The sequence below is a fragment of the Enterococcus sp. DIV1059_2 genome, from assembly GCF_051713685.1.
Lineage (GTDB): Bacteria > Bacillota > Bacilli > Lactobacillales > Enterococcaceae > Enterococcus_D > Enterococcus_D casseliflavus.
Genome location: NZ_JBIOQK010000001.1, coordinates 2,496,200 through 2,553,870, shown reverse-complemented (window position 1 = coordinate 2,553,870; position 57,671 = coordinate 2,496,200). Strand labels below are relative to the sequence as shown.

At 41.3% G+C, this 57,671-nt stretch carries 53 protein-coding genes, 1 tRNA gene and 1 other annotated feature (2 of these 55 running past the window's edge); of the genes, 44 read left to right on the top strand and 10 right to left on the bottom strand.

Going from position 1 to position 57,671, the window contains the following annotated elements; all coding sequences use genetic code 11:
• The 6 genes from tsaB to argS all read left to right on the top strand — a co-directional run.
• Positions 1-290: the 3' end of a tRNA (adenosine(37)-N6)-threonylcarbamoyltransferase complex dimerization subunit type 1 TsaB gene (tsaB, locus tag IGI72_RS11780; protein ID WP_010749312.1), read on the top strand. 436 nt of this gene lie to the left of the window's left edge; 290 of the gene's 726 nt are visible here — the last part of the coding sequence; the start codon falls outside the window, past its left edge; it ends in the stop codon at positions 288-290.
• On the top strand, positions 274-816 hold the full coding sequence (gene rimI / locus IGI72_RS11775; protein WP_005237007.1) for a ribosomal protein S18-alanine N-acetyltransferase: 543 nt from the start codon (positions 274-276) through the stop codon (positions 814-816). The genes tsaB and rimI (IGI72_RS11775) overlap by 17 nt, the downstream gene beginning before the upstream one ends.
• Positions 809-1,282 carry a ribosomal protein S18-alanine N-acetyltransferase gene (gene rimI, locus IGI72_RS11770; protein ID WP_438754296.1) on the top strand — a complete coding sequence of 158 codons (474 nt, stop codon included), beginning with the start codon at positions 809-811 and terminating at the stop codon, positions 1,280-1,282. Before rimI (IGI72_RS11775) ends, rimI (IGI72_RS11770) begins: the two co-directional genes overlap by 8 nt.
• A complete protein-coding gene (gene tsaD / locus IGI72_RS11765) occupies positions 1,275-2,294 on the top strand; it encodes a tRNA (adenosine(37)-N6)-threonylcarbamoyltransferase complex transferase subunit TsaD (protein WP_015510054.1) in 1,020 nt (339 codons plus the stop codon). Before rimI (IGI72_RS11770) ends, tsaD begins: the two co-directional genes overlap by 8 nt.
• 135 nt (positions 2,295-2,429) lie before the next feature.
• On the top strand, positions 2,430-3,443 hold the full coding sequence (gene argF / locus IGI72_RS11760; protein ID WP_438754294.1) for an ornithine carbamoyltransferase: 1,014 nt from the start codon (positions 2,430-2,432) through the stop codon (positions 3,441-3,443).
• A gap of 79 nt (positions 3,444-3,522) precedes the next feature.
• Positions 3,523-3,716 (top strand) — a binding site (T-box leader).
• Between the two features lie 128 nt (positions 3,717-3,844).
• Positions 3,845-5,536, top strand: a complete 1,692-nt coding sequence (argS, locus tag IGI72_RS11755; protein WP_438754292.1) for an arginine--tRNA ligase — start codon at positions 3,845-3,847, stop codon at positions 5,534-5,536.
• A gap of 82 nt (positions 5,537-5,618) precedes the next feature.
• Here argS and IGI72_RS11750 read toward each other — a convergent pair whose 3' ends face one another.
• A complete protein-coding gene (locus IGI72_RS11750; RefSeq protein ID WP_005229424.1) occupies positions 5,619-6,089 on the bottom strand; it encodes an arginine repressor in 471 nt (156 codons plus the stop codon).
• Positions 6,090-6,391: 302 nt separating this feature from the next.
• On the opposite strand from IGI72_RS11750, the gene rpsB reads away from it, so the two are divergent.
• The 10 genes from rpsB (at position 6,392) to IGI72_RS11700 (ending at position 19,935) form a co-directional block, all read left to right on the top strand.
• A complete protein-coding gene (gene rpsB, locus IGI72_RS11745) occupies positions 6,392-7,180 on the top strand; it encodes a 30S ribosomal protein S2 (RefSeq protein WP_005229426.1) in 789 nt (262 codons plus the stop codon).
• A 110-nt stretch (positions 7,181-7,290) separates the two neighbouring features.
• Entirely contained in the window at positions 7,291-8,172 is an 882-nt protein-coding gene (gene tsf, locus IGI72_RS11740) for a translation elongation factor Ts (protein WP_438754290.1), read from the top strand.
• Between the two features lie 147 nt (positions 8,173-8,319).
• A complete protein-coding gene (gene pyrH, locus IGI72_RS11735; protein WP_005229433.1) occupies positions 8,320-9,042 on the top strand; it encodes a UMP kinase in 723 nt (240 codons plus the stop codon).
• 1 nt (position 9,043) lies between these two features.
• On the top strand, positions 9,044-9,601 hold the full coding sequence (frr, locus tag IGI72_RS11730) for a ribosome recycling factor (RefSeq protein WP_005229434.1): 558 nt from the start codon (positions 9,044-9,046) through the stop codon (positions 9,599-9,601).
• A 191-nt stretch (positions 9,602-9,792) separates the two neighbouring features.
• Positions 9,793-10,593, top strand: a complete 801-nt coding sequence (locus tag IGI72_RS11725) for an isoprenyl transferase (protein ID WP_438754288.1) — start codon at positions 9,793-9,795, stop codon at positions 10,591-10,593.
• Positions 10,590-11,396: a phosphatidate cytidylyltransferase gene (locus IGI72_RS11720; protein WP_010749318.1), complete on the top strand. Its 807-nt coding sequence runs from the start codon at positions 10,590-10,592 to the stop codon at positions 11,394-11,396. Before IGI72_RS11725 ends, IGI72_RS11720 begins: the two co-directional genes overlap by 4 nt.
• 149 nt (positions 11,397-11,545) lie before the next feature.
• Positions 11,546-12,814, top strand: a complete 1,269-nt coding sequence (gene rseP, locus IGI72_RS11715) for an RIP metalloprotease RseP (RefSeq protein WP_005229437.1) — start codon at positions 11,546-11,548, stop codon at positions 12,812-12,814.
• Positions 12,815-12,883: 69 nt separating this feature from the next.
• Positions 12,884-14,593 (top strand): proline--tRNA ligase, encoded by a 1,710-nt coding sequence (locus tag IGI72_RS11710; RefSeq protein ID WP_347483025.1) that lies wholly within the window; start codon positions 12,884-12,886, stop codon positions 14,591-14,593.
• A 118-nt stretch (positions 14,594-14,711) separates the two neighbouring features.
• Positions 14,712-19,061, top strand: coding sequence for a PolC-type DNA polymerase III (locus tag IGI72_RS11705; protein ID WP_015510050.1), 4,350 nt, complete (start codon positions 14,712-14,714; stop codon positions 19,059-19,061).
• A 250-nt stretch (positions 19,062-19,311) separates the two neighbouring features.
• Entirely contained in the window at positions 19,312-19,935 is a 624-nt protein-coding gene (locus IGI72_RS11700) for a helix-turn-helix domain-containing protein (protein ID WP_438754285.1), read from the top strand.
• 126 nt (positions 19,936-20,061) lie between these two features.
• Here the strand turns inward: IGI72_RS11700 and IGI72_RS11695 are convergent, their stop codons facing one another.
• The 3 genes from IGI72_RS11695 to IGI72_RS11685 form a co-directional block, all read right to left on the bottom strand.
• Complete coding sequence (locus IGI72_RS11695; protein WP_123834134.1) at positions 20,062-21,003, bottom strand: AEC family transporter; 942 nt, start codon at positions 21,001-21,003, stop codon at positions 20,062-20,064.
• Between the two features lie 106 nt (positions 21,004-21,109).
• The gene (yidC, locus tag IGI72_RS11690) at positions 21,110-22,039 is read right to left on the bottom strand and encodes a membrane protein insertase YidC (protein ID WP_010749323.1); all 930 of its coding nucleotides are present in this window, start codon (positions 22,037-22,039) and stop codon (positions 21,110-21,112) included.
• A 124-nt stretch (positions 22,040-22,163) separates the two neighbouring features.
• The gene (locus IGI72_RS11685) at positions 22,164-22,442 is read right to left on the bottom strand and encodes an acylphosphatase (RefSeq protein ID WP_142968304.1); all 279 of its coding nucleotides are present in this window, start codon (positions 22,440-22,442) and stop codon (positions 22,164-22,166) included.
• Positions 22,443-22,537: 95 nt separating this feature from the next.
• Here IGI72_RS11685 and IGI72_RS11680 point away from each other — a divergent pair, with 95 nt between their 5' ends.
• Positions 22,538-23,299 (top strand): TrmH family RNA methyltransferase, encoded by a 762-nt coding sequence (locus IGI72_RS11680; RefSeq protein ID WP_422703970.1) that lies wholly within the window; start codon positions 22,538-22,540, stop codon positions 23,297-23,299.
• A gap of 123 nt (positions 23,300-23,422) precedes the next feature.
• On the top strand, positions 23,423-23,932 hold the full coding sequence (locus IGI72_RS11675; protein WP_005229452.1) for an HD domain-containing protein: 510 nt from the start codon (positions 23,423-23,425) through the stop codon (positions 23,930-23,932).
• A 48-nt stretch (positions 23,933-23,980) separates the two neighbouring features.
• Here the strand turns inward: IGI72_RS11675 and IGI72_RS11670 are convergent, their stop codons facing one another.
• On the bottom strand, positions 23,981-25,180 hold the full coding sequence (locus IGI72_RS11670; RefSeq protein ID WP_438754282.1) for an ElyC/SanA/YdcF family protein: 1,200 nt from the start codon (positions 25,178-25,180) through the stop codon (positions 23,981-23,983).
• A 124-nt stretch (positions 25,181-25,304) separates the two neighbouring features.
• On the opposite strand from IGI72_RS11670, the gene IGI72_RS11665 reads away from it, so the two are divergent.
• Positions 25,305-25,817, top strand: coding sequence for a GyrI-like domain-containing protein (locus IGI72_RS11665; protein ID WP_010749327.1), 513 nt, complete (start codon positions 25,305-25,307; stop codon positions 25,815-25,817).
• Positions 25,818-25,870: 53 nt separating this feature from the next.
• On the opposite strand, the gene IGI72_RS11660 is transcribed toward IGI72_RS11665, so the two are convergent.
• The 3 genes from IGI72_RS11660 to IGI72_RS11650 all read right to left on the bottom strand — a co-directional run bounded on the left by IGI72_RS11660 (position 25,871) and on the right by IGI72_RS11650 (position 28,174).
• Complete coding sequence (locus IGI72_RS11660) at positions 25,871-27,205, bottom strand: serine hydrolase (protein WP_438754280.1); 1,335 nt, start codon at positions 27,203-27,205, stop codon at positions 25,871-25,873.
• 245 nt (positions 27,206-27,450) lie between these two features.
• Entirely contained in the window at positions 27,451-27,615 is a 165-nt protein-coding gene (locus IGI72_RS11655; RefSeq protein ID WP_005229460.1) for a hypothetical protein, read from the bottom strand.
• 214 nt (positions 27,616-27,829) lie between these two features.
• Entirely contained in the window at positions 27,830-28,174 is a 345-nt protein-coding gene (locus IGI72_RS11650; protein WP_016610747.1) for a DUF4828 domain-containing protein, read from the bottom strand.
• A 183-nt stretch (positions 28,175-28,357) separates the two neighbouring features.
• Between IGI72_RS11650 and sfsA the strand changes: the two genes are divergently transcribed.
• The 11 genes from sfsA to IGI72_RS11595 all read left to right on the top strand — a co-directional run bounded on the left by sfsA (position 28,358) and on the right by IGI72_RS11595 (position 38,690).
• Positions 28,358-29,083 carry a DNA/RNA nuclease SfsA gene (sfsA, locus tag IGI72_RS11645; protein ID WP_128432506.1) on the top strand — a complete coding sequence of 242 codons (726 nt, stop codon included), beginning with the start codon at positions 28,358-28,360 and terminating at the stop codon, positions 29,081-29,083.
• An 18-nt stretch (positions 29,084-29,101) separates the two neighbouring features.
• Entirely contained in the window at positions 29,102-30,103 is a 1,002-nt protein-coding gene (locus tag IGI72_RS11640; protein ID WP_081116266.1) for a Gfo/Idh/MocA family protein, read from the top strand.
• Between the two features lie 14 nt (positions 30,104-30,117).
• A complete protein-coding gene (locus tag IGI72_RS11635) occupies positions 30,118-31,392 on the top strand; it encodes a DEAD/DEAH box helicase (protein ID WP_438754277.1) in 1,275 nt (424 codons plus the stop codon).
• Between the two features lie 66 nt (positions 31,393-31,458).
• Positions 31,459-34,173 carry a sigma 54-interacting transcriptional regulator gene (locus IGI72_RS11630; RefSeq protein WP_270266960.1) on the top strand — a complete coding sequence of 905 codons (2,715 nt, stop codon included), beginning with the start codon at positions 31,459-31,461 and terminating at the stop codon, positions 34,171-34,173.
• Positions 34,174-34,307: 134 nt separating this feature from the next.
• Positions 34,308-34,625 carry a PTS sugar transporter subunit IIB gene (locus tag IGI72_RS11625; protein ID WP_005229471.1) on the top strand — a complete coding sequence of 106 codons (318 nt, stop codon included), beginning with the start codon at positions 34,308-34,310 and terminating at the stop codon, positions 34,623-34,625.
• A gap of 37 nt (positions 34,626-34,662) precedes the next feature.
• Positions 34,663-34,980 (top strand): PTS lactose/cellobiose transporter subunit IIA, encoded by a 318-nt coding sequence (locus IGI72_RS11620; RefSeq protein ID WP_005229473.1) that lies wholly within the window; start codon positions 34,663-34,665, stop codon positions 34,978-34,980.
• A gap of 81 nt (positions 34,981-35,061) precedes the next feature.
• Positions 35,062-36,498, top strand: a complete 1,437-nt coding sequence (locus tag IGI72_RS11615; protein ID WP_010749334.1) for a PTS sugar transporter subunit IIC — start codon at positions 35,062-35,064, stop codon at positions 36,496-36,498.
• Between the two features lie 87 nt (positions 36,499-36,585).
• Positions 36,586-36,807 carry a hypothetical protein gene (locus IGI72_RS11610; protein WP_010749335.1) on the top strand — a complete coding sequence of 74 codons (222 nt, stop codon included), beginning with the start codon at positions 36,586-36,588 and terminating at the stop codon, positions 36,805-36,807.
• 42 nt (positions 36,808-36,849) lie between these two features.
• Positions 36,850-37,035, top strand: coding sequence for a DUF3188 domain-containing protein (locus tag IGI72_RS11605; protein ID WP_428207095.1), 186 nt, complete (start codon positions 36,850-36,852; stop codon positions 37,033-37,035).
• Positions 37,035-37,448, top strand: a complete 414-nt coding sequence (locus IGI72_RS11600; RefSeq protein WP_015510041.1) for a DUF3284 domain-containing protein — start codon at positions 37,035-37,037, stop codon at positions 37,446-37,448. The genes IGI72_RS11605 and IGI72_RS11600 overlap by 1 nt, the downstream gene beginning before the upstream one ends.
• A gap of 60 nt (positions 37,449-37,508) precedes the next feature.
• Positions 37,509-38,690 (top strand): GNAT family N-acetyltransferase, encoded by a 1,182-nt coding sequence (locus tag IGI72_RS11595; protein ID WP_428207096.1) that lies wholly within the window; start codon positions 37,509-37,511, stop codon positions 38,688-38,690.
• Positions 38,691-38,766: 76 nt separating this feature from the next.
• Here IGI72_RS11595 and IGI72_RS11590 read toward each other — a convergent pair.
• Positions 38,767-38,838, bottom strand: a tRNA-Arg gene (locus IGI72_RS11590).
• A gap of 69 nt (positions 38,839-38,907) precedes the next feature.
• Between IGI72_RS11590 and IGI72_RS11585 the strand changes: the two genes are divergently transcribed.
• The 5 genes from IGI72_RS11585 (at position 38,908) to IGI72_RS11565 (ending at position 43,086) form a co-directional block, all read left to right on the top strand.
• Complete coding sequence (locus tag IGI72_RS11585; RefSeq protein WP_010749339.1) at positions 38,908-39,840, top strand: DUF7916 family protein; 933 nt, start codon at positions 38,908-38,910, stop codon at positions 39,838-39,840.
• A gap of 96 nt (positions 39,841-39,936) precedes the next feature.
• On the top strand, positions 39,937-40,632 hold the full coding sequence (locus IGI72_RS11580) for a ThuA domain-containing protein (RefSeq protein WP_074536760.1): 696 nt from the start codon (positions 39,937-39,939) through the stop codon (positions 40,630-40,632).
• A gap of 107 nt (positions 40,633-40,739) precedes the next feature.
• On the top strand, positions 40,740-41,864 hold the full coding sequence (locus tag IGI72_RS11575) for a baeRF6 domain-containing protein (protein WP_005229492.1): 1,125 nt from the start codon (positions 40,740-40,742) through the stop codon (positions 41,862-41,864).
• A 278-nt stretch (positions 41,865-42,142) separates the two neighbouring features.
• Positions 42,143-42,343 (top strand): cold-shock protein, encoded by a 201-nt coding sequence (locus IGI72_RS11570; RefSeq protein ID WP_003126918.1) that lies wholly within the window; start codon positions 42,143-42,145, stop codon positions 42,341-42,343.
• A gap of 110 nt (positions 42,344-42,453) precedes the next feature.
• A complete protein-coding gene (locus IGI72_RS11565; RefSeq protein WP_010749341.1) occupies positions 42,454-43,086 on the top strand; it encodes an HD domain-containing protein in 633 nt (210 codons plus the stop codon).
• 99 nt (positions 43,087-43,185) lie between these two features.
• Here the strand turns inward: IGI72_RS11565 and IGI72_RS11560 are convergent, their stop codons facing one another.
• Positions 43,186-43,956 (bottom strand): SDR family oxidoreductase, encoded by a 771-nt coding sequence (locus IGI72_RS11560; protein WP_015510036.1) that lies wholly within the window; start codon positions 43,954-43,956, stop codon positions 43,186-43,188.
• A 212-nt stretch (positions 43,957-44,168) separates the two neighbouring features.
• Here IGI72_RS11560 and IGI72_RS11555 point away from each other — a divergent pair, with 212 nt between their 5' ends.
• The 9 genes from IGI72_RS11555 to IGI72_RS11515 all read left to right on the top strand — a co-directional run.
• On the top strand, positions 44,169-46,925 hold the full coding sequence (locus tag IGI72_RS11555) for a helicase C-terminal domain-containing protein (protein WP_438754274.1): 2,757 nt from the start codon (positions 44,169-44,171) through the stop codon (positions 46,923-46,925).
• A 48-nt stretch (positions 46,926-46,973) separates the two neighbouring features.
• Positions 46,974-47,474, top strand: coding sequence for a cell wall elongation regulator TseB-like domain-containing protein (locus IGI72_RS11550; RefSeq protein ID WP_438754272.1), 501 nt, complete (start codon positions 46,974-46,976; stop codon positions 47,472-47,474).
• A 50-nt stretch (positions 47,475-47,524) separates the two neighbouring features.
• Complete coding sequence (locus IGI72_RS11545) at positions 47,525-48,718, top strand: pyridoxal phosphate-dependent aminotransferase (RefSeq protein WP_438754270.1); 1,194 nt, start codon at positions 47,525-47,527, stop codon at positions 48,716-48,718.
• Positions 48,719-48,761: 43 nt separating this feature from the next.
• Positions 48,762-50,060 (top strand): asparagine--tRNA ligase, encoded by a 1,299-nt coding sequence (gene asnS / locus IGI72_RS11540; RefSeq protein ID WP_438754268.1) that lies wholly within the window; start codon positions 48,762-48,764, stop codon positions 50,058-50,060.
• A 201-nt stretch (positions 50,061-50,261) separates the two neighbouring features.
• A complete protein-coding gene (locus IGI72_RS11535) occupies positions 50,262-51,425 on the top strand; it encodes a CDP-glycerol glycerophosphotransferase family protein (RefSeq protein WP_438754266.1) in 1,164 nt (387 codons plus the stop codon).
• On the top strand, positions 51,415-52,161 hold the full coding sequence (locus IGI72_RS11530) for a WecB/TagA/CpsF family glycosyltransferase (RefSeq protein ID WP_181409176.1): 747 nt from the start codon (positions 51,415-51,417) through the stop codon (positions 52,159-52,161). Before IGI72_RS11535 ends, IGI72_RS11530 begins: the two co-directional genes overlap by 11 nt.
• Positions 52,142-53,341, top strand: coding sequence for a CDP-glycerol glycerophosphotransferase family protein (locus IGI72_RS11525; protein ID WP_438754264.1), 1,200 nt, complete (start codon positions 52,142-52,144; stop codon positions 53,339-53,341). Before IGI72_RS11530 ends, IGI72_RS11525 begins: the two co-directional genes overlap by 20 nt.
• 3 nt (positions 53,342-53,344) lie before the next feature.
• On the top strand, positions 53,345-56,659 hold the full coding sequence (locus IGI72_RS11520; protein ID WP_438754262.1) for a CDP-glycerol glycerophosphotransferase family protein: 3,315 nt from the start codon (positions 53,345-53,347) through the stop codon (positions 56,657-56,659).
• Between the two features lie 79 nt (positions 56,660-56,738).
• A protein-coding gene (locus IGI72_RS11515; protein ID WP_438754260.1) for a CDP-glycerol glycerophosphotransferase family protein crosses the window boundary here: on the top strand, positions 56,739-57,671 show its 5' end (the start). The gene runs 2,526 nt beyond the window's last position; 933 of the gene's 3,459 nt are visible here — the first part of the coding sequence; it begins with the start codon at positions 56,739-56,741; its stop codon lies beyond the right edge, outside the window.

The following is a 57,671-nucleotide window of genomic DNA, read 5'->3' as shown; positions in this document are numbered from 1 at the left end:
AATTATTGACCCAGTTAAAAGCAGTCGATGGTCAAGAAGTGCTATTTGTCGGCGCCGATACCATCAAATTTAAAGACATGATCGAGGCGGAACTGCCGACAGCCCATATCAATCAAGTGTCGTTATGGAATTACCCGAATGGCGTTGTTTTAGCTGCTATTGCGAAAGAAGAAGCGCCGGTCGCTTCGATCCATGATTTTGTACCAGACTATTTAAAATTAGTTGAAGCCGAAGAAAAATGGTTAGCCTCGCATGAACCGGGAGTGGATGCCTATGTTGAAAAAATTTAAAACGATGACGGGAAAGCTGGCTCTTTTCCGTCAGATTCAATACCCAGAGCGTAAAAAAGAGATACGAGGGGAAACGTACGTTGTTCGTGAATTAGTCGGAGATGACATTAAAGAGCTGCTGCAGGTGGAGCGTCTCGTGTATGCTGGGGAACTGCCTTGGACCAAGAGCGCCTTTTTGTCAGAACTTTATTCACGGGTCAAACATCTTTATTTGGGCATCTTGCATAATGAGCGGATGATTGGGTTTATCGGGGTGCGGATTTTAGGCGCTGATGCCCATATCACCAATATCGCGATCATTCCTGATTATCAAGGAAAAGGGATCGGTTCTTTCTTGCTAGGAGAAATCGAACGTTATGCACGGAAAAACAAATGTGACCGTTTGACATTAGAAGTTCGCCTGGGCAATCGTGATGCGCAACGTTTGTATCGGACCCTCGGGTTTGTTTCACAGGCGATCAAAACGGCGTACTACACTGAAGGCAATGAAGACGCATTGGATATGGTGAAATTTTTAAATGACTAACGAACAAGCAGATCAAACGATCCCGACACCGCAAATGCTCTGGTCATTGGCAGATCAGAGCTATCCCTTTGGCTCGCCTTGGAATGTGCAGCAATTTCAACAAGATTTGCAAAACAGCAACAGTCGCTATTTGTTCCGTTATGGAAAAACCAATCAAGAGCTAATTGGGTTTCTCTGTTTTCAGCAAGTGCTGGATGAAGCAGAGTTGTTTAATATAGCGGTTTTACCAGCGTATCAAGGTCGTGGTTTGGCGAAAGAATTGTTGAAGCAAATGGAATCGCTCGTGGAACAAACCGATGGTCGGCGCATCTATCTTGAAGTGCGTGTGTCGAATTTGCAAGCACAAGCTCTTTATTTACGTATGGGCTATACAGTCATCGGTCGTAGAAAAAAATATTACAGTCATCCAGAAGAGGATGCGTTGATTATGGAAAAGAAAGTAGGCGGACAAAAATCAAATGAATGAATTGATTTTAGCCATTGAAAGCAGTTGTGATGAAACCAGTGTGGCAGTGATTAAAAACGGCGACACCATTTTAAGTAACATTGTTGCTTCGCAGATCAAGAGCCACCAGCGCTTCGGCGGTGTCGTACCAGAAGTCGCTAGTCGTCACCATGTCGAACAGATTACTTTATGTATCGAAGAAGCATTGACACAGGCCGACACCCAACCTGAAGAGTTGTCAGCTGTTGCTGTTACCTATGGTCCAGGGTTGGTTGGGGCACTGTTGATTGGGCTGTCTGCAGCAAAAGCCTTTGCCTGGGCCCACAGCTTACCGCTGATTCCGGTCAATCACATGGCAGGACATATTTATGCAGCTCGCCTAGTGAAGCCATTGGTTTTTCCTTTAATGGCATTATTGGTCAGCGGTGGCCACACCGAATTGGTGTATATGGCAGAAGATGGCTCTTTTGAGATCATCGGTGAAACGAGAGATGATGCCGCTGGTGAAGCCTATGACAAAGTCGGTCGTGTTCTGGGGTTGCCTTATCCTAGTGGGAAAGAAATTGATCGCCTTGCGCATCTAGGCAGTGATACGTATCACTTTCCTCGAGCAATGATACAAGAAGATAATTTTGATTTTAGTTTCAGCGGCTTAAAGAGTTCCTTTATCAATTTTGTGCATAATGCACAGCAAAGAGAGGAAGCTTTGTCAGTAGAAAATCTAGCAGCTAGTTTCCAAGCCAGCGTTGTCGAAGTATTGGTTCACAAAACGTTGCGGGCATGCCAAGCTTATCCTGTAAACCAGCTGATCGTTGCTGGAGGAGTCGCGGCGAATCAAGGCTTGCGTGACGCTTTACAAAAAGCGATGCAGGAATTGCCGGAAGTGGAATTGTTGATTCCACCGTTGCGTCTTTGCGGAGATAATGCGGCCATGATTGGAGCTTATGCCCATGTTGCGTTGAAAAAGCAGCGCTTAGCAGATCTTTCATTGAATGCTGATCCAAGTGTCAGCTTTGCCCATACGATTTCTTAAGATGATTGCACCTAAGATCCGTTCTTAGGTGTTTTTTTGGTTTCTTTATGAGCAAATAGAAGATTTTGTTGTATTTTATTTCATAATTTGATATTATCATGTATAATTATTAGTTAATTGAAGGGCGGGTATGCAATGACATCGGTTTTTAAAGGACGCAGTTTTTTAGCAGAAAAGGATTTTACAAAAGAAGAACTACAATATTTGATTGATTTTTCCCAGCACTTGAAAGGGATGAAGGCCAACAATCAACCACATCGCTACTTAGAAGGAAAAAATATTGCACTTTTATTTGAAAAGAATTCGACACGGACGCGAGCAGCCTTTACGGTTGCAGCGGTGGATCTGGGGGCACATCCGGAATTTTTAGGGGCCAATGATATTCAGTTGGGGTCTAAAGAATCTGTTGAAGATACCGCCAAAGTATTCGGCCGCATGTTCGACGGGATCGAGTTTCGCGGCTTTAGTCAACAGGTTGTCGAAGATCTGGCCAACTATTCAGGTGTACCTGTTTGGAATGGCTTAACGGATGAATGGCATCCAACGCAAATGATTGCTGACTTTTTAACCATTCAAGAAAACTTTGGTGAGCTGACTGGCTTGACCATCGCATTCTGTGGGGATGGGCGTAACAATGTCGCCAATTCTTTGTTAGTGACCAGTGCGATTTTAGGGGTCAATATTCATGTCGTCACTCCGAAAGTCTTGCAGCCAGAAGCAACCATCATCGCACAGGCACAAGCCTATGCCAAGCAATCGGGCGCAAAGATTTTGGTGACTGATGATGTGGATCAAGGTGTTCTAGGCGCTGATGTCGTGTATACCGATGTTTGGGTATCAATGGGTGAAGAAGAAAAATTCCAAGAGCGGATCGAACAGCTGCTGCCGTATCAAGTCAACCAATCGTTGATGAAAAAAACACAAAACGATCAAGTGATTTTTATGCATTGTTTGCCAGCATTTCATGATGATCAGACCACGTATGGCAAAAAAGCAGCGCAGGCGTATGGAATTTCTGAGATGGAAGTCACTGATGAGGTCTTTCGCAGTAAGTATGCCCGTCAATTTGATCAAGCCGAAAATCGTTTGCACTCAATCAAAGCGATCATGGCAGTGACTGCTGGAGATTTATTTATTCCTAAAGTATAAAATAATTTTTTTTGAAAATGCCAAAATCTCGCTAGCCAAACAAACATTTCTTTGCTATACTTTCTGGGAAGTAAATAGCCTTGATTTGATGAAACAAGAGAAGTAGCGATTCGAGTATCAGTTAGCGAGTTCGGGGTGGTGGAAGCCGAATTGATCAGATTGTGAAACGCACTTGTGAGAATTTGCCAAGCAAACGGAATTCTGCCGTTATCAGAAAAAAGTAGGTCCGAAAAGGACAATCAGAGTGGTACCGCGGGAAATCTCGTCTCTAGTGCATGTTATGCGCTAGAGGCTTTTTTTGTTTTTATCAATCATTTCTTGCATGAAAAACATACAGCTGTTTGCTTGCTTCAAACAACTTTTCATCAAAACATGGGCTCAGTCATTATAGGAGGGATACTATGAATAACAAAGAAATCGTCGCACAAGCCATCCATCAAGTAGTAAAAGAAGATCTATCGATCGAACAAGTTCAGCAATTACTGGAAAATCCAAAGTCAGCTGACCATGGGGATGTGGCATTCCCAGCCTTCTCGCTAGCAAAAGTCTATCGGAAAGCGCCGCAGCAAATTGCCGCAGACTTAGCAGAAAAAATCGATCAAGCGTCTTTTGAAAAAATTGAAGTGGTCGGTTCATATTTAAACTTCTTTATGGATAAAAAAGCAATCTCTGCCCACGTCTTAGAGATGGTTCTCAAAGAAAAAAATCATTTTGGCGATCAAACCATCGGCAATCAGCAAGCAGTACCCATCGATATGTCTTCACCAAATATTGCCAAACCCATCTCAATGGGGCATTTGCGTTCCACTGTGATCGGTAACTCAATCGGCTTTATTTTAGAAAAAATCGGTTACCAGCCAATTCGCATCAACCATTTAGGCGACTGGGGCACACAATTTGGGAAATTGATCGTGGCCTATAAAAAATGGGGGTCAGAAGAAGCGGTCAAAGCGGAACCAATCAACGAACTGTTGCGTTTGTATGTTGATTTTCACGAAGCTGCCGAGACAGATAAACAATTAGAAGATGATGCGAGAGCTTGGTTCAAGAAACTAGAAGATGGTGACCAAGAAGCAATGGATTTGTGGCAATGGTTCCGTGATGAATCATTAAAAGAATTCAATAAAATCTACGATATGTTGGAAGTTTCCTTTGATTCATTGAATGGCGAAGCTTTCTATAATGATAAAATGACAGAAGTCGTGGAATTATTAGAGGAAAAACACTTGTTGAAAGAAGACCAAGGGGCAGAGATCGTTGATTTGGCTGCGTATGACTTAAATCCAGCCTTGATCCGCAAATCCGATGGTGCGACTCTTTACATCACACGGGACATGGCCGCAGCGCTGTACCGCAAACGGACCTACAATTTTGCCAAATCATTGTACGTGGTAGGAAATGAGCAAAGTTATCACTTCAAGCAATTAAAAGCTGTTTTGAAGGAAATGGGCTTTGAGTGGGCAGATGATATGACCCACGTACCATTTGGATTGATCACCAAAGATGGGAAAAAATTATCTACGAGAAAAGGGAAGATCGTTCTTTTAGAAGAAGTATTGAATGAAGCGATCGATTCGGCGAAAGAACAAATCACTGAAAAGAACCCAACGCTTGAAAACAAAGAAGAAGTTGCAAAACAAGTCGGTGTCGGGGCAGTCGTTTTCCACGACTTGAAAAATGACCGTTTGAATAATTTCGACTTTACGCTAGAAGAAGTTGTCCGTTTTGAAGGAGAGACCGGACCCTATGTGCAATATTCTCATGCCCGTGCCATGAGCATTCTTGAAAAAGCCGACTTTGATCCTGCTGTTGTCAGCAGTTTGTCATTGGCAGATACTGAGAGCTGGGAAGTCATCAAATTGATTCAGCGCTACCCAGAAACCGTGCTGCAAGCAGCAGAAAAATATGAACCATCCGTCATTGCTAAACATGCCATCAAATTGGCACAGGCCTTTAATAAGTATTACGCCAATGTGAAAATCTTGGCTGAAGATGCGGAAAAAGACGCACGTCTGGCTCTAGTTTATGCAGTAACGACCTTATTAAAAGAAGATTTACGGTTGCTTGGTTTACATGCACCCGACAAAATGTAACAAAAAAAGCTGTGTCCTTGTTTCGACAAGGACACAGCTTTTTTGTAGTAAAAATACAGATAGGTCACATTTGTTCGGTGTCTTATAAGACCGCGTGGTTTCTGATAAATTGATAAAAAGTTTCGGCATCTTCGTCGCTGCGGGAAATCACCGCTACTGTATCAAAGCCCGCCAACGAGCAAACTTTTTCTGGCATAGTCACTTCATCGATCGCAGCCGAAAGCAAAGGCGCATTGTCCGCAACGGTATGGATCAACGTCATAAATTGCACACGATCTACTTTAGTGACAACGTCTTCGATCATCTGTATCAAACGCTGCTCTTCTTCTTTTTCATCTTCTGACGATTGCATTCCTTGAAAAATGACAAACTTCGTCTGACCTGTTTCATCGGGCACTTTCACGATTTTCAAATCACGAATATCGCGAGAGATGGTCGCTTGCGTGGCGGAGACGCCTTGGGCTTCCAATTGCTGCAATAATTCTTCTTGCGTGCGTACAGTATGTTCAGTAATGATTTGTCTAATAAGTAAATGGCGATCAGCTTTTCGCATAGGTAAACTCCTTTAAGCATGATTGATTAAGTCAGCCTTATCATAGCAGATAAAGCCGAAAAAACCTAGATATAATAAGAAAAGAATTAGAACGTTAAAAAAAAGCTGGACCACGAATCGTAGTTTTTCATTTGAATCAGTTGCATTTCTTTTTTAGCTACTGTATACTGTTTAAGGCGTGAGTTTTTCACGTCAATCCCACATCTTGTTCCATCTGCGAAGCGGTGCTGATCGATTCAGTTCTTCAAGGAGTAAAAGAGCAAGAGAGGAAAACAAAAAAACCAAATTGGAGGAAACACAACATGGCAGTAATCTCAATGAAACAATTACTAGAAGCCGGCGTACACTTTGGTCACCAAACTCGTCGCTGGAACCCAAAAATGAAGAAATATATCTTCACAGAAAGAAACGGCATCTACATCATTGATTTGCAAAAAACAGTGAAATTAGTAGACGCAGCTTACGACTATATGAAAAATGTTGCTGAAGAAGGCGGCGTTGCATTGTTCGTAGGTACTAAAAAACAAGCACAAGAAGCAATCAAAGAAGAAGCAATCCGTTCAGGTCAATACTATGTTAACCATCGTTGGTTAGGTGGAACTTTGACAAACTGGGAAACAATCCAAAAACGTGTTGCTCGTTTGAAACAAATCAACAAAATGGAAGAAGATGGCACATTTGCTGTTCTTCCTAAAAAAGAAGTCGTTGGCTTGAACAAAGAGCGCGAACGTCTTGAAAAATTCTTGGGCGGTATCGCTGATATGCCAAGAATTCCAGATGTAATGTACGTTGTTGACCCACGTAAAGAACGTATCGCGATCCAAGAAGCACGCAAATTAAATATCCCGATCGTAGCGATGGTCGATACAAACTGTGATCCAGACGAAATCGATGTTGTTATCCCATCAAATGATGACGCTATTCGTGCCGTTAAATTGATCACTGCGAAAATGGCAGATGCTTTCATCGAAGGTAACCAAGGCGAAGACCAAGTAGCAGAAGAAGATTTTGCTGCTGAATCAACAGAAAACGCAACTTCAATCGAAGAAATCGTTGATGTTGTCGAAGGCGACAACGCATCAGCTGAATAATAAATGATGGAGCTGTTTCAAAGGCTAGGCGCCAAGCCTCACTCTCCTTTGAAACAGCTTTTTTTAAAGACAAGCAATCTTGTTTAAAAACATTTAGGAGGAAACAAAAAATGGCAGAAGTAACAGCTAAATTAGTAAAAGAATTACGCGATATGACTGGTGTAGGAATGATGGACGCAAAACGTGCATTAGTTGAAGTAGAAGGCGACATCGAAAAAGCCGTAGACTTATTACGTGAAAAAGGTATGGCAAAAGCTGCGAAGAAAAACGACCGTATTGCTGCTGAAGGTTTAGCATCTGTAGCGATCAACGGCAACACAGCAGCAATCGTTGAAGTGAACTCAGAAACTGACTTCGTTTCTAAAAACGAAATGTTCCAAGACTTAGTAAAAGAAATCGCTGAAGTAATCGCAGCAAACAAACCAGCTGATATGGATACTGCTTTAAAATTAGAAACTTCTAAAGGCACAATGGATGCTGCGTTGATCGAAGCAACACAAGTAATCGGAGAAAAAATCAGCTTCCGTCGTTTTGAAGTTGTTGAAAAAGATGACAATGCTGCTTTCGGCGGTTACCTACACATGGGCGGACGTATTGCTGTATTGACTGTTCTTGAAGGAACAACTGACGAATCAGTTGCGAAAGATGTTGCAATGCACGTTGCAGCGATCAACCCTCGCTACGTGAACGAAGCACAAATCTCTCAAGAAGAATTGGATCATGAAAAACAAGTCTTGACAGAACAAGCATTGAACGAAGGCAAACCAGCGAACATCGTTGAAAAAATGGTTGAAGGACGCTTGAAGAAATTTAAAGCAGAAATCGCTTTGGTTGACCAACCATTCGTTAAAGACCCAGATATGACAGTTGAAAAATATGTTGCATCAAAAGGCGCAACTGTGAAATCTTTTGTCCGCTTTGAAGTCGGCGAAGGTATCGAGAAACGCGAAGACAACTTCGTTGAAGAAGTAATGAGCCAAGTGAAAAAATAATTCTGTTCCTCGAACAGATGGGAACGCATGGAAGTGCGCTCCCTTTTTTTAAGCAAAAACGGTTTTTGAAGAAATAGTGTAGATAATTTTCAACGAAAGAGCACCAATATGCTACAATAGTATTGGAGAATGTACGGAGGAATCATGATGGGCAAACCAAAATATCAACGTGTTGTATTAAAATTAAGTGGTGAAGCATTAGCGGGTGACGAAGGCTTTGGGATCAAACCACCGACGATCCAAGAGATCGTTAAAGAGATCAAGGAAGTCCACGAATTAGGCGTACAGATGGCGATCGTGGTCGGCGGCGGAAACATTTGGCGTGGACAAATCGGCGCGCAAATGGGGATGGAAAGAGCACAAGCTGATTACATGGGCATGTTAGCGACTGTGATGAATGCTTTAGCATTACAAGACACGCTAGAAAATGCTGGTGTACCAACGCGTGTCCAAACTTCGATCGAAATGCGTCAAATCGCAGAGCCTTATATTCGTCGCAGAGCAGAACGTCACTTAGAAAAAGGGCGGGTCGTCATTTTTGCAGGCGGAACCGGAAACCCTTATTTCTCAACTGATACGACCGCAGCCTTACGGGCAGCTGAAATCAACGCTGATGTCATTTTGATGGCGAAAAACAATGTTGATGGCGTCTACTCAGCAGATCCTAAAACGGACCAAAGTGCTGTGAAATTTGAAGAATTGACCCATTTAGAAGTCATTTCTAAAGGATTGCAAGTAATGGATTCAACCGCAAGTTCATTAAGTATGGACAACGATATTCCATTAGTCGTATTCAACTTGAATGAGCATGGAAACATTCGCCGCGCCATTTTAGGTGAACATATTGGAACGACAGTAAGGGGGAAATAACATGGCTGACAAAATTTTAACAGAAGCAAAAGACAAAATGAAAAAAGCAGCAGAAAACTTGCAGCGGGAATTAGGACAAATCCGTGCTGGCCGCGCGAATGCGAGCATCTTAGACCGCGTAATGGTTACTTACTATGGTGTACCAACACCCTTGAACCAAATGGCTTCAATTACGATTCCAGAAGCAAGAATTTTGATGATCACACCTTTTGACAAAACAATGATCCAAGAAGTAGAAAAAGCTATCATGCAAAGTGATATTGGTATCACGCCTGCCAATGACGGAACCGTCATTCGTTTGGTGATTCCTCAATTAACGGAAGAACGTCGTAAAGAATTAGCCAAAGACGTGAAAAAAGAAGCTGAAAATGCGAAAATCGCGGTCCGTAACATTCGCCGTGATGCGATGGAAGCTTACAAGAAACAAGAAAAAGCTGGCGATATTACAGAAGATGATTTGCGTGAATCTGAAAAAGAAGTGCAAACTGCTACAGATAACAGCATCAAAGAAATCGATGCGATCGCAGCTGAAAAAGAGCAAGAGCTACTTGAGGTTTAAAAGGAATGACGAAGAGTCGCTTCAGCGGCTCTTTTTTTATGGTCGAAAGTGGCGTATGTACTTGAATATCACGACTGTTTTTTTGTTTTTTCTTAATATGGAAATCTTTTCTTGGTTTTCATAGGCAAGAAATCTGATTATTGTTATAATGTAAAAGATGAATTTCAAGAATTGGAAGAGGAGCGAATACGATGCTGCGTTTTTTTCCACAAAAAGACAAATATATCAAAGAAGCGGCTGAACATGAATTTGATCCATCACTGCCGATTCCCCAACACATCGCGATCATTATGGATGGCAATGGCAGATGGGCGCAAAACCGGCGCTTGCCAAGAGTAGCTGGTCACAAAGAAGGCATGGAGACGGTAAAAAAGATCACGAAACATGCTTCATACCTTGGTGTGAAAGTATTGACTCTTTATGCGTTTTCAACAGAGAATTGGAAACGGCCAAATGAAGAAGTGGACTTTTTGATGCAACTGCCCGTCGACTTTTTCGACACGTTTGTTCCTGAGCTGATCAAAGAAAATATTCAAGTCAAAGTGATGGGGTTCACGGAATCTTTACCCGAACACACACAAGAAGCGGTCAAGCGAGCGATTGACCAAACCAAAGATAATACTGGCATGATCTTGAATTTTGCTTTAAATTACGGCAGCCGCGCAGAAATTTTGACTGCGGTCCAAGCCCTTTATGAAGAGCTTGCAGCTTCGGAGGAAGCCCTGCCCAAGCTCACGGAAGACATGCTGGCGACACATTTGATGACTGGTTTTTTGCCAAACGCGTTACGTGATCCTGAATTGGTGATTCGCACGAGTGGCGAAGAACGTATCAGCAACTTCTTGTTATGGCAGATTGCTTACAGCGAATTATTCTTTACGAAAGCGCTCTGGCCTGATTTCGATGCTGCTTTACTAGAAGATGCGATCGGGAGCTTTCAACAACGAAACCGGCGTTTTGGCGGTTTGAAAACGAAGGAGGAAGAAGAGTGAGACAACGTGTAATCACTGCGGTCGTCGCATTAGCCTTTTTCCTGCCAATTATTTACGTTGGCGGCATTGCCGTCGAATTGCTGGCAGCAGCGATGGCAGGGATTGGTGTTTATGAATTATTTCGGATGAAAGGACTAGCTGTTTTCAGTTTTGAAGGAATTCTTTCAATCATCGGTGCGGTGATTTTAGTTTTACCTCAAGAACGCTGGTTTTTCTTTTTGCCAGAGGGCACAGATAAAAGTGCCTTGTATTATGTAATCGTCCTTTTATTACTAGGGATCGCGGTTATATCTAAAAATACGTATACTATCGATGAAGCTGGTTTTCCAGTGATCGTCAGCTTATATACGGGTGTCGGTTTTGAACGTTTCTTGACGGCACGTTCAGCAACAGATGGCTTAGTCGTTTTAGTTTTCGGTCTGTTTATCGTGTGGGCAACAGATATTGGGGCTTACATGGTGGGACGGCGTTACGGTCAACGAAAATTATGGCCAGAGATTTCCCCTAATAAAACGATCGAAGGGGCCCTAGGCGGGATTGCTGCTGCGGTGGTCGTAGCCGGTTTGTATCTGCTAGCATTTCCAGGGAAAGATTATTTTGGACATGGTAGTGCCATCATGATCTTATTGACGGTCCTCTTTTCGATCGCTGGTCAATTCGGGGATTTAGTGGAATCGGCAATCAAACGTCATTATGGCGTGAAGGATTCAGGCAATCTTTTGCCAGGACATGGCGGGATCTTGGATCGCTTCGATAGCATGCTGTTTGTGTTTCCAATCATGTATTTATTCGGTGTTTTTTAGAAATTATTTAGAAGTGCAGGCTTGGCTTGCGCTTCTTTTTTTAAATTCTTGTTACAACGGGAATGTGAGTTCCTCAACGGGAATCGGTGTGATAAAATAAGGAAAGGCTGCCCTGAATGAGAGGGATGCTGTGAAAGAGAGGAACGAGCATGAAAACGATACTTGTATTTATCATTATCTTTTCCGTAGTGGTAGTGATTCACGAGTTTGGACACTACTTCTTTGCAAAACGGGCAGGTATTTTAGTAAGAGAGTTTGCCATCGGTATGGGGCCTAAATTGTTCGCGCATCAAGCGAAAGATGGGACGACCTACACGATTCGGATGCTGCCATTAGGCGGGTATGTCCAAATGGCGGGCTGGGGTGAAGATGAAACTGAATTAACACCAGGTATGCCAGTCTCCTTGGTTCAAGATGCAACTGGCAAAGTTATCAAAATCAATACGAGCAAAAAGATCCAATTGCCGCAAGCGATCCCTATGGAAGTGACCGACTTTGACTTGGAGGAGAAGTTGACGATCACAGGGTTCATCAATGGCAATGAACAAGAAGCGATTACGTACGCTGTGGATCATGATGCAACGATCATCCATGAAGATGGCGTTGAAGTTCGGATCGCACCTAAAGACGTTCAATTCCAGTCCGCAAAGCTTTGGCAGCGAATGCTGACGAATTTTGCTGGACCGATGAACAACTTTATTTTATCCTTGGTCTTATTCACTGGGTTGGTGTTTGCACAAGGTGGTGTTGCGAATCAAGATGCAACCATCGTGACAGGAATCGAAGCAGGAACACCGGCAGCTGAAGCAGGGCTGCAAAATGGCGATGAAATCTTAGCTGTCGAAGGTGTCGATGTTTCTAACTGGTCAGAATTAACGACTGAGATCCAAAAGTACCCAGATACTCAGATTGCTCTAGCAGTCAAACGAGGATCAGAAACACTTGATTTGACGGCAACTCCTGCGAGTCAAGAATCAGGGGAGACCACGATTGGTTTCTTAGGGATCACCGCTTCCTTAAAAACTGGGATCGGAGATATCTTACTGGGCGGCTTGCAAACGACCATTGACAATTCACTGGTGATTTTTAGAGCAGTCGGCAACTTGATTGCCCAACCAGATATCAATAAATTGGGTGGACCGGTAGCGATTTTCCAACTGTCTTCTCAAGCTGCATCGCAAGGGGTAACAACGGTGATCGCGATGATGGCGATGATTTCTATCAACTTGGGGATCTTTAATTTATTACCGATTCCTGGATTGGATGGCGGTAAGCTGGTTTTAAATATTTTAGAAGGTTTGCGAGGCAAGCCAATCAGCCAAGAAAAAGAAGGCATCATTACTCTGATTGGGTTTGGGTTTTTGATGCTGCTGATGGTTCTCGTTACCTGGAATGATATCCAACGTTTCTTCTTTTAAAAATAAGACGCACAAGCAAATCAATTGTTGATCGGGTGAACATGATTTTTTGTAGCAAAGGAGAAAAAAATGAAACAGTCAAAATGTTTGATTCCGACATTGCGGGAAACCCCCAGCGATGCGGAGACGTTAAGTCATCAACTGTTAGTTAGGGCAGGGTATATTCGACAAGTGGCGGCAGGCATTTATGTTTACTTGCCGCTAGCACAAAGGGTGTTAGAAAAGATCAAGCGGGTCATCCGTGAAGAATTGGCACAAATCGATGCCGTAGAGATGGCGATGCCTTCTTTGCTTCCGTATGAGCCATGGAAGGAGTCAGGACGTGCCTCATTGTATGGTGAATCCTTGTATCGATTAACAGATCGAAACGAACGAGAGATCGTTTTAGGACCTACTCATGAAGAGCCGTTTACGACATTGATCAAAAACGAGATCACGTCTTATAAACGGCTGCCATTGAGCTTGTATCAGATCCAAACGAAATATCGGGACGAACAGCGGCCGCGCTTTGGATTGATCCGCAGCCGCGAATTTATCATGCAAGATGGCTATTCCTTTCATGCCGATGAAGCCAGCTTAGATCAAACCTATAATCGTTACGAAATGGCTTATCATGCAATATTGAAACGCTGTGGGATCGAGTATCGGGCAGTGGTCGGGGACAATGGCTTGATGGGTGGCAGAGATTCGAAAGAATTTTTGGCATTGTCGGGGATCGGCGAAGAGCTGATCTGCTACTCGACCGAAAGCGATTATGTCGCCAATTGGAAATTAGCAACCAGTCAATACATCACCAAAAAATCTCACGAGACCTATTTAGAATTACAAAAAGTCGTTCAGGATGAGCCTTTAACGTTAGAGGAGCTGGCGCAGGCATACGAAACAGACTTGCAAAAAATCGTTCAAGTATCTTTATTACTCGTTGACGAGCAAGTCATTATGGTGTTATTACGAGGCGATCACAGCCTCAATGAAACAAAGGTCAAGCATTACTTAGCCGCTGATCAAGTGAAGGTGCTGACTGTTGAGGAAGCGGAGTCTTATCTGACGAGTGAGACGCAGCTGCGCAGTCCCATTGCGCTTGCTGATTCGATCCAGTTGTACGCCGATCAGCATGTCCAAGATATGGCGAATCTGATCGTTCCAGCGGCAGAAAAACAAAGCTATTATCTCAATGCGAATGTGGGGCGTGATTTTCAACCATTAGCCTTTGCCGATTTTCGCTTGGTTCAAGAAGGTGATCCTTCCCCAGATGGAAAAGGAACCTTAACCTTTACGCGAGGAATCGAAGTTGGGCATATCTTCAAGTTAGGAACCAAGTACAGTGAGGCGCAAGAAGCGACGGTTGTCGATGAAAACGGCGATGAGCAACCAATCATCATGGGCTGTTATGGGCTGGGGGTTTCTCGGCTGCTTTCAACGATCGTCGAACAATACGGCAATGAATTTGGGATCGATTGGCCCCAAGAAATTGCCCCATTTGATGTGCATATCATTCAAACGTCGATTGAAGATAGCTATCAAAATGCCTTAAGTGAAGAAGTAGAAGAAATGATGAACCAAGTCGGCTATCAAGTGCTGGTAGATGACCGCAATGAACGTGCAGGGGTCAAATTTGCAGATGCCGATTTGATTGGCTGTCCGATTCGCTTGACTATCGGTAAAAAAGCCGTAGAAGGCATCGTAGAGATCAAAATCAAGCATACTGGTGCGACCGTTGAAGTGAGAAAAGAAGAAGTCGCTTCGACCTTGACGATTTTGTTAGCCAATCAGGAATAAACAGGAACGAACAAGAATGAATAACAGATCGAGAGAGGAAATCCTTTCTCGATTTTTTAATGAAAATGAGGGCAAAAAGAGGTATACTAGTGAGTACTGAGAAAAGGAGGATCTTCAATTGTCAAAAGAAAGAGAGACCTTTGAGATATTATTAGACCAAATTGCAGCTGCCCCAAATCTTCGGCAGCATCCGTTGATGCAGACTGCCCAAATCAAACAAGTGACCGTGCATCGACAATCAAAAGCGTGGACGTTTTATTTCCAATTTGAACGTTTATTACCGGTGATGGTGTATCAGTCCTTTAAACAACATATTGAATTGGCGTTTAAAGAGATTGCGGAAGTTCGTATCATCATTGAAGCTCAAGATGGTTCCTTTGATGAGCAATTCATTCAAGAATATTGGCCATTAGCGTTAGCCAATCAAAATTGTGATCGACCATTGGTTCATCAAGTGATCAAAAACCAAATGCCTGTGCTGCAAGAGAACAAAGTGATTTTGCCAGTCAACAATGATGCGGTCATCACGATTTTGCAGCAGCAGTACTTGCCGATCATTGAGGAAAATTATAGTACCTTCGGCTTTCAAAAATTTCGGATCTTGCCGCAGCTAGACCAAGAGCAAGCGGAGGCGGCCTTAAAAGAACTTGAAGCACGCAAGGAAGAGCAAACAGCAGCGTTCCAACAACAAGCTGCTGAGAACTTAATGGCGCACGAGCAACGCAAAAAAGAAGTCAAAACAGTCGAATTTGACGGACCAATCGCCTTGGGACGTAATATTCCTGCCGATGAACCTGTGACACCGATGATCAATATCATCGAGGAAGAACGCCGAGTTACGATCCAAGGGTATGTCTTTGATAAAGAAGTCCGCGAATTGCGTTCAAAACGGAAGATTTTGATTTTGAAAATCACCGACTATACGTCATCGTTTAGTGTGAAAAAATTCTCCAACAATGAAAAAGATGAACAAATTTTTGATGCCATCGCCAAAGGTAGTTGGGTCAAAGTACGCGGTAGCGTCCAAGAAGATACCTTCATGCGAGATCTTGTTATGAATGCGCAAGATTTGCTGGAAGTTAAACACGAAGCCCGCAAAGACTATGCACCTGAAGGCGAAAAACGGGTCGAACTCCACCTGCATTCCAATATGAGTACGATGGATGCCACCAACAACGTGGCGGATTTTGTCGCTCAAGCAGGCAAATGGGGCCATAAGGCGATTGCGATCACCGATCATGGTGGAGCACAAGGGTTCCCTGATGCCCATCATGCAGGAGAAAAGGCTGGTGTTAAAATTCTTTACGGTGTGGAAGCCAATATCGTGGATGACGGCGTAGCGGTTGCCTACAATCCTCAGCCTGTTCCACTGACCGATGCTACTTATATCGTGTTTGACGTGGAGACCACTGGGTTGTCTGCAGTATACGACACCATCATTGAGTTGGCTGCTGTGCGGATGCATAAAGGCAACGTGGAGGCATCCTTTGATGAATTTATCGATCCAGGTCATCCCTTATCGCGAACGACCGTAGAACTGACGGGAATCACCGATGAAATGGTTCGCGGGTCAAAATCAGAAGAAGAAGTCTTACGTTTGTTCCGTGAGTTTTCTGAAGGAGCCATTTTAGTTGCCCACAATGCGTCATTTGATATGGGCTTCTTAAATACCAGTTATCGAAAATACGGTATTCCAGAAGCGGAAAATCCCGTCATTGATACATTGGAACTCGCTCGTTATTTGTATCCAGAGTTTAAGCGATTCGGTTTAGGTGTCCTTTCCAAAAAATTCGGTGTCAGCTTAGAACAACATCACCGAGCGATCTACGATGCGGAGGCAACCGGTCATTTAGCATGGATTTTTGTCAAAGAAGCAATGGAAAAACATGAGATGCTGCTGCACGAAGAGTTGAACCGACACGTGGGGGGCGAGAACTCCTACAAAGCAGCTCGACCTTTCCATGCCACGATCTTGGCTCGAACACAGGCAGGATTGAAGAATTTATTCAAGCTGATCTCGATGTCGAATGTGAAGTACTTCCATGATAAAGTCCCACGAATCCCACGTTCAGAATTGGTGAAATTGCGGGAAGGATTGTTAGTCGGAACCGCCTGTGATAAAGGAGAAGTCTTTGTCGCAATGATGCAAAAAGGGGTCGATGCAGCACGAGAACTTGCCAAGTTTTATGACTACATCGAAGTCATGCCCAAAGCAGTTTATGCCCATCTTCTGGAAACGGAACTCGTGAAAAGTGAAAAAGACCTAGAAGACATCATTCGGAATCTGGTAAAAATGGGGGAAGAGTTAGGGAAAATCGTTGTGGCTACTGGGAATGCCCATTACCTAAACGAAGAAGACGCCATTTATCGCAAGGTCTTGATCAATTCAATGGGAGGCGCCAATCCGTTGAATCGTCATAGCCTACCAGACGTGCACTTCCGTACTACGGATGAGATGCTGACCGCTTTTCAATTTTTAGGTCCAGAAGCGGCGAAAGAAATCGTGGTGACGAACCCGAATAAAATCGCCGATCTTTGTGAAAAAGTCATTCCGGTAAAAGATGATCTGTATACACCAAAGATTCCCGGATCAGAACAAGAGATCACCGACTTAAGTTACAACCGTGCCAAAGAGTTATACGGCGATCCATTACCAGAGATCGTGGAAAAACGTTTGAAAAAAGAGCTTGATTCGATCATTGGGAACGGCTTTTCCGTAATCTATTTGATCTCACAAAAACTCGTTCATAAAAGCAATGAAGACGGCTATCTAGTAGGGTCACGGGGATCAGTCGGTTCTAGTTTCGTGGCAACCATGACGGGGATCACTGAGGTCAATCCATTAGCTCCTCATTATTATTGTCCCGATTGCCAGTATTCGGAGTTTTACGAAGACGGTTCGTATGGTTCTGGTTATGATATGCCAGAGAAAAAATGTCCAAAATGCGGCACCCGTCTGAACAAAGATGGCCACGATATTCCCTTTGAAACGTTCCTTGGTTTCCACGGCGATAAAGTACCCGATATCGATTTGAACTTCTCAGGGGAATATCAGCCAGAAGCCCATAACTATACGAAAGTACTCTTCGGTGAAGAATACGTCTATCGTGCAGGAACGATCGGTACCGTAGCCGACAAAACAGCCTTTGGTTTCGTAAAAGGCTTTGAGCGCGATCATAATCTTCATTATCGAGCAGCCGAAGTCGATCGCCTGGCAAAAGGTGCCACAGGCGTCAAACGGACGACTGGTCAGCACCCGGGGGGGATCATCGTTATTCCCGACTATATGGATGTCTATGATTTCACCCCGATCCAATACCCAGCGGATGATCAAAATGCAGAGTGGAAAACGACCCACTTTGATTTCCATTCGATTCATGACAATATCTTGAAGCTGGATATCCTCGGACACGATGATCCGACAGTCATTCGGATGCTGCAGGATCTATCAGGCATCGATCCTAAAACGATCCCTACCGATGATCCAGAAGTGATGCGTATTTTTGGCGGCACGGATGTGTTAGGTGTGACCGAAGAGCAGATTTATTCGAAAACCGGCACATTAGGCATCCCAGAATTTGGTACCCGCTTTGTGCGAGGGATGCTGGATCAAACCCATCCATCGACCTTTGCTGAACTCCTGCAGATCTCTGGTCTTTCCCATGGTACCGATGTATGGTTAGGCAATGCGGAAGAATTGATCCGTCGCGGAGATGCCAGCCTAGCGGAAGTAATCGGCTGTCGGGATGATATCATGGTGTATTTGATCCACGCCGGTTTAGATGACGGGATGGCCTTTAAAATCATGGAAACGGTCCGTAAAGGACAATGGAACAAGATCCCTGACGACTTGCGGGACACTTACTTGCAAGCGATGCGGGAGAACAATGTCCCTGAATGGTATATCGATTCTTGTTCGAAGATCAAGTACATGTTCCCGAAAGCCCATGCCGCGGCGTATGTCTTGATGGCGTTGCGGGTGGCTTACTTTAAAGTGTACTTCCCAATTCTCTATTACTGTGCTTATTTCTCTGTCCGGGCGGATGATTTTGATTTGATTGCCATGTCAAAAGGAAAAGATGCCGTAAAAGAACGGATGCAAGAAATCACTGACAAAGGATTGGATGCGTCAACGAAAGAAAAAAATCTGTTGACGGTTCTGGAATTAGCCAATGAAATGCTGGAGCGCGGCTATGAATTCGGGATGATCGATCTGTATAAATCCGATGCAGAAAATTTCGTGATCGATGGGAAAAAATTGATCGCACCGTTCCGAGCAGTACCGAGTTTAGGGCTGAACGTAGCGAAACAAATCGTGGAAGCACGAAAAGATGGTCCCTTCTTATCGAAAGAAGACCTCGCCAATCGCGGGAAAGTTTCTAAGACATTGATTGAATACATGACGGATAACGGTGTTCTAAAAGATCTACCAGATGAAAATCAGTTGTCGTTGTTCGATATGTTGTAAGCCAACGGCTGTTCACTTAAAAAAATAAGCCCATCATCGCAGCATCTAGTATAGCTAGTTTCTGCATGATGGGCTTTTTTTGTCTTGTGTATGAAAGGGGTGAACAAAGAAGGTTACTATTTTTACAGGCTTTAGGCAGTTATCAAGGATGTCACGAAATGTGGCAATCGTCAATGCTTCATTTTCGCAACAAAAGAGAAGGGATTTTGTGTTTTAATATAAGAAAAGAAAAGATCAGAAGGAGGAAAAAATGGCATTCCATCAGATGATAAAAGAAAGAAGAAAACAATTAGGAATGACGCAAGAAGAGTTAGCGAAAGAATTGAATGTCAGTCGCTCAGCGATTTCAAACTGGGAGATTGGAAGAAATTACCCGGATATCACTACATTGATCGAGCTAGCTCAAATGTATCAAGTTTCTTTGGATGAATTGTTTTATGATGATATCGATCTAGTAAATAAATTCGCTGAAGACAACAAGAAGAAAGAGCAGCTAAAGAAAGTCAATAAGCTTTTGGTCTTCTTGTTACTTATCGGCGTCAGTTCGATCATCTATTTATTTTTGACGAGGAAACCTGAAATTGTTTTTGTCGACGAAAGAGTCGCTAATCATTTCCCGATGACAAATTTCAAAGAAGAGGAAATAAAGCGAGTAGAGGTGAAAAAGGACAAACTTTATCTCACAGTAGATCATCCACAAAACATCGCCTATTATATCGAATCCAATAAGGATGAATTGCAGGTTAATCTGTATCAAAGTAAGCAATCAAAAATCGACGAACGCATTTCCATTGAAGGACGGATTGAAATCGACCTAAGCAACCACAATCTGGCGAAAATCAGAAAAATCGTGATCTATAGTGAAAAATCATAAAGCGGTTTGCCGATTGGACAGCGAAGCAAAAGACCCATTACCGTACAAAGAGAAGAAAAATACTCGTTACCGAAAGAAGCGAATGCCTTTGGCAACGAGTATTTTTCGACAAAGTTCGTTAACTAGCTAAAAAAAGAAAAAAAGCAAAACAGGCAGATACACCATGTACAGTAAGACGGAATAGCCTAGACATGAAGTTGCAAATTCTTCATCCCCTTGATAGTTTCGCACAAGAATCGGGACAGAGTTTTGGACGGGCATGGAGGCTTGGATAATAAACACAGAAAGCATCAATTCAGGAACAGGGATGATTCTGCTTAATAGCCATACAACGAGGGGCGAAAGAATGAAGCGACCAAACAAGACACCAGCAATGTCTTTGGTCATTCGCAAGTTCTTGAGCCCGCCAAAGTACACGATGATCCCGATAATAAACATTGATAGAGGCGTCGTTAAATCTGCTAGGTAGCTTCCAAGCCCATCAACAAAGGAGGGTAGTGGGAATGTGAACAGCATCCAGATCAAGCCGATAATGAAACCAATCAAGGCTGGCGAAAAAATCTTTTTTAGCATGACCAATGGATGAAAGGAAATGCGGGCTTCGCCGAAATCGGGGTTATCTTTTGCTAACTCAAAAATACCGATGGTCCAAAATAATGTCGTATTTACGATGTAGTACAACAACACATAGGGAACGGCTTTTTCACCAAAAATGGCTAAATTGATCGGTAAGCCGATGAAGATCGTATTGGAAAAGGTAAACATGGCGGAAAATGCCCCTTGGTGTTTGGTTTCAACTTGCGCGAAACGGCGCCATAAATAACCAGCGAAGTAAGTGATCATCATGGAAAGCAAAGGGATGATCATCCCGGAAACTAATGAGAGAAACTCGTCTTTCGTAAAGTTTTTAATGATCGTCAAAAACATATTGGCGGGTAATGAGACATTTAACACCAGTTTTGAAAACGTGTCGGCGGTTCGATTAGAAAACCATTGTTTGTAAGACAACCAATAACCGATAAACATGAGACTGAAAATGACAAAAATATTGATATATGCTTGAAACATGCGCTCACCTCTCATTTACTATAGCGAAAGGCAATAGAAGAAGCAACTGATTCCCATTTGAAAACAACAAAAAACCAAACCGCCCAATGAGCGATTTGGTCAAGAATTACTTCCGTTGCTGCTTGCCAGCGTTACGACCTTTTCCGTTAGGCTTTGTCGTGTTCAACGCTTTTTTGACAGCTTCTGTTTTTTCAGGCGTTACGTCTTTACGAGGCGTAACTACCGTTTTAGGCGGATTTGCTTTCATTTCCGCTTCGACTTGGGCACGAATTTTTGGTTTCATGATGACATTCGTGATAAACGTTTGGATACAACTGAAGACCCCACCAACTACCCAGTAAAGTGTCACACCAGCTGGTGCACTCATGGACATGAAAACGATCATCAATGGAGAAACGATCAACATGGTTTTCATCGTTTTTTTCTGTTCTTCAGGAATCCCGATGGTTGAAATATACCCTTGTGCCAAGTAGGAAAGACCAGCAATCGCCACAAAGAGGATGCTTGGGTCGCCTAAAGATACGCCAAAGAATTCAGAGTTTTGGATTCCTTGTGTGTAACGAGCGGTGAAATAAAGAGCAGAGAAGATCGGCATCTGAATCAGCAAAGGGAGACATCCGATACCACCAAACATACTGACGTTGTTTTCAGAGTAAATTTTTTGCATCTCCGCTTGCGCTTGCATTTGTTCTTCCCGAGTGGTTGCTTTTTTCAAATTGGCTTGTGCAATATCCACTTGAGGTTTCAGAAACTGCATTTTTTCACTTTGAACCATCGTTTTTCGAGACTGATGGATCCCTAATGGTAAGATAATGACACGGACAACGATCGTTACGGCGATGATCGCCCAGCCGTAAGACCAGTTGAAGTTTTCTACGAGCATCGTGATCATATCCCCTAATGGTTTCACCAAAAAGCGATAAATCATTCCTGTTTCTTTCGGCGTACCATCAGCATTGGTACTGACACAGCCTGATAATGCTAATAACAGGCCAAATAATCCTGATGAAAGCAGCCATTTATTCATTTTAGACATTCTATTCTTCCTCTTCACAATAAATTTAGACAAAAATAACTATACTAAAAAAGATCGACTATTTCAATGTACAAAGAGAAATTCATTGAAAAATCAATCTTTCGACTTAGAAAATATTCAATTGTTAATAGTACACTACATCAAAACTCCGACGCTCTTTGATGGCATCGTCTGGTTGGACGTCGATCTGATTTACTTTCCCAGCGGGTGAAGGAGAATCCTTAACCCCAGCAACAAAGGCATCGATGGCTTTGTCATCGCCAATTGCTTCAATCGAAACAGAACCATCCGCTTCGTTTTTTACAGATCCAGTGACGCCCAACTGATCGGCAAGCATTTTTGTGGTATAACGAAAGCCGACGCCTTGGACACGTCCTTGCACATGGATTCGTAGTTTCTTCATGGACAATCCCTCCTCTGCTTTATATGATAGCGTTTTTTCAGTAAAAGAACAAGTTAGATCGATTGACTCATGCTATAATGAATCGAGGTGACAAGATGAAAGAAATTCAATCGAAAAAAAATACCTTTATCAAGGAAATCAAAAAACTAACACAAAAAAAACATCGGACACAAACCAATAGCTATTTGATCGATGGCTGGCATTTGGTGCAAGAAGCATTGCATGCAAAAGTACCCATCAAAGCATTGTTGGTGACCCCGCGAGGGTTAAGTGAAGCCAACGGGCAACTCGATGATTATCAGGAAGAAAGCTATTTGATCACAGAGGAGATCGCAGCGATGCTTTCTGATTTGCCAACACCACAAGGGATTTTTGCCGTGGTGGAAAAACAAGAACAAGACTTACAGACACTGACGGGCAATTGGCTGATTTTAGATAATGTGCAAGATCCTGGAAACGTTGGCACCATGATTCGAACAGCGGATGCCGCTGGATTCAGCGGGGTTTTTCTCGGCGAAGGAACAGCCGATCTCTACAGCACCAAAGTCTTGCGCAGCATGCAAGGGAGCAACTATCATCTGCCGATCGTAGAAGGAGCGATCCCGCCATTTTTAAAGCAGCTGCAGGCAGCTGGTGTGGCGATTTATGGTACCGAGTTAAACAAAGAAGCAGTCCCTTATACCGAGCTTCCTAAAGGACAAGCGGCTGCCTTCATTTTAGGCAACGAGGGGCAAGGGGTCAATCAGGAACTGTTGGCATTGACCGATAAAAATCTATATATTCCTATCTATGGTCAGGCGGAATCATTGAACGTCGCCATTGCGGCAGGTATTTTGATGTATTTTGCTGTCAGCTAGATTTTTAAGGAACTGTTAAACTATTTGAATCTATTGCACCTCACCTAGAAACTTGCAGGAATAGGTGCTATACTTTGTCTTGTAACAATCAAGCAGATCAAAAAAGGTGGCAGACAAAAATTTATGACAGAAAAATGGCAAGAAGATAGCGAATATATGTCTTACGTGGCTGACCTGTTAGAAACAGAAGCTGTAAAAAAATTAGCCAATTTTGTGCAGCATATGAACTCCACACGTTTGGAACATTCGATCAGCGTCTCTTATTATAGTTACAAATTGGCCAAGAAATGGGGCGGCGATGCTCGTGCAACAGCTCGTGCAGGACTCCTTCATGATTTATTTTATTACGATTGGCGTACTACAAAGTTTGACGAAGGTACCCATGCGTACATGCATCCACGAATCGCAGTAAAAAATGCCGAAAAAATCACTGAACTTAGTGATCTTGAAAAAGATATCATCTTGAAACATATGTGGGGAGCAACGATTGCACCGCCACGCTATAAAGAAAGCTATATCGTCACGATGGTGGACAAATATTGTGCGATCAAAGAAGCATCAGAACCCCTTACAGACAGCATGAAAGAAAAATGGCAACAACGCTTCTGGAAGAAACATCGCACGATTCAATAAGAAAAAAGTTCTTCGAACCAACTGGTTCAAAGAACTTTTTTTGTTTGTTTAGCCAAAAATAAGTTGGAGGATCGCTGCACCTGCATAGAGAATCAGTAAGGTGATCAATACCGTTAAATGTCGTCTTTTGTGCATAAAAAGGATTGCCACAAATTCTCTTAAAAAGGCATTCGGTAAATAGTAAAAGGCAGTAGGTGCTCCGATACCATCCGCTTTAAGTTGGGCTTGATCTGCATAGAGACCAGCACGAAAAATATGGTAATTGTTTGAGGCAAAGATTGCTTTGTAGCCGTTTGGCTTAAGCGAATCCATGATTTCTTTCGAAAATTTCATGTTTTCATAAGTAGTCGTGGAATTTGCTTCCACTAAAATCTCACCTTCTGGTACGCCTTGGGCAATCGCATAGTCTTTCATAGCAACAGCTTCCGGCAGCTGCTCATCGCTTCCTTGTCCGCCTGACATCAGTAATCGAGGCGCGGTTTTTTTCGCTTTAAATTGCGATTCGTAGAACGAGATCGCTGTATTGATGCGTTTTGCCAATAAAGGGGAGACCGTGGTGCCATTCAAAAGGCCTGCACCTAAGACGATGATAAAATCCTGATTATAGCGAGGATGGTTGAACTGATAAATGACTGAAATGGATAAAAAGTTCAAAAAGACTACAAACAGATACAAAAGACTTAGGGGTACAATGCCGAATAAGGTTCGGATCCAATCTGGGAAAAAGTGCAAAAGGGTATCTGAAAATAGTAAAACGGTCAAAACCACCGCTAAGATCAGGGTTAACAAATTGGCGATCGATCGCGATTCTCTTCGTAGTACGATAATGGAATTCCAGTAAAGAAAGACCACGAGTGTTGCCAAACCGAATAATAGTACAGCAACGAAGATTGCCAGTAATACAGCGAGTAAACCACCTACGAGTATGTCTTGGGTTCGGTATAAATTAATGACTAAGTAGCCGCCAAAAGCCAGCACGAACAAATTAAAAAGCAAGCCATTTACAAGTTGGTGCTTGTTGCGCCGATAAGAAAATAAAAAAAGGCCGGCGAAGGCGACGGGTATCAAAATAAAGAAACTACCTGTCCGTAATTCTGAGACAGCTAAATAAATTAGCAGGGCTAGAATCGTCCAACAACATTCAAAAAAGAAAATATCCGGATCATCTTTTTTCTTGCGCCATTTTTGAACGACGATCACGCCCGACACATAGCTGATGGCAAAAATCAGCAATTGCGTAAAATCCATGTTTTTCACTCCTTTAACGATACACTTAGTATACCGAAAAATGGCAGAAATTGCTTGTTGCTAAGGTCAAAGTTGCTGAATTTCTTGCAATTCGCTAAAATGAAGGAAAGAAGGAGGAAGGAACATGCAATTAGGTGAAGTGATTCGCGTCGAACGACCCGCTTTTTATGTGATTGGAAAAGAGGGCAAGGGATTAGCAGAAGAAGGTGCTTCTTGGGTACCAGCGCTTTGGGAACTTGCAACAAAGGATTTTGAAGAGATCGAATTTCTCGTAAGTGATCAAAAGGCAGAAGAACTGGAATTTTGGGGCTTGATGAGTGATGGCACCAATTGGTTAGAGCCTTGGCAAGAAACCGGTCGCTACTTGGCAGGCGTTCAAGTCCAGACAGAAAATTTTCCTCCTGTCGGTTGGGTCCGTTGGGAAATGCCCGCAATGACCTATCTCGTTGTAAAAACAGATGAAAAAAACTTAACGATGATGACTGAAAAAATGCTGATGGAAGTTTTACCAGAAAACAACGTCCAGTTGTCAGCAGCCATTCAAGAAAGGTATCTTCCTCATTTTAAGGAAGGGGAAGTTGAATTGTTTTTCCCTGTGGAGCCATTGGCAACAGCAACGGTGGAAACAGTAGAATAAAAAAAATCTGTCCGAGAAGCAGTCTTTGCTTCGGACAGTTTTTTTCGTTTAGGTTAAAAAAGATTACTGAAAAAGTTGGACACGCCGCGCCAAGCACGAACAAAGATGTTGGCTTTTTCCACCGTTTGTGTTGTGATCAATCCTGCAGTCTCGTCATGATCGGAATCATCAATATAACCAAGCGTATCAGCTGGAATCGAAGCACTTACGGTACCGACTTCTGTGCCCTCAGTCAATGGCGCTTGCAGGGCAGAATCACGATAATGCTCATTAAAGTCAATGGTTGTTTCAAAGGCGGTGGCATCCATATCTCCACGTACCCATAAGGTCAAACCTTGATTTAAGGCAACGGGCACACTCAATTCTTTCCCATCTTTGACTACAACCGTCTGGGTATCTTCTAGTTGCGCATTTTCTGGTAAAATCTCTACTTGTTCCCAAGCGTCAAACGAGTAATCCATCAAACGGCCTGTTTCAATAAAACGAACACTAGGATTTTCTGCATGACCATTGACGTTTAGCACCACGGTGATGATTCGTTGGCCATCTTTAACGGCGGTTCCGACAAAGCAGGCGCCTGCCATATCTGTCGTACCAGTCTTCAGACCGTCGACACCATCTTTCGTATTCGTAAAACCTGGAAGCATCCAGTTCCAATTGACCATCTCGACAGGCGAGTAGGAACCTTCACCAAATTGTTTCGTTGAAAGGCTGGTTACTTCCAAAACATCTGGAAAGTCTTGTAACAAATGACGGGCAATCAATGCCACATCTTTTGCGGATAGTTCGTTTTCATCAGTTGAAGTTGATCCTGGGTAAATATTTTCCCCAAGATAAGCATTGTTTAAGCCAGAAGCATTGACGATCTTTGCATCGGTGATGCCCCATGATTGCACTTTTTCTTGCATTAAATCCACAAAGGCACTTTCAGACCCAGCAATCAGCTCCGCGAGCGCGACGATTGCAGCATTTGCAGATTGGATATAACTGGCATCATACAAATCTTTTACTGTATAGGTAACGTCTTGATGCAAAGGGACATTTGATAAGTTAGGGGACACGCTGAGATTAGCAGCATAATCGGAAATCGGCACAGGATCATCCCAAGCGATCGTTCCTTGTTCTACTTGCTCAGCGACAAGGTAGAGGCTGATGATCTTGGTGATGGAGGCAATACCCATGGCTGTCTCGCCATCTTGATCATACAACACTTTCCCTGTGTCAAAATCAATGGAGTAGGCGGCTTTGGCGTCAATCGAAAAATCTTGGATCTCTTCGATGCTCATTGCTGTATCATCAGCATATGAAACGAGGGGGATGCCGACAGCAGCAAAGAGGATTGCCAAAGCAGCAACGAAGGAATACCCGAACTTGGTTATTTTCTGCATATATGTAGTAGCTCCTTTTAAGTTGTATCTAAGCAAAAATTTTAACAAAGAGTATCCGCTGTTGCAATACTCTAAGAGAAAACTTAGCATTTAATTGCGAGAAGACCGCTCAAATGGGGAATGGGCGTTGTTAAACCATTTCAAACTAGAAGACCTAAGGGCAACAGACAGCAAAAAAAACTTGCCTTCCTATTTAATAGATAAGACAAGTTTTTCTGAATTGACATCGGGTCAAACGATTTCACTTAGCGACGATTGGAATGGATTCTCGGGTTTTGGTTTTGGGCTCTGACGGGAACTTTCACTGCTCTCGTTTCTTGTTGCATGGCCAATTTTGCTAAAAAGAATGTCCCAGCTAGTAACGCAGCTAAAGCAAAGATGGAAAAGAGTGAAATAAAGGTCGTTAACATAAAAATCCCTTCTTTCTGTTTAAAATAAATGTGGAAGGTAGGAATCGAACCTACACCTTAATCTATGAACGATCAAACATCACTCAACGGAACACCTTGTTCAACCACTTGTTAAGTTAATGATAGCATGGATTGCCAGGAAATGCTGATAAAAAGTCTGAGAATTGACCGAAGAAAATGTGAAGAAAACATGAACTCGATCTTCTCATGTCCCTTAGGCGATTTTTGTCAAAGAATAGTGGCAATCTTCTGCTTCATCATATAAAGTAATAACGGAGCCTTTTTGTTCCAGGACTAAATGATAGCCAAATGTGTCCAGTAACACTAATCGCATCGGAGTCAGTTCAACAATGGAAACAGGCAACGGTTTGCCTTCGATGGTCAATGAATAATCATTGGCAATTTCTAAAATGACATCTTCTTTTGTCTTTGAAGTAAAACGCCAATTTCCAATGAAATTTTGGCGGTTTTCATTTTTTTGTTTTTCCTTTCGCAACAACAAGGAGCTGACCACGCCCGTTGCTAGAGATAAACCAATCAATAGAGACCTTTTCTTCATTTATACACGTCCTATCACTTACGATTCATCTAGTTGCACCTTGTGAACAAGATGCCCGCTTCTGCACACTAGAAAATAATTGCCATAAGTATACCATGAGAAGGTAAAAAAGCATGGTACTTTAGTTTGAAGTTTAGAAGTTTTTATCAAAATATGCTATGATTCAAAAGAGCAGGTGAGAAAATGAATTATCCGAATACCCTCTTAGCCACGTTTCTCGTTCGCGACAACCGATTCATTGCCCGATGTCTAGTCGATGGGCAAGAAGTGATCGTCCATGTGAAAAATACGGGACGAGGAAAAGAACTATTGCACAAAGGGGCACTCGTGACCCTCCAATATTGGGACAATCCGAAACGTAAAACCAATTACGATTTGATCTCAGTCAAGAAAGAAGACCAATGGATCAATATTGATAGTCAAGTACCCAATCGGTTAGGCTATGAAGGCCTTTTGGATGGCACGATCCAGTTGCCAAATATCAAAGGGAAAATTGCCCTCTTGCGGCGTGAAGTCGTCTATGGGATGTCTAAGTTTGATCTTTATTTTGAAACAGACGAACAAGAAAAAGGATTTATAGAAATTAAAGGGATGACACTTGAAAACAAGCAAATCGGCGCTTTCCCAGATGCGCCAACGATTCGCGGCTTGAAACACGTCAATGAATTGATCCATGCCAAAGAAGCAGGCTATTATGCGGCGGTTTTGTTTATGATCCAATTTGAAGTGGTGCAAATCGCCACGATCCATCGACAGATGCAGCCGGATCTGGCCGATAAGATCGCTGAAGCGCAAAGCAAAGGTGTCGAAGTGTTTGCTTATAATTGCCAGGTAAACCAAGGGATGATCGCGGTCAAAGAACCGATCCCTTTTGATTTGAACGTCGAATTTGACGACCCCAATCTATAGAAGAAAGAAGGAAAACACATGATTCATTTAGGGATTATCGGCACAAATTGGATCACCGATCAATTTGTACAAGCAGCCCACGAAACCAAACGGTATCAATTGGTAGCCGTATACTCAAGAAAGTTAGCAACGGCACAACGCTTTGGGGAAAAATACGGGGACATCGAATATGCGACCGATTTGGCCACTTTTTTTGGCTTAGCTCATATGGACACGGTCTATATCGCTTCTCCGAACAGTTTGCACTTTGAACAAGCCAAGCAAGGTATTTTGGCAGGAAAAAATGTCATTGTGGAAAAGCCAGCCTTTTCAACGCCTGAGGAAATGGCGGAGATCATTGACCTAGCAAACCAACAACAGGTTTTATTCTTTGAAGCAGCTCGCAACATTCATGAAGCGAGTTTTTCAACCGTAGCCGAATTCTTACCGACACGCGGTGCCATTCTTGGGGCGAACTTTTCTTATATGAAATACTCGTCTCGTTATGACGCTGTACTAGCTGGGGAGGAACCAAATATCTTTTCTCCACATTTTTCTGGCGGAGCTTTAGCCGACTTGGGTGTGTATCCAGTATATGCGGCGGTCGCTTGGTTTGGTAAACCGCAGGACGTTCATTATTTTGCCCGTAAATTACCGACCGGTGTAGATGGTATCGGGACTGCTGTGCTACGCTATGCTGATTTTGATGTCACGATCCAAACAGGCAAAATCGCTGATTCAGAGTTACGATCAGAAATTTATTTTGAAGACGGGACATTAGATTTGAATGCCGTCAATGCTATTGAAGAAGCAGCATTTTATGAACGCCAAACAAAACAAACGCATCCATTAGCAGTCGCTGCTTTAGACAATCCGATGATCGAAGAAGCGCAAGACTTTGCAGACATCATTGAAAACAAAGATGATCCTAAACAAGGACAACGCTATGAGGAATGGGTGGAACTTGCCCGCAGTGTCAATGAAACCGTCTCTTTGATGCGTAAGCAGGCCGACATCATTTTTGATGCAGATAAAAAATAAGGAATGGAACATTTATGACAGTATTTGAATTGACACAATTGCCAGACGTCTGGCAGGAAAAATGGCAAGCGGCTGGGTATCACGCACCGTCCTTGATCCAAGAAAAAACCTTTGGTCCTTTAAAAGACGGCGCGTCTGTCATAGGAATCTCACCGACCGGTTCAGGTAAAACTTTGGCGTATCTATTGCCATTGTTAACGAAGGTTGAAAAAAAGCAAGGCAATCAGCTGTTGATTTTGACTTCTTCACAAGAATTAGCGATGCAAGTCACAGAAGTAGCACGGGAATGGGCCCAAGCCATTGGTTTGACCGTTCTGCCGCTAATTGGCGGCGCAAGTACAAAACGCCAAGTGGAAAAACTAAAAGACAAACCCGAGGTCTTGATCGGTACCCCAGGCCGTGTGTTAGAGTTGATCAAAGCCAAAAAAATCAAGACTCAGCAGCTGCAATCGTTGGTATTGGATGAGGTTGACCAATTATTGAAAGAGGGTGCCTTCACCCTGGCAGCCAAGATCAATCAAACATTACCAAAACAAATCCAGCGTAGTTTCTTTTCAGCAACCGCGAACGAAGTGATCGATGAGATTCGGCCATTCGTGTCAAAAGAGCCGCTGATCATTGATGTTACCCAAGAAGATCAGAGCAAAGGCGTCATCCATCATTACTATTTGAACTATCCACAACGACGAATCGTGGATGCTTTAAGACGTTTTGCTCATTTACCAAACTTTCAAGCTTTGGTTTTCTTCAATGAATTAAGCACAATGGGGAATGCGGAAGAAAAGCTATTGTTTCATGGCTTGTCGGTGGCCTCTCTGGCATCTGATCAAAACAAACTTGCACGAAAAGGTGCATTAGAGAGCTTTCGTCAAGGAAAACTAGTGGAACTATTGACGACCGACGTCGCCTCTCGCGGCTTAGATGTCGTGGATCTGCCTTACGTGATCAATACAGAAGTCCCTTTAGAAAAAGAATCCTATTTACACCGCGCAGGACGCGTTGGAAGAATGGGCAAAGAAGGAACTGTCGTTACGATCGTTCAAGACCATTCCTTGAAGGATTTGAAAAAAATCGCGAATCAGTTGTCCATAGAACTCAAGGAAGTCTATCTACATGGTGGACAGTTACACACAGAAGCTCCTGTTGTCGAAAAAGAAAGCAAGAAAGAAATGAAAACAACGAGTGTGCAGAAAATTTCCAAGAAAACGCCTGAAAATTTACACACTCCTGTCAAAAAGAGCAAGAAAAAGACGAAAAAGCAAAAAGACAAAGGAAAAAGACGCCATTGAGCGTCTTTTTGTGTTACCATTAACGTTGATTATTATTAGTGTGTAAAAAAATGAGGAGGCTATCGAATGAATTCGCGAAAAGAAGAGATTTTTCAAACGATCGAACTGCATAAGCAAGGGTTGACCGCAGTTGATGTCGCTAAAATCTTACAAATCGATCGCAGCAATGCAAGCCGTTATCTCAGTGAGCTTTATAAAGAAAAGAAAATCGGCAAACGTTCCGGCCGTCCGGTTGTTTATGAGCCTTTAGAAGAAACGGTCCATGTGGATGTTTCCTCTGAAGTTAGTTTTGAAAGTCTGGTTGGAGTGCAAGCTTCCTTGAAAGTAAGTATCCAGCAAGCCAAAGCGGCGATCTTATATCCGCCTAGAGGACTCCATACCATTATTTTTGGTGAGACAGGTACGGGTAAATCCTTATTTGCCGAATGTATGTATCACTTTGCGGTTGAATCAAATATGTTAGAAAAAGATGCTCCATTCGTGTCCTTTAACTGTGCGGATTATGCACAAAATCCGCAATTGTTGTTTGGTCACATCTTTGGCATCAAAAAAGGCGCCTACACTGGTGCCGCAGAAGATAGTCCGGGGTTGATGGCAAAAGCCGATGGCGGCATCCTGTTCTTAGATGAGATCCATCGACTGCCGCCAGAAGGCCAAGAAATGCTCTTTACCTTCATTGATAAAGGGATCTACCGTCCATTAGGGGAAAGTAATCAAGTTCATGAAGCCGCCGTGCAGATAATCGGTGCCACCACGGAATCATCAGAAACCTTTTTAACGACCTTCAATCGGCGAATTCCCATGGCTATTACTTTGCCAAATGTGGAAAGTCGTTCCTTAGATGAACGGTATGAAATCATTTCGTTGTTTATCAAGCAAGAGGCGACCCGTCTGAATCAACGAATCGATGTCGAACGAGATGCGATTTTGGCCTTTATGCTCTATGATGCAGAAGGCAACATTGGTCAAATCAAGCGCGACCTTAAACTCGTCTGTGCCAAAGCATTTTTGCATTATCGAACCTATGGAAAAAAACACTTGCTGATACGAAAAGGCGACTGCTCCTTGCAAGTTCAAAAAGGCTTGCTGAAGATCAAAGAAATGTCGGAACGCTTGGATCGGTTTTTAGATGGCAAAGGCGACTTTCTAAGTTTTGAACCTGGCGACCCAGATGTCGTCTGGTCTCGTGATCCGCAACGGAATATGCAAGTGTATAATGAGATCGAAGAAAAAGTCAGCTCACTGATTGAAACGGGTGTAGCCAATGTCGATCTAGAAAATTTGATCTCTAAAGATGTCGATGCGTACTTTGAAAAGTATGTCGAAGAATTGATCCAAAATCCCGTTCATAAAGAACTGATTCCAGAAGACATTTGGAAACTGACAAATGTTCTTTATGATCTAGCTGGGCAAAGATTGTCTCGAACCTATAGTGAAAAAGCCCGCTTTGCCTTTGCACTGCATCTGCAAAGTACACTGGAACGTGTCAAGGAAGGACATATGATCGTTCACCCAGATTTGAATACAGTCAGAAAAAACTTGAAATCCGAGTTCCAGGTGGCAATGGATCTATCGACCATTATCGAAGAAGAACGCCATGTCGAGATCCCCTTCGATGAGATCGGCTTTATCAGTATGTTTTTAGCGATTCAAGTCAAACAACCCTCGCAACTGCCCCTTGAAAAAGTCGAGATCATTGTCTTGATGCACGGCAAGGCGACTGCCAGCAGTATGTTGGAAACGGCACAAGAGCTGCTAGAAACCGACCACGGCCAAGCGATGAATATGTCTTTAGATATGGAAGTCGGTCAAATGTATGAGCAGCTATTGTACTATGTCACTGATAATAAGGAAAAGATGAGCAACGGCTTATTGCTTTTAACTGATATGGGTTCCCTCAATTCATTTGCGAATTTGATTTCTGAAGAGACCGGAATTCGTACGAAAGCCATCTCGATGGTCAGTACGATGATCGTCTTAGAGGCTTTGCGAATGGCGGAAAGTGGCCGAAGTTTAGAAGACATTTATCAAAACATTCAGCGTTCTTTTGAAACCATCGTGCAAGAACAGTTCCGCACAGTTCGCGAAGCGAAGGGCAATAAAAAAGCAGTCATCGTCACTTGCTTTACTGGAGAAGGTGTCGCTGCTAAACTTTATCAACGAATTTATCCCGTCGTCGATCAATCAAAAGTCGAGATCATTCAAATGCAATTTATTGAAAAAGAAACCTTCAAGAAACATATTGATGGCTTGCTAGAAGAATATGAGATCAAAGCCATTGCGGGCACCGTCGAGATCGATTATCAAAATATCCCGTTCTTTTCTGCCTATGATGTCTTTGATGACAATCGGTTGAATGTACTGAAGCGGATCGTTTCAGATGAAGTGCCGATCGAAAAAATCGTACGTTCATTAGAAAATACTTTAACGCATGTGGGGTCCGTCTATCATCTGATCGAAAGTCTACAACGAATCGTTCATCAAATTCAAAATCAATTGCATGTGATTGTGGAACCTACCGTTGATGCGGGCTTAGTGATTCATTTAGCCTTTCTAGTGGAAAGTTTATTGAAGAAGGAACATTCTCGTACCTTCCCCAATTTGGCGGCCTTCCAAAAACGCTATCGTATCGAAACAGATGTGTTACGAACTCATTTATTGCAGATAGAGAAAAACTATCAAATCAAAATCTCTGAAGATGAGATCGCCTATTTAACACAAATGTTCTTAGAAAATGAAATAAAAAGTTATGATGAATCCGCACACAATATTAGTGTGTAATGAAAAATCCGTGAGTGTGCAAAAGAAAAATTGGTTCAGACCATTGATATATAAAGGTCTGGACTTATTTTTTTTTGGCACGCTTTTTGCTTTATAGTAAAGTGTAACTTACAACAGAAAGGAGCAGATACGCGATGGCGAAAAAAACGATTATGCTTGTTTGTTCAGCAGGAATGAGTACCAGTCTATTGGTGACGAAAATGCAAAAAGCAGCCGAAGCAAAAGGAATGGAAGCAGATATCTTTGCTGTTTCAGCTTCAGAAGCCGACCAACATTTGGAGTCGAAACCAGTCGATGTTCTATTATTAGGACCACAAGTACGATTCATGAAATCACAATTTGAACAAAAACTAGCACCAAAAGGCATTCCTTTGGACGTGATCAACATGGCAGACTATGGCATGATGAACGGCGAAAAAGTATTGCAACAAGCAGAAACATTAATGAACTAAGATTTTTAGGATCGAAGTGTAAGGAGGATTTTTAAAGATGGATGAGCAAAATTTGGAAGCCATTATGGGATTGATCATGTATGGTGGTAATGCAAAAAGTGACGCAATGGAAGCAATCGCGGCAGCAAAAGAAGGGGACTTCGAATTAGCTGACCAAAAAATCAAAGATGCTGAAGCGTCTCTTGTGGAAGCGCATCATTCGCAAACAGGATTATTGACACAAGAAGCGCAAGGCAATCATATGACCGTGACATTGTTGACAGTGCATTCACAAGATCACCTAATGACGTCAATCGCATTTACCGATTTAGCGAAAGAAATCATTGATGTCTATCGACGTCTAAATAACGAATAATCTTTGAACGGATAGAAGTAGTTATTGTCGATGAATTAAAAAATCTTCTTTGACGAATAGAACTTATAGGAGGAATTAAGAATGGATGGATTAACAAGTTGGATGGAGAAGTACATTCTCCCTGTAGCTGCAAAAATTGGAGCCCAGAAGCACTTAGTTGCATTACGTGATGCCTTTATTGGAACAATGCCCGCTACTATGGCTGGTTCGATCGCAGTAATGATCAACGCGATCATTCGTGACTTACCACCGCAATTTTGGCCGAGTTATGATGCCAGTACCATTCCAGTTATTCGTGAAATTATTAGTATTAATGGCTTCGTATGGAATGGTACATTGGCTGTTGCTGGTTTAGTATTTGCCTTTTCTTGGGGATATAATCTGGCTCGTGCTTATCGAGTGAATGATCTCGCAGGTGGGATCGTTGGGGTAGCGACATTGATTCAAGGGATTGCTTTTTCATACAGCACTTCTGTGGCGACAGCTGTTCCAACAGCTTTGATGGATGAAATCAATGCTGGGTCAGCAACTTCCGGATGGTCTGCAACAGCAGATGCAATTACAGCAGGTGGATGGGGTTGGTTGAAACTCGATCATCTAAACGGAAACGCTTATTTTACCGTAATGATCATGGGGGCTATTTCAGTTATTATTTTCTGTAAATTGATGTTAGCTGATATCACTATCAAAATGCCTGATTCAGTACCGCCAGCAGTATCGAAAGCGTTCGCAGCGATTTTGCCAGCAACAATCGCCTTATATGTCATTGCTATTATTAACTTTATTGTCGGTAAACTAACTGATGGACAATTAATTATTGATCTTGTCCAAAAATATATTGCAGAACCATTCCTGGGCTTGTCTCAAGGACTTGGCGCAGTTTTGATCGTAACTGTTTTTGTTCAAATTTTCTGGTTCTTCGGAATCCATGGTCCAAACGTACTGGCTCCAGTTTTAGAAGGTATTTGGGGACAAGCGCAGTTGATCAATATCGATATCTTCCAAAAAGGATATGAAGGACAAACTGGGACAAACGCGGTCCTTGCCGCAATCGAAGACGGCAAGGCATATATGTGGGTACGCGGATCCTTTGACTCATTTGCTTGGTTTGGCGGTTCAGGTGGTACAATTGTATTGCTGATTGCTATTTTGATCTTATCAAAACGTGCGGATTATCTAACTGTTGCAAAATTGTCAATCGGACCTGGTGTATTCAACATCAATGAACCGGTAATGTTCGGTCTGCCAATCGTATTGAATGCGATCATGTTTATTCCGTTCATTATTGCTCCGCTAGTAGCCACTTCAATCGGCTGGTTAGCAACGTACTTTGGTTTAGTAGCACCTGTTTCACAACAAGTAACGTGGGTCGTTCCACCAATGTTGCTATCATTCTTGGCAACAGGAGCTGACTGGCGTGCCCCAATCGTAACGTTGGTATGTATGGTCGTTACATTCTTCATTTGGGCGCCGTTCGTTATTTCAGCAAATAAAATTGATCCAAAACTAGGCGAATAGACCTGTAGATTGTGAGGAACTGCTATGGCTTCGCTTGAAGTAAAGCAGCTCCTCCTTTTATTATTGATTATTTAGGAGGAAAAGAATATGATTTCAATAGCAAGTGCAATGCAGCAAGATGCCATCAAAGAATTACTTGAAGGATATAACGAAGATGGAATTTCTTTTACATTCAAAGAAAAACAAGGGATTAAACTTATTTTTACTACCACAGCTTCCGATTCAGAAGCGGCGGCAAAAAAAGCAAAAGAATTGATCAAAGCACAGCCTTGGGGTTCTGTTTTATACTTTCAAGCAGTTGGTGTTTGAGTAGGTTCTCTGTGGATCAACGAATAGATAGGATGATTGAAAATGATAAAAAACGGCTTGTTTATATGTAGTATCGGTCTACTCGTAGTCCTATACAGTATGAATCCAAGTAATCAGCAGTTAGATATATTCAGTTTTACAACAGGTATTTTCTTGCTTATTTCTGGCAGTCTTTTGTTCGTGAAAGGAAAGAAGAAAGCCGAAGAGTCAGATAGGAGGAAGTCTTAATGAGAATTGAAAAAGATTTATCGATTCCAGCAAATGTCTTTTACGATCAAATTATGGATTCTGTTATCTTTGACGTACGAAAAGCAACTGGAAAAACACTTTCTAGAAAGCAACTGGCAGGATTTCAATATGTAAAGGAATTTTCTACTACGAGTCGTGCGAAGATAGAGATCGAAGAAATCATTGAAAATCAAGTTTATCAATTCAAAACAGAAACAACGAAAAATGAATTTGTCGCTCGCTATGAAGTAGCGCCGCTTGATGAAAAGAGCAGTAAAGTCATTTATACGGAAACCATGAAATCACATGGCTTCATGCAGCAATTGAATGACATGCTCTTAGGCACCATTCTAGGATATTTCAAACGCAAGCAATTTAAAAAAATGTTGAGTATGATGGAAGAAGCATATTAAGGGGTCGACTGACGCCTTTTTTGCGTTTCTTGCGTGTTTTCAAGTAGAGGAGATGAAGGAATGACAGATGTCAAAAAAATGACCGAATTCGGTTCGCAAGAAGTACTGGAATTGGTTTCTTATGCCTTTCAGTGGGAGTTGAATGAAACAAATATCAAGCGCTATCGCAAGCTTGCGGAAAATTCTTGGAATTATGGTTCCTACGACGAGGATGGAAAACTAGCGAGCCAAATCATGGCAACTATTTTTGATGTGAATTTTCATGGAACGACTTATCCAATGGCAGGGATCGGTTTTGTGGCTTCTTATCCAGAGTATCGCAGCCAAGGTCGGATCGATCGGATCATGAAACAAATCATTAAAGATTGCTATGAACAAAAAATCGTTCTGTCCTATCTGGCACCTTTCTCCTTTGCGTTTTATCGCAGATATGGGTATGAATATACCTTTGAACGCACCGTTTATGAAGTTGATGCGCATCAATGGCCCGATGGCAAGAAAGTGAACGGAAGGATTCAACGCATGAATTGGGAGGAAGCACAGCCGATCATTCACGAGATTTATCATCAATTGCCTCGCCATCAAAAAGGTGGGCTGATTCGCCAAGCCTGGTGGGAAGAAATCAAGTTTGTTTTGCGCAGACCGTATACGTTTGCGATTTATCGCAATGAAGCGGGCGTTCCTGAAGGGTATTTGATCTACTTTGTTGAAGGAGGACGCTTTGATATTCAAGAGTGGGGCTATTTGACCGCTGACGCGTATCAAGGATTCAATCGGTTTATCGTTTCCCATGCAGATTCAGTAGCGCAGATCCATTATCGACCGGGGTTTGATGGGGAAGTCCTGCAAGTAAATGCAGCCAAACCATTGGCTCACTACCAAGTGCGCCCAGACATGATGGCAAGAATCGTCGATGTGGAAGGGTTTCTAAAAAGCTATCCATTTACGTTGAAAAAAGCTGGTCGTTTTGCCATAGAAATTCAAGGGGACGAATATGCCCCATGGAATAATGGGTGTTATGAAGTGACGATTGAAAACGCTCAGCATCATGTCACGAAAACGACCGCCACCCAGCTGCCAAAAGCAACCTTGTCGATTCAGCGCTTTGTGCAACTGTTTTTGCAGGCACAATCCCTTGATTCCTTGGTCTTTTTCCAGCAAATGGAAACGGAGAAGGAAGCTGCAGTGATGATTCAGGAAAACTTACCAGACGGAAAGCCGATTCTGGAAGATTATTTCTAAGCAAATCGAGGCAGAGGTATTTGCTTTCCAACAAAAAAAGATTCCTTAAAAATAAGGAATCTTTTTCTTCAAAAAACGTTCCCTGCCGGAATCGAACCAGCAACTAATCCTTAGGAGGGACTTGTTATATCCATTTAACTAAGGGAACACAATAGCTATATTTTACCTGTTATTCGTGTTTCTCGCAAGATGAGAAGGAAAAGAAAGGAAGAAAAACATGGTCAAACGATTGATAAGTGCAAACTATAGTGAAATCAAAGAAATGTCGGCGCAAGAATTGAAACAATCCATTAAAGCGAGCGAAGGACGAGTGATCGTCTGTGAAACGGTGGTTCAAACCATGCCGCAAGCTGGCGACATCACCAACGCAGAAGTCGCGGCAGCTTTTGGGGCTGACTTGATTTTGTTAAATGGCTTTGATTGTTATCGTCCAGCTATTTTTGGGATGCCTGGTATCACATTGGAGCAGCTGCTTGATCCTACACAGCCCATTAAAAATCCGATTCCTCAACTAAAACAACTGATTGGACGACCTGTCGGCATCAATCTTGAGCCGATCCCAGCTACGACGGAAATGATGAGTGAAAAGATCAGCATCAGTCAAGGCCGAACAAGTTCGGTTGACACCATCAAAAAAGCCCAAGAACTCGGGGTGGACTTTCTTTGCTTTACAGGCAATCCTGGAACGGGTGTGACCAACCGAGAAATCGCTAAAGCAGTAAAATTGGCAAAAGAACATTTCTCTGGGTTGATCATCGCTGGAAAAATGCACAGTGCCGGCTCAGATGAACCTGTGGTTGATCGAGAAGCCATCATTTCTTACGCTGAAGCTGGGGCAGATATTTTGTTACTGCCTTCCGTGGGCTCGATTCAAGGCTTTCTAGAAAAGGATCTGATCGAAGCTGTTCAAATTGCCAAACAATATGACTTATTGACGATGTCAGCGATCGGAACGAGTCAAGAAAGCGCGCGTCCAGAAACGTTGCGACAATTAGCCATTATCAACAAAACTTGTGGGGTCGATCTGCAACATATTGGTGATGCCGGCTATGGCGGCATGGCACCGACCGAAAATATTTTCGAAACATCGGTTGCAATTAGAGGTATGCGCCATACGATCAATCGTGTCGGGCGTTCAATCAACCGTTAAATCAGAAAAAATTACTGGCGAAGGAAAACGGAGAATCGTTCTGCTTCGCTTTTTGCATTTTTTTCGCTAAGTTAGAAAGAAAGGAGGAAACACAAAATGAAACAAGCATTGATCATTTACGGAGGATGGGAAGGACACGCCCCAAAAGAAACCAGTCAGTTTTACCAAACGTTGCTGGAGTCAGAAGGATATCAGGTGACACTCGCCTCAGATTTTGAACCTCTCTATCATAAAGAAGAATTAAAAAGGCTGGATCTGTTGATCATGAATTGGACGCGAGGAGAATTGCCTGATGAGCCGCTACAAAATGTCACTCAGGCTGTAGCAGAAGGGTTAGGATTAGCAGGCGTTCATGGCGGCTTTGCCTCGGCTTTTCAAGCCAGTAAAGGCTGGTTGTTTCTGACTGGCGGCTGTTTTTTGGCACATCCTGGTGGATTGGAAACGACCTATAGCATCGATCTTACGACAGATCACTATATTACGGCAAATACTCAATCGATCCCTCAGTTGACGACGGAGCAATACTATTGTCTGGTTGATCCAGCCGTCACTGTGTTAGCTACCTCAACATTTGCCGCTAAAGATCATCCGAATGCAGCTAACCAAGAAGTCATACTGCCAATGATGTGGATCAAAAAATGGGGCAAGGGCAGAGTCTTTTTTCAATCCGTTGGACACAGTCTAAAAGAGCTAGAAGAGCCCACCATTCAGACTTGGACCAAACGAGGCTTTCTATGGGCCACCAGAAATACCTTGGCTGATCCGCTGAAAAATAGCCAGTATAGTGAGTAATCAGAAAAACGAATGAGGAAATAAACGCGTGCAATCGTTTTACTTTATGGAAGAAAATAAGCATGGTACACTTTATTTGTATTTGATTAAGCAGGAGGTAATGTGGAATGGGAAAATTTGGAAAAAGTTTTTTATCGCAGGTAATATCTGACGGAATCAAAGGACCATTTGTCACGATCATGCTCAATACGCATGTCGGCCACCAGAATGTCGAAAAGGATCAAATCAAATTTAAGAACTTTGCCAAAGATGCGAAGCGCCGCTTTGAAAAGAAATACCCAGAACATTCTTGGGATCTTTTTCAAACGAAAATTGATGAACTGCTTGCAGATCAATCATTTTGGCGTAACAGTACAACGAGTGTGGCGGTGATTATCACACCAGAAGATGTACTGGTCCATCGGTTAAGTATTCGTGTGGATGATCAATATTATGTAGGGGAAACCCCGTATGTATTAGCTGTCATCAAAAACGCACAATTTAATTACCCATTTTATCTCTTAGCGTTGAATCGCGATTCAATGCAAGTCTATCAAGTTGAAAACAATCAAGTGCGTGAAGTCGAGTTGCCAGAAGAGGCACCGACAACGATCGAAAAAGCGCTGGGGGAAGAAATCACTGGCGGCGGCAACTTTAATTACAGTGCCCAAGGTGGCCCTAACTCAGGAGGAGAAGGCGTCGCTTATCACGGCTTTAGTGCCAAAGATGAAGAAGTCGAGATCGATCACGTCAACTACTACCAAGCAGTTGATGCATTTTTTAAGAATGACTTTTCAAACGAAGAGCATTTACCAATGTATCTTTTTGCTTTACCAGAAAATCAAACGCTGTTTAAAAAAGTGGCAAAAACGAACTTTTTCAAAGCAGAACCAAGCATTTCCTCTTCACCAGCATCGTTATCTTTGAAAGAGATCCAAACGTGTACGCAAAAGCTGATTGCGGAGTTGACACAAAAAGAAGTTGGGGAATACGGCAAGCTGTTGGATCGGAAATTTATTGACCAATTGGTTGATATCGTACCTGCAGCTAAAGAAGGCAGGATCGCCAATCTGTTTGTAGCGACTTCCAATCTCGCCGATGGGTTTGGAGAAGATCCTGACACGGAATACGATCGTCGCCAAGTGTTAAATACGCTGGCAATCGATGTTTTAGAAAATGGCGGCGAGGTATCTATTTTGGAACAAAAAGATGCCCCAGGAGAAAAAAGTTTGACTGCGATTTTGCGCTACTAAACGCAGTTGCGTCCTTCGTAAATAAATCGTTTCCAAAAAAGAAAAGACTGTTGCAGATCTTTAGTGCAGCAGTCTTTTTGCGAATCATAAAAAAATAAAGGCGTTTTCATTTTTTTTGATTTTCTATTAGTCATAAAGAAGATAATGTGCTATAATACAAAGTGTAGTTTTTGTTACGGTAAATTATGGTAGCTTGTTTCATCTTAAACATCTTCCACATTTTCACCTTATACAAGTAATTGCAAAATATGTGTATAAACACAAGGAGGATTTTTATTATGGAAACAGGTACAGTTAAATGGTTTAACTCAGACAAAGGTTTTGGATTCATCACTGCAGAAAACGGTAACGATGTATTCGTTCATTTCTCAGCTATCCAAGGCGAAGGCTTCAAAACTTTAGAAGAAGGTCAAGCAGTGACTTTCGATATCGAAGACGGACAACGTGGCCCTCAAGCGACTAACGTTAACAAAGCGTAATTTGTGAATGCCTTTTAAGAGCAGCCTAGCTGCTCTTTTTTTTTGTGCGCGTGATATTTGCTTGCGGAGAAAGTAGTTGTTATACTCTTAGAAAAAAAGGAGGCAGACTGATGGGATTGAATGAATTTATTCTTGGATTGGCTAATTTAGAAAAAATCCAACGAGCACCTGGATTTTTTAAGTTTACCGAGCACAGCGTGGCCGCTCATTCGTTTCGAGTAACCATGATTGCCCAGACCTTAGCCGATATCGAAGAACAAGCGGGAAATCAAGTCGATTGGCAAATTCTTTATGAAAAAGCCTTGAACCATGATTACACGGAACGTTTCATTGGCGACATCAAAACGCCAGTCAAATATGCAAACAAAGAATTGCGGGCGATGTTATCAACCGTTGAAGAAAAAATGACCGATGCCTTCATCGAAGAAGAAATCCCCCAAAGCTTTCAAGCGACGTATCGCAGACGCTTGGCGGATGGCAAAGACAACAGCCTTGAAGGACAGCTGTTGGCAATTGCGGATAAGATCGATCTTTTATATGAATCTTTTGAAGAGATCTCAAAAAGCAATCCCGACAAAGTGTTCAAAGAAATGTTTCGTGAAGCGGTTTTGACGGTCAAAGCGTTTCAGCATCGTCCATGTGTGACCTATTTCTTTGAAGCCATTTTTCCCGAGTTATTGAATGCAGATTTTTATGGCAAGACTGCTTTTCTAGAAGAAATCGCAGCTTTGGTGGAAAAATAAACAAAAAGAAAAAACGAAAAATCAAGAAATGATCCATCTCACAGGTTTTACTTGAAACAAGTGAGGGGAGCAGGTTTGATTTTTCGTTTTTTTGTTGTATTAAAGCAAAGATTCCGCTCCATCAATATAGACTTCCGTTCCAGAAATATTGCCCGCAGCCTCTGAAGATAGAAAAAGCACAAGGTTGGCGACTTGTTCTGGCACGCCTGTTTCTTGTTTTAATGGTCGAGAACGTTCTGGATATTTGACGGGGATCTCAACGCGAGCAACCTCTTCTTCAATTTCTGTGCTGGCATCGATATTCGTTGCGATCGCCCCAGGGCAGATGGCATTGACCCGAATATTATAACCAGAAAGTTCCAGCGCAGCCATTTTTGTAAAGGCGACTTGACCTGCCTTAGATGTACTGTAAGCAGTCGCACCAAAATTGCTGAAGATGCGGTTTCCATTGACTGAACTCGTAATGACAATGCTGCCGCCGTTTGCTTTCATAAATGGGATCGCAGCTTTGACGGTAATAAAGGTACTGCGTAAATTTGTGTTGATTGTCTGGTCCCATTCCGCCACCGTCAATTCTTCGATCGGTGTCCAAGTACCGTTGATGCCGGCATTGACGTGAAGTACATCGAGACCACCTAGTTCTTCCACAAGACCACTCATCGCTTCTTGCAGCTTCTCTGCTTCAGTGACGTCAACGGCACGATAGTGGGTTTGTGCGTCATAGTCAGCAAGAAACTCCTGCAGCTCCTCTTCGTTGCGATCAATCAACCCAACAAGAGCACCCTGGGCTAGAAATTGTTCTGCCACCGCTTTTCCAATCCCTGAAGCAGCCCCAGTTACAATCACTCGTTTGTTTTTGAAATCATTCATTTTTTTCGCCTCCTTATAGTAAATTATAAAAAAGATCCCTTTTTTTGTCGAAAAAAGCGATCAGCGACGAGTGACAAATTCCTTTGGCTGATAAATACGGATACTAGATAGTAAGGTTCTTCTTCCTGCGAACCCTCGTATCCGATGGGAAAACAGATGTAATCGCCATTGATTTTGTAGTATAATGCAGACAGTGTGCAAGGAGGAATACAATGAAACCCATATACGCTGTGGTGGATCTTGAAACAACAGGAACCGATTCGACGATTGATCGAATTATTCAATTTGGCTGCGTCTTAGTCCAAGATGGCAAGATCATTAATCGTTTTGCCGCAGATATCAACCCTGACCGCAGAATTTCTAAGCAAATTCAACGATTGACACACATCACAAACCAGCAAGTAAGCAAAGCGCCTTATTTCGAAGACATAGCTGACACGATCTACAACTTACTCAGCAATACGATTTTTGTGGCGCATAACATTTATTTTGACTATCATTTTTTAAGCAATGAATTGGTTCGTTGCGGTCTGCCGCCTTTATCGATTCCAGGGATCGATACGGTGGAATTGGCGCAAGTGTTTTTGCCGACAGAAAGCAGCTTTCGCTTAGGTGATCTGGCAGACAGCATCGGCTTTCGTCATGACAACCCGCATCAAGCCGATAGTGATGCAGAAGTGACCGCAGCATTATTTTTATACATTGAAGCAATCATGCGACAGCTACCACGGACGACTCTTAAACAGATTGCGCTTTTAAGCGGTCAGATGGGGATGCAAACGAGTGAGTATATTCACGGAATTTTGAAAGAAAAAGGACCAGAGTTGGCGGAAGATTTCGAAGTGATCGACGGCGTCGTCCTGCGAAAAAAAACTGTTCCGCTTTTTGAAGCCACGCATTTTCAAGAAACGTATCCGAAAGTAAAAACGGAAAAAGAACAGCGCTTTGGCGAGCACTTGATCTATCGGAAACAACAAGCACGTTTGATGAATGCGGTGTATACGCATTACACCCAACCAGAGAAAAATTTGATTATTGAAGCAGAAACGGGGATGGGAAAAACCATCGGTTACTTGTTTCCAGCCGCTTATTTAGCGACGCCAGAAAATCCATTGATCGTTAGCACCTCATCGATTCTTTTACAAAATCAGATCATTAGCAAAGACATTCCATTGGTGAACCAAGTACTGCAGCAGCCTTTGCAAGCGGTCTTGGTCAAAAGCCATCGTCATTACATTGATTTGCAGCGCTTTAAAACGACGCTGGATCAACCGGTAGAACAAAAGCAATACGCCCAATATCAGATGGGGATCTTAGTCTGGCTGACCAAAACAGAAACAGGTGACTTTGATGAATTGAATTTAGTTCGTCTTGATCATCCTTTATTTACCGACATTCGCCATCGCGGGGTCGACTTTTTAGCCAAAGATCAACCCTTCTATGAACAAGATTTTGTTCGACATTTATATCGGCGGATGGCGCAAAGCAATGTTTTGATCGTCAATCATGCCTTTTTAATGCAGGAAAACCGACGGGCGCAGCCACTGTTGCCAACGAGTGATTATTTGTTGATCGATGAAGCCCAACAGTTGCCGCAGCAAGCAGAAGGCTTTAGTCAACATGTCTTTGACTCTGCTCATTTCAAGCGGCAGTTTTTACAGCTGAATGAAGAAGGACTATTGGAAGAAATTGCCCAGATCATTACCGAGGACGATTTTTTGCAACGGATGTTCTCGTTGTATCGAAATGCATTGTCGGTTTTGGTCGAAACACAAGAACAGTATTTTCGCACCTTATCGATCGATGCCCCAGAATTACAAGTCGTTCAGCATCATGACCTCTATGATGGGTCATTAGAGCAGGACAAGCTACATCAAAAATTGAGCCTCTATTATCAGGAAATCAATGAGATTCAACAGCAGCTGCGTCAGCGATTCGAGTTGACCAATGATCGGTGGTATGCAAGACAACGGATCGTGATTGCCCGTTTGTTTGATTTCTTTAGTCAAATGGACGCACAGGAACAAACAGTGACCGCGTGGTTGACTTGGTGGCATCCTCGTTACGTTCATTGGCTGAAAAAGCATCCCCAGTCAGGAAATGCTGTGATTGAGTTAGCTGATCTAGAAGGACATTCGATCGTGGAGAGCACATGGTACCAACGCTATCAGCACATCATTTATCTAGGGGGGACATTGAAGATCCCAGGCAACAAAGAATTTTTTGCCCATCAGATCGGCTTGACGGATGTGCCAGTCAAAACGATTCCTGCCTTTTATGATTACAGCAAGCAAACGCGACTGTATGTAATCAAAAAAGGTCTCTCGATCCAACAAGCATCAGCTGCCGAATACGCGGATTATTTAGTCGAAGCGTTAGTCCCGATTTTGTTTGACAATCCGCAACCAGCGCTTGTGTTGTTTACGGCGCACGAAACTTTGAAAAATGTCTATGATCGATTGAATAAAAAAGCCCTGCATTATGGCAGAGAAATCGTTGCTCAAGGGACTGGCGGAACCCGTGAGAAAATCTTAAAGAAATTTTTATTAGCGGAAAATGGTATCTTATTAGGGACTAGCAGTTTTTGGGAAGGGGTCGATTTACCAGGACAGGCACTGAAGATCGCTGTGGTGACCCGATTGCCTTTTGAGAACCCTAAACAACCCATGGTCCAAGCACGGCACGCCTTTTTGGAAGCAGAAGGCATTGATTCTTTTAAAGAAGATGCCTTACCTAAAGCGATTTTACGGCTGCGCCAAGCATTGGGGCGCTTGATCCGTTCCGAGGAGGATACCGGCGTGATGGTCGTCCTTGATCGACGCTTGCTATCGACAAAGTATGGCAAACGAATGGTCAAAGGCTTACCCAAAAACTTACCTCTGATTGAAGCAAGTCCAACCGAGATCGCCGAAGACATCCAACATTTTTTTGGGCAAGAGGAAAAAGCGGCAGCCGATTTTGAAAAATGAGTTGAACATCTGATATAATGGATTTTATTTAAGATTGGAGTACGAAGTGTGAAAACAAAAGACAAAGAACATCGGCGTGTGGTTATTTTGCTGAGTGCGATCACAGTCTTACTGGTCGTTATTCTCTTCGCTTCTATTTTCTATCTCCGTTCTTCTCGTCCAATGCGACAAGCAAGAAACGAAGCAATCGAAATAGCAGAAAGATACACCGATTTAGCAGAGGTCGAACAATTTTATTGGTTTACCCGTGAGGAAACCTCCTTTAGCATTGTTGGAAAGGATACGAATAACAATGAGATCGTTGTGATCATCCCAAAAAGCGGTGAGAAGGTTTCTGTTTTTAATCAAGCGGATGGGCTGACGGAAGCACAAGCTAAGGCATTTGTTCGCGACAATTATCAAGGTCAGGAAATCCAAAAGGCCGCATTGGGTATTTTTGAAGGCCAGCCAACTTGGGAAGTCATGACGAAAGATGGCGAGGGTCGTTTGAACTATTATTTGATTGGTTTCAAAGATGGCGAAGAAATCAAAGCGATCACTGAACTATAGGAAGACGCTTATGATAGAATGAATTTTGGATCGTAGAAAGGATGATAAACATGGTACTTTCAAAAAGAGCAGAAAAATTGGAACCCTCCGCAACGTTAGCGGCATCTGCTAAGGCAAAAGCGTTAGCGGACCAAGGTGTAGACGTATTAAGTCTAACTGTCGGTGAACCCGACTTTATTACCCCGAAAAACATTCGCCAAGCAGCGATCGCAGCGATTGAGAGCGGCAAGGCCAGTTTTTACACAGCAACTGCGGGGATTCCTGAGTTAAAACAGGCGATTCTTGCTTATATGAAAGAGTTTTATAGTGCTGACTATGATTCAAACCAAGTGATCGTGACAGATGGCGCGAAGTTTGCCCTTTATACGCTGTTTCAAGCGCTCCTTGATGAAGAGGATGAAGTACTCATTCCAGTGCCTTATTGGGTCAGCTATGCGGAACAAGTCCGTTTAGCGCAAGGGACACCTGTGTTTGTTGAAGCCAAGCAAGAAGCCGATTTTAAAGTTTCTGTGGCTCAATTAGAAGCTGCTCGTACAGAGAAAACGAAAGCCATCATTTTAAACTCGCCTGCCAACCCTACAGGGGCGATTTACTCAAAAGAAGCGTTAACGGCAATCGGCAACTGGGCAGTGGAAAATAATATTTGGATCATTGCCGATGATATCTATGGTCGTTTGGTTTATAACGGCAATACCTTTACATCGATCGCAAGCTTATCAGAAGAGATCCGCAAACAAACCATCGTGATCAATGGCGTTTCTAAAACCTATTCTATGACTGGGTGGAGGATCGGATTTGCTGTCGGCGATGCAAAAATCATCAAAGCGATGATCGATATCGCTTCCCAAGCTACTAGCAACCCGCCGGCTGCTAGCCAATACGCAGCAGTTGAGGCACTGACTGGGAATCAAGAATCGATCGAAGTGATGCGTCAGGCCTTCGAAGAGCGCTTGAACAAACTATATCCGCTAATTGCCGCTATTCCTGGTTTTCAGGTGACGAAACCCCAAGGCGCGTTTTACTTGTTCCCAAATGTCAAAGAAGCCATGACGATGTGCGGCTATCAAACCATTGATGCCTTCGTGGAGGCCTTGCTGATGGAAGCCCACGTGGCAGTAGTGACTGGTGCTGGTTTTGGTACACCAGATTATTTACGCATCAGCTATGCAACTGATTGGGACACGTTAGCGGAAGCTACCAAACGAATCCATGATTTTGTTGAAAAGAAACGCCAAAAAGCTTAAAATGCTCTATGGTGCCTTTATTAATTAGATAGGAGAGAATCAAGTGGAATCTATTCAAATTTTAGATGCAAAAAAACACGTTGGCGAAACCGTTCAAATCGGAGCATGGGTTGCTAACAAACGTTCTAGCGGCAAGATCGCCTTTTTACAACTTCGTGACGGAACAGCGTATTTTCAAGGAATCGTTGTAAAAAGTGAAGTAGGGGAAGAAGTTTTCCAATTAGCGAAAAATCTAAATCAGGAAACTGCCGTACTGGTCACTGGAAAAATCAGAGAAGACAGCCGCTCAAAATTCGGCTATGAAATTGGTATCTCTGGTTTAGAGGTTGTTGGGGAAAGCCATGATTACCCAATCACACCAAAAGAACACGGAACAGATTTCTTGATGGACCATCGTCATTTATGGTTGCGTTCCTCAAAACAACACGCCATCATGCAAATCCGAAACGAAATCATTCGGGCAACGTATGAATTTTTCAACAAGAATGGCTTCATCAAAATCGATCCACCGATCCTAACCGGATCAGCACCAGAAGGAACGACTGATTTATTCGAAACCAACTATTTCGATCAAAAAGCATATTTGTCTCAGTCTGGTCAATTGTACATGGAAGCTGCCGCTATGGCGTTTGGCAAAGTCTTTTCTTTTGGACCAACTTTCCGTGCCGAAAAATCAAAGACACGTCGTCACTTGATTGAATTTTGGATGATTGAACCAGAAATGGCCTTTATGCACCAAGAAGAAAGCTTGGAAGTCCAAGAGCAGTACGTGGCATTCTTAGTGCAAAATGTGCTCGATAACTGTGACTATGCATTAGACGTCTTAGGCCGTGACCGTGAAGTCTTGAAAAAATACACCAAATTACCATTCCCACGAATCTCTTACGATGATGCAGTGGCATTATTACAAAAGAACGGCTTTGATGATATTCAATGGGGCGATGACTTTGGCTCACCACATGAGACCTTTATTGCCAATTCATTCGATCAGCCCGTCTTTATCTTAAATTATCCAAAAGCCATCAAACCTTTCTATATGAAGCCACATCCAACGAGAGAAGATGTCGTGATCTGTGCCGATATGATCGCACCAGAAGGCTATGGCGAGATCATAGGCGGTTCTGAACGTGCCATCGATCATGAATACCTGCTAGAACAAATCCGCGCCCACGGCTTGGACGAAAATGAATATTCATGGTATTTAGATCTACGCAAGTACGGCTCAGTTCCTCACACCGGCTTTGGCCTTGGATTAGAACGGACCGTTACCTGGTTATCAGGAATCGAGCACGTAAGAGAATCCATTCCGTTTCCACGGTTGTTGAATCGGATTTATCCGTAAAAAAGATAAAAAGTCAGCTTGATTTGAAGCTGACTTTTTTTGATTTCTTAAATGTGATGAATAAGATTACTGCTAATTGACTGATGCTAATGAAAGAAAAGCTCAAAAACAGTTAGAGTAATATAACGGTTTTGTTACAATTATTTTCTTTTCACTAATAATCATGTAAAATAAGAACTAATGTGAAAATAGAGGGTAATTATGAAAAAAAATTTTTTTGTTTCATTATCAAAAGAAGTATATTTATTTTTAGTTCGTCTTTGTTCCTTAGGGAAAAGGCGTAAAAATGATAAAATCATTTTTCTTGTCAGTTTTCCTTCAACAAGCAACTACGTTTTGGAAGCTCTGGCTGAAGCCTATGGTGATCGACTGATAATTTGTTACACCAGAAATGCGCGACAAATGGTTTCAGTATTTGAGAAACAAGGATTTAAGAGCTATCTTGTGGATTCCTTTGCAATCCTTTGTTTAAAAATCATACCGATACTAAAGAAGACAAAATTGATCATTTGTGATAATTACTTTGCTTTTTTGGGTGGTATGATATTAGATAAACAAACGAATGTTGTTCAAATTTGGCATGCCAATGGAGCAATTAAAAAGTTTGGTCTTCAAGCACAGTATGCAAAAAATGCTGCTCCTGCGGATCGTCGGCGCTATCAGAAAGTTTATAATAAATTTACTCATTTTGTAGTAAGTTCACCCACAATGGCAACGATTTTCAAGGATAGTTATAATATTGATCCGATCTTTCTAAAGTTCGGCTATCCATTAACTGATTATTACTATCAATTAGATGATGAAACAATAACTTATCAAAAAAACGCTTTGCTAGAGGATATGAACAAGAAAATCGCTCTTTACTTACCTACCTACAGAGAGAATACCGATGATAATAATCCCTTAGATTTTGATTCTATATCAAATCAATTGAATGAAGATTGGGCATTATTCATTCATCCACATCCACATGATAAAAAGATGATAGAATTAGCAAACCAATACCCAGAATATTTTATTAAAGATGATAAGGACTACGATTTAAAAAATTTAATAGCAATGGCGGACTGTTTGATTACAGATTATTCTTCAGTACCTTTTGAATATTCTTTAGTAAACCCTCGTGGGAAGATCATTTATTTCTGTTATGATTTTGAACTGTACGATGAAATTGTCGGAATTCAAGAAGAGTTTAAGAAAGATATAGGTTCTTCCATTGTGAAATCCTCCGAGGAACTTTTTTCCAGTATAGAGACGATGGGAAATGAGGATTTGTCAGATTTTAACCAAACTTGGAATACGTATGTTTCCGGGCGCGCCATTGACTCTTTTTTAGAATGGATTGATAAGCAATATGAAATCTGAAAATATAATGGGCGTTTTAGTTGATCCAATCACCTATGGAGAAGTGATGGACGATTTACCTCACTATATCGATAGTGATAAAAAAATGACTATCATTAGTGTAAACCCGCAAATTATTACTGAAAGCAGAAAACATCCAGATATCGTAACGTTTATCAATCAGAGTACCCATCGGATACCTGATGGAGTCGGAGTGGTTCTTGTTTCAAGATTAACTGGAGGAAAGATAAAAGAAAGAGTTACTGGTTATGATTTAATGGTAAGATTGCTAGGTTACGCAAATGAAAATAAGATGAGTGCTTTTTTTTATGGCGCTAAACCTGAAGTGCTGTCTGATGCGATAAAAAATATTAATGATCAGTACCCCAACCTAGGGATTGCGGGTGCTATAGACGGTTATACGACTCTTGATAATGAGTCAATTGTAAATAAAATAAACGCTGTAAAGCCAGATTTTGTATTTGTTGCGTTAGGATTTCCCAGACAAGAACGGTGGCTTGCCCAAAATATGAATGCGATACACGCTTCTGTTTTTCAAGATGTTGGTGGGAGCTTTGATGTTTTGAGTGGTCATGTAAAAAGAGCCCCTAATTTTTTTATAAACCTTCACTTAGAATGGTTGTATCGCTCGTTAAGTAATCCGACCAGATTAGGAAGAATTGCGCAATTGCCTGTTTTTTTAGTTAAAAGTATCTATTGGAAGCTGGTGAATAGAAGTGATCAAAAGAATAATTAGTTTTTTTTATCGAATACTATTTAATTTTATAGCATCTATTTTTCCAGTAAAAAAACAAATGGTTATATTCGAAAGTTTTAACGGGAAAATTCCTTCTGATAATCCTTTAGCGATCTATCAAGAGATGATACAATCGACTGATTTTGCAGATTGGACTTTCTACTGGAGTATAAAAAAAGAAAGTTTGTCAGAAGCGAAAAAAAAATATCCTGAAATATTTTTTATCTCACGTTTTTCCTTTAAATGGCTTTTGTTAATGCCAAGGGCTGGTTTTTGGATCTTTAACTCCCGTTTATCTGAATGGCTTAAAAAAAATAAGCAGACAATTTATTTGCAAACGTGGCATGGTACGCCCCTAAAAAAATTAGGAGCAGATATTGATAACGTGGTTATGCCAAATACTGATACGCAAAAATACAAAGCTGGCTTCTACAAAGAAAGTAATCGGTGGGATTACTTGATTGCCCCAAATGAGTATTCAAAAAATATCTTCAAGACGGCGTTTGGTTTTGAAAATACTTTCTTAGATATTGGTTATCCAAGAAATGATGTTTTAGTACGTTTCAAAGATGATGATAATACAATTAGTCAGCTTAAGAAAAAAATTATTGGAGATAGAAAAGGGCATGTTCTATTATATGCACCGACCTGGCGGGACGATTATTTTATTTCAAAAGGAAACTACAAGTTCTTTATGCCATTTGAATTGAGTCAACTTACTTCTAGAATGAATAAAGACGATACATTGATAATTCGACCGCACTATTTAGTCAAAGAATCTATTGTAATAAATGGCTATGAAGACCAAATCAAAATATGTTCGGATGAGGATATTAATGAGTTATATTTAATTAGTGACTGTCTCATAACGGATTATTCTTCTGTAATGTTCGATTATTTGATATTAAAAAAACCGTTGATTTTCTATCCATATGATTTAAATCATTATGAAAATGGGATCCGAGGATTTTACTTCGATTATAGTGAAGTACCAGGATCTATCTGTTTAGATGAACAGTCATTCTACCAGGTTATAGAAAAATTTTGTCGTCAAACTATTGATTCAGAATGTTCGGATACGAAATATCTAGAATTCTATAATAAATTTTGTTCTTGGGAAAATGGTGATGCTGCTAATAAGGTAGCTGAACTGATCAAAGAATGCAATATAAGGGGATAACACATGAGTGCTTTAAGTAATGTGAAAACGATATTAAGTAAAGTAATGACTAGTTTTGTTTCAGAAAATGGCAAAATAGCATCATACTATATAAAAGCGAGTAAAAAGAAAATACAAAAGAACACGATCCTTTATGAAGTTCGAGATGGGCAATCGATTGTAGATTCTCCCTACGCAATGTTTATGCATTTAGTAAAAGATCCCGAATATGCTCATTTTCATCATATCTGGGTTATCACCGACTTAAATTATCCCACAGTAAAACGTATTAAGGCAGAGTTCGACAATGTTGAATTTGTAGAAAGAAACTCAAAAAGATATTTGCTTTGGCTGGCAACAGCAGAGTATTTAATTAACAATGCTACTTTCCAGTCATTTTTCTTAAAGAGAGAAGGTCAAACATACATAAATACTTGGCACGGAACGCCTTTGAAATATATGGGATTTGACATTCCTGGTAATCCAGCCCATTCTCAAAATGTTGTACGAAATTTTTTAATGGCTGATTACATCTTGTCACCTAACTCACATACAACAGAGATTTTCTCAAAAAGCTATCGTTTAGATGGATTGTTTCCTGGAACGATTTTAGAAGGCGGATATCCAAGGATCGATAGGACGAATACTATCAATCGAGAAAGTATAAAGAAAGAGTTAAAGAAGCTAAACTTAACTTATAATGATCGTTTACCTACAATTTTATATACACCGACTTGGAAAGGATCATCCATCTTAAATCCCTCGAATGATAAAGAGCAGATCGTTAAAGAAACCATTTTTTTGAAAGAACATTTTAAAGATCAGTACAATGTATTGGTTAAAGTACATCCATATATTTATCGTGAATTAAGTAAAGATGAAGAGATTCGCTCAATACTTATTCCGGACTACCTAGATCCTAATGAAGTTTTGTCTATTGTTGACTTATTAATAACAGATTACTCTAGTATATTTTTCGACTTTTTAGTAACTGATAAACCAATTATTTTTTATGTTTGGGATCGAGACTTATATGAAGTGGATAGAGGAATGTATTTAAAAGAAAGTGATTTACCAGGACCAGCTGCTGAAACAATAGATGATCTTATTCGGTTAATAGAAACAAAAGCATATTCTATTGTGCAACATCGGGAATGTTACCAATTGATGAAAGAGAAATTTTCCAAATATCAAGATGGTAAAGTTACTAAAAGATACATCGAAAGAATATTTAATAATAAAAGAACGAAAAGAATTGAAGAAGTTATTCTAAGAAACGATTTAAATAAGCTTATTATTTATCCTGGCGGAATGAAAAATAATGGTATCTCAACTAGTTTTATCAATCTTACCAATAATCTAGACTTCAATAAGTATGATGTTTCCATTATCCTCAACAAACCAGTTTCCGACGAAGAAATCAGTAATTTAAATAAAATCAATGAAAATGTTCGAATGCTTTTTCGTCCTGGAAGGACCCTTTATTCGAGAAGTGAAATATTGAGAGACTTATTTATTCAGGCGTTCACTTCAAAAAAAGTATGGCGTTTTGTCCTTCCGAAACAAGCGTACAAGAGGGAAGCAACTAGAATAGTTGGGAATGTTCATTTTGATACTGCGATTGATTTTAGTGGCTATAGTTTTTTCTGGGCAAAAACTATAGCGTTTATGAACAGCGGTAAGAAAATTATTTTCCAACACAATGATCTATTAAGTGATTCAAAAAAAATAATCAATGGAAAAGCCCCACACAAGAAAAATTTACCAGCTGTTTTTTCAATATATTATCTTTATGACCGCATCTTAAGCGTATCGAAAGAGACTATGGAAGTTAATAGACGAAACTTAAGAAGATTTATTAAAGATGAGCAACTTGGTTTCACTATAAATACTATCGATACTAGAAAAATCCTAAATGATGATTTTGTTTCTAAAGATCATAATATAGTAAGTAATGAAGTAGTGGAATTTCGATATAATGCAAGAATCAAAAAAGAGGGTTTTTATAAAGTAGCAAAAAACTTAGTTTCATTAAAAGACAATTCCTTTTTCAATATATTGATTTCTGAAAAAGACACTATCTTCGTAATTGCTTCAACGAGAGTTAATGTTAAGGAATATGTAAAGATTACGTTGAATGGACTATATACAGGATGGATAGACGGTAAAGATGTTGATCCAATTAATCACATGATTGAATTAGATACTGTTGTAGATAAATGTTCATCAATTGCTACCGTCAATTGTGACAATGATGCAATGATTTTTAAGTCATTAAACAATTTAACTGAATTTCGCTCACCACTAAAGATGCTTGACAAAACCTATGTTTATATAAGTAAGCGAATCATATTCAATGATCAAGGATTTTGCTTTATTGAGAATAATTCTGGCGAAGTTGGCTGGGTGAATCAAAGTAGTCTTTCTAATTTTCATGACACTAAAGGTCTTAATTTTTTAAAAAATTATTTTCTGAGAAAAAATAAATCAAAAAATATAAATCTTTATGATTCATTTGCAATGGAGTTTGTAATTGGAACAGTTGCAAAGAATCCCGTTGTAGCATCTCTTACTCCTGAAATAGATTCTGAAGGTGAACATTTAGTTTTGGAAAACCAAAAGGGTAGGGTTATAAGTTTTTCTAAGCAAGCAAGAATTGCTGATAAGATTTACTACTGCACTAATGATTTTAACAATCAGTCTCTTTGGGTTGAAGAGGATGATTTAATAGGAATTTCTGATATACAAAGTAATGAATATAATTTTAATAAAAGTTATCGGAATGAATATACTGATATCAACCAACGAACAGAAACTGAATTACCACAAACATTAGATAATTATTTTAATTTAGTCAATATGGGAAGATTATCACCTGAAAAAAATCAGATCAGTTTAATTAAAGCAGTTAAGACTGTACTAGGTAAACAGCCAAATATTCGCCTATTTATTTTAGGAGATGGACCTTTAAAGAACGAAATGCGTCAGTTGATCTTGAGCTTAGACTTAGAAAAAAATGTTTTTCTTTTGGGACATCAAGAAAATCCATTTACAATTATGAAACAGTGCGATCTTTTTGTTTTCCCCTCAATTTACGAAGGACAACCAATGGTCTTACTTGAAGCATTAACTTTAAAACTTCCTGTTTTAGCCACTAATATTCCGGCAAATCTATCGGTCCTCAAAGATTATGCTTCGGAATATATTGAAGGCTTTTCTTCTGAAGATATTTCTAGCGCTCTGTTAAAAAAAATTAATAATTTAGAAATGAATTTAAGTTTTAATCCCGAAGAATATAATGATAAGGCGTTAAAAAACTTTTATACAGAAGTAAATTAAAAATGAATTTAAACTGTAAGAAAAAGTGGCTATATTATAGAATAATTTACAATTTGTATTGTAGAGAAAGGTGCTTATTATGATAGCAAAAAAGTTCAAGAAAATTAAATTGAGAAATTCTGAGCAATTATCATTATGGTTTTCTGAAGAATATAAAAAAAATGATGTTGATTCATCAACAATTTTTTACGAATCTCGAGATGGGAAAAATATGATTGATTCTCCCAAAGCAATATTTGATTATCTAATTGGGGATCCTATGTTTGAAAAATATCATCATGTGTGGAGTTATGTTCCCACTGAAATTGGATGGGGTAGAATAATCGAAAAATTTTCTAATATGCCAAATGTTTCTTTTATAGAAAGAAACACTCGCGAATATGTATATTATCTTTCAAAAAGTAAATATCTTATAACTAATTCAACATTTCAATCTTTCTTTATACCTAAAGAAGAGCAAATTGTGATTAATACTTGGCATGGAACACCTTTAAAAAAAATGGGATATGACATTGAAAATGCAAATCCGGCAGGATCTCAGAATGTTGTTAGAAACTTTTTATTTAGTAAATTTATTCTTAGTCCTAATGCACATACTACGGAAGTGTTTAAGAATAGTTTCCGATTGGACGGTATTTTTTCAGGTGAGATCCTAGAGTTTGGTTACCCAAGAAATGATATATTGCAGAAGAAAGATAAATCTGTCTTGGGGCAGTTGATTGAACGTGGAATGGTTATTGATTCTTCAAAAGATGTTATCTTGTATTGTCCTACTTGGAAAGGTACCTCAACATTGAATCCGACAGATTCGATACATCAGATAGTAGCGGAAACAACCTTATTAAGAAAACGAGTCGGGGATAAATACAATGTTTTAGTCAAAGTACATCCTTATATTTTTAAGCGAGCACAAGAAGTTGAAGAGTTGAATAATTACTTAGTTCCAGACGATTTTGATCCAAATTATATATTATTAGCTACAGATATATTGTTGACAGACTATTCAAGTATT

Bases quoted from the DNA above. Each gene is read 5' to 3' on its own strand.
- IGI72_RS11725 (WP_438754288.1), top strand. From the start codon at position 9,793: ATGCTGCGTTTTTTTCCACAAAAAGACAAATATATCAAAGAAGCGGCT.
- IGI72_RS11670 (WP_438754282.1), bottom strand. From the start codon at position 25,180: ATGGATTTTACGCAATTGCTGATTTTTGCCATCAGCTATGTGTCGGGC.
- rimI (WP_438754296.1), top strand. From the start codon at position 809: ATGACTAACGAACAAGCAGATCAAACGATCCCGACACCGCAAATGCTC.
- rseP (WP_005229437.1), top strand. From the start codon at position 11,546: ATGAAAACGATACTTGTATTTATCATTATCTTTTCCGTAGTGGTAGTG.
- IGI72_RS11585 (WP_010749339.1), top strand. From the start codon at position 38,908: ATGGTCAAACGATTGATAAGTGCAAACTATAGTGAAATCAAAGAAATG.
- IGI72_RS11570 (WP_003126918.1), top strand. From the start codon at position 42,143: ATGGAAACAGGTACAGTTAAATGGTTTAACTCAGACAAAGGTTTTGGA.
- IGI72_RS11750 (WP_005229424.1), bottom strand. From the start codon at position 6,089: ATGCGAAAAGCTGATCGCCATTTACTTATTAGACAAATCATTACTGAA.
- IGI72_RS11555 (WP_438754274.1), top strand. From the start codon at position 44,169: ATGAAACCCATATACGCTGTGGTGGATCTTGAAACAACAGGAACCGAT.
- IGI72_RS11695 (WP_123834134.1), bottom strand. From the start codon at position 21,003: ATGTTTCAAGCATATATCAATATTTTTGTCATTTTCAGTCTCATGTTT.
- IGI72_RS11665 (WP_010749327.1), top strand. From the start codon at position 25,305: ATGCAATTAGGTGAAGTGATTCGCGTCGAACGACCCGCTTTTTATGTG.
- IGI72_RS11615 (WP_010749334.1), top strand. From the start codon at position 35,062: ATGGATGGATTAACAAGTTGGATGGAGAAGTACATTCTCCCTGTAGCT.
- IGI72_RS11660 (WP_438754280.1), bottom strand. From the start codon at position 27,205: ATGCAGAAAATAACCAAGTTCGGGTATTCCTTCGTTGCTGCTTTGGCA.
- IGI72_RS11700 (WP_438754285.1), top strand. From the start codon at position 19,312: ATGGCATTCCATCAGATGATAAAAGAAAGAAGAAAACAATTAGGAATG.
- IGI72_RS11530 (WP_181409176.1), top strand. From the start codon at position 51,415: ATGAAATCTGAAAATATAATGGGCGTTTTAGTTGATCCAATCACCTAT.
- argS (WP_438754292.1), top strand. From the start codon at position 3,845: ATGAATAACAAAGAAATCGTCGCACAAGCCATCCATCAAGTAGTAAAA.
- IGI72_RS11635 (WP_438754277.1), top strand. From the start codon at position 30,118: ATGACAGTATTTGAATTGACACAATTGCCAGACGTCTGGCAGGAAAAA.
- yidC (WP_010749323.1), bottom strand. From the start codon at position 22,039: ATGTCTAAAATGAATAAATGGCTGCTTTCATCAGGATTATTTGGCCTG.
- IGI72_RS11650 (WP_016610747.1), bottom strand. From the start codon at position 28,174: ATGAAGAAAAGGTCTCTATTGATTGGTTTATCTCTAGCAACGGGCGTG.
- IGI72_RS11610 (WP_010749335.1), top strand. From the start codon at position 36,586: ATGATTTCAATAGCAAGTGCAATGCAGCAAGATGCCATCAAAGAATTA.
- IGI72_RS11600 (WP_015510041.1), top strand. From the start codon at position 37,035: ATGAGAATTGAAAAAGATTTATCGATTCCAGCAAATGTCTTTTACGAT.
- IGI72_RS11535 (WP_438754266.1), top strand. From the start codon at position 50,262: ATGAAAAAAAATTTTTTTGTTTCATTATCAAAAGAAGTATATTTATTT.
- IGI72_RS11625 (WP_005229471.1), top strand. From the start codon at position 34,308: ATGGCGAAAAAAACGATTATGCTTGTTTGTTCAGCAGGAATGAGTACC.
- IGI72_RS11640 (WP_081116266.1), top strand. From the start codon at position 29,102: ATGATTCATTTAGGGATTATCGGCACAAATTGGATCACCGATCAATTT.
- rpsB (WP_005229426.1), top strand. From the start codon at position 6,392: ATGGCAGTAATCTCAATGAAACAATTACTAGAAGCCGGCGTACACTTT.
- IGI72_RS11545 (WP_438754270.1), top strand. From the start codon at position 47,525: ATGGTACTTTCAAAAAGAGCAGAAAAATTGGAACCCTCCGCAACGTTA.
- IGI72_RS11685 (WP_142968304.1), bottom strand. From the start codon at position 22,442: ATGAAGAAACTACGAATCCATGTGCAAGGACGTGTCCAAGGCGTCGGC.
- sfsA (WP_128432506.1), top strand. From the start codon at position 28,358: ATGAATTATCCGAATACCCTCTTAGCCACGTTTCTCGTTCGCGACAAC.
- IGI72_RS11630 (WP_270266960.1), top strand. From the start codon at position 31,459: ATGAATTCGCGAAAAGAAGAGATTTTTCAAACGATCGAACTGCATAAG.
- IGI72_RS11595 (WP_428207096.1), top strand. From the start codon at position 37,509: ATGACAGATGTCAAAAAAATGACCGAATTCGGTTCGCAAGAAGTACTG.
- rimI (WP_005237007.1), top strand. From the start codon at position 274: ATGTTGAAAAAATTTAAAACGATGACGGGAAAGCTGGCTCTTTTCCGT.
- IGI72_RS11620 (WP_005229473.1), top strand. From the start codon at position 34,663: ATGGATGAGCAAAATTTGGAAGCCATTATGGGATTGATCATGTATGGT.
- IGI72_RS11710 (WP_347483025.1), top strand. From the start codon at position 12,884: ATGAAACAGTCAAAATGTTTGATTCCGACATTGCGGGAAACCCCCAGC.
- IGI72_RS11575 (WP_005229492.1), top strand. From the start codon at position 40,740: ATGGGAAAATTTGGAAAAAGTTTTTTATCGCAGGTAATATCTGACGGA.
- tsf (WP_438754290.1), top strand. From the start codon at position 7,291: ATGGCAGAAGTAACAGCTAAATTAGTAAAAGAATTACGCGATATGACT.
- IGI72_RS11675 (WP_005229452.1), top strand. From the start codon at position 23,423: ATGACAGAAAAATGGCAAGAAGATAGCGAATATATGTCTTACGTGGCT.
- IGI72_RS11560 (WP_015510036.1), bottom strand. From the start codon at position 43,956: ATGAATGATTTCAAAAACAAACGAGTGATTGTAACTGGGGCTGCTTCA.
- IGI72_RS11605 (WP_428207095.1), top strand. From the start codon at position 36,850: ATGATAAAAAACGGCTTGTTTATATGTAGTATCGGTCTACTCGTAGTC.
- IGI72_RS11655 (WP_005229460.1), bottom strand. From the start codon at position 27,615: ATGTTAACGACCTTTATTTCACTCTTTTCCATCTTTGCTTTAGCTGCG.
- IGI72_RS11520 (WP_438754262.1), top strand. From the start codon at position 53,345: ATGAGTGCTTTAAGTAATGTGAAAACGATATTAAGTAAAGTAATGACT.
- IGI72_RS11680 (WP_422703970.1), top strand. From the start codon at position 22,538: ATGAAAGAAATTCAATCGAAAAAAAATACCTTTATCAAGGAAATCAAA.
- frr (WP_005229434.1), top strand. From the start codon at position 9,044: ATGGCTGACAAAATTTTAACAGAAGCAAAAGACAAAATGAAAAAAGCA.
- tsaD (WP_015510054.1), top strand. From the start codon at position 1,275: ATGAATGAATTGATTTTAGCCATTGAAAGCAGTTGTGATGAAACCAGT.
- IGI72_RS11565 (WP_010749341.1), top strand. From the start codon at position 42,454: ATGGGATTGAATGAATTTATTCTTGGATTGGCTAATTTAGAAAAAATC.
- IGI72_RS11580 (WP_074536760.1), top strand. From the start codon at position 39,937: ATGAAACAAGCATTGATCATTTACGGAGGATGGGAAGGACACGCCCCA.
- pyrH (WP_005229433.1), top strand. From the start codon at position 8,320: ATGGGCAAACCAAAATATCAACGTGTTGTATTAAAATTAAGTGGTGAA.
- argF (WP_438754294.1), top strand. From the start codon at position 2,430: ATGACATCGGTTTTTAAAGGACGCAGTTTTTTAGCAGAAAAGGATTTT.